Consider the following 57,671-nt stretch of genomic DNA (forward strand, 5'->3'; position numbering starts at 1 on the left):
TGTGGAACAGGCATCTTCCAAAAGCCCGGCATTTGAATATGGATACAAGTTATCCAGTCCTGCATACAGGAGACAATTATCTATATTGAAAAATAATTCCATGTATGACACAGGAGTAGAGCCTGATGAAAGGGAGAGAATGGTGACTCTGATCACCTGTAATTCACGTCTGGATAAAGAAATACGTATGGCGGTACATGGGATTTGCCATGAATGTTATGGTATAGAAAAAGCTGAGCCGAAGTGATGTTGAAATCAATCGGATATTGGTAACTTTCGTAAAGGATGAACTGTTACTGTTCACATATCACTATCCCTCGAGGTGTTTTGGAAAAAACTAATGAAAAATCTCTCGATATTTTGTATAATTTATGCATAAAAAACAACTTGTTCGTACGTGCGTACAAGTTGTATCCTAAATACAGGAGGGAAGAAGACATGACAGATAATGGAAAGCCGAAATATTTCTCACTGATGGAACAGCTCAGAAGTGATATTATGTCAGGAGCTATCCGGCCGGGAGAGAAGCTTCCTTCAGAAAATGAGCTTTCACAGAAATATTCCCTGAGCAGACATACGGTTCGTAAGGCACTGGGAATCCTGGAGCAGGACGGATATGTGGAGGCATTTCACGGGAGAGGTACTTATTGCTCTGAGAATGTGCGCCATATAAAGAATTCAAAGAATATTGCGGTAGTGACCACATATATTTCTGATTATATTTTTCCGAGACTGATACAGGGAATGGATAATGTCCTTTCAGAAAGCGGTTACAGTATTATCCTGAAAAACACAGCAAACAGCAGACAGAAAGAGGCCAGATGTCTGGAGGAACTTCTGAAGAAAGATATTGATGGACTGATCATTGAACCAAGCAAAAGTGAGATGATCTGTAAACACAGAAATCTTTATCAGAATCTGGATAAATTTGAAATTCCGTATGTGTTTATTCAGGGAATCTATTCAGAAATGAGGGATAAACCTCATATTCTTATGGATGATGCACAGGGAGGCTATCTTGTAACAAAATATCTGCTGGAACTGGGACATAAAAAGATCAAGGGTTTCTTTAAGGCAGACGATATGCAGGGACTGGAGCGCCACAAGGGATATGTGAAGGCCTTACAGGAGTCAGGGATTGCCTATGATCCTGATGATGTTGTCTGGTTTCATACAGAGGACAGGAAAGTAAAACCTGCACTGATGGCAAAAGAAATGGTACAGAGCGGACAGCTTCCGGATGGAATCGTCTGTTACAATGATCAGATTGCTGTTCAGGTTATGGAAGAACTGGAGAAAATGGGAGTCAGGATACCGGATGATATTTCCATTACCGGTTATGACAATTCACTGTATGCTCAGCGAGGAAGCGGAATCACAACGATAGCTCATCCGCAGGAAAAGCTGGGAGAAATGGCAGCAGAGCTTATACTTGAGAAGATCAACGGAGTTCCTGAAGAAGAAAGTAAGGTTGAAAGACTGATTTATCCGGAACTGATCATACGGGGATCATGCAGAAAAATATTGTAAACAAATGAAATAAATAAAAAATAAAAATAAATCCAGGAGGAATTTTATCATGAAAACAGGAAGAAACTATAAGTTCTGGTTTTGTACAGGTTCACAGGATCTTTACGGAGATGAGTGCTTAAGAAAAGTTGCTGAGCATTCCAGAATCATTGTTGAGGAATTAAACAAGAGTGGTGTTCTTCCATTTGAATTAGTATGGAAACCAACACTGATCACAAACGAACTGATCCGTAAAACATTTAATGAGGCAAATGCAGATGAGGACTGTGCAGGTGTTATCACATGGATGCATACTTTCTCACCGGCAAAATCATGGATCCTTGGTCTGAAAGAATACAGAAAACCGCTTTGCCATCTTCATACACAGTTTAATGAGGAGATTCCTTATGATACCATTGATATGGATTTTATGAATGAAAACCAGTCTGCTCATGGCGGTCGTGAATATGGTCATATTGTTACAAGAATGGGAATCGAAAGAAAAGTTATTGTCGGACACTGGGCAGATAAAGATGTTCAGGAAAGACTTGCTTCCTGGATGCGTACAGCAGTTGGTATCATGGAGAGCAGCCATATCCGCGTATGTCGTGTAGCAGATAACATGAGAAACGTAGCTGTTACAGAAGGTGATAAAGTAGAAGCACAGATCAAATTCGGATGGGAAGTTGATGCTTATCCTGTAAATGAGATTGCTGATTATGTAAAAGATGTAGCTAAAGGTGATGTAGATGCGCTGGTAGATGAATACTACAGCAAATATGATATTCTTCTTGAGGGAAGAGATCCGGAAGAATTTAAACGTCATGTAGCAGTTCAGGCTCAGATTGAGATCGGATTTGAGAAATTCCTGGAAGAGAAAAATTATCAGGCAATCGTTACACACTTTGGAGATCTGGGTGCTCTTAAACAGCTTCCCGGACTTGCAATCCAGAGACTTATGGAAAAAGGCTATGGATTCGGTGCAGAAGGCGACTGGAAGACAGCTGCAATGGTTCGTCTGATGAAGATCATGACAGCTGGTGTAAAAGATGCAAAAGGAACTTCCATGATGGAAGACTATACATATAACTTTGTACCTGGAAAAGAAGGAATCCTTCAGTCTCATATGCTTGAGGTATGCCCGTCTGTCGCAGATGGTAAGATCGGCATTAAAGTATGCCCGCTTTCCATGGGTGACAGAGAAGATCCTGCAAGACTTGTATTCACAAGCAAGACAGGCCCGGGTATTGCAACATCCCTGATCGATCTTGGAGACCGTTTCCGTCTGATCATCAACGATGTGGAATGCAAGAAGGTTGAGAAACCGATGCCGAAGCTTCCTGTAGGAAGTGCATTCTGGACACCACAGCCAAATCTTAAGACAGGTGCAGAAGCATGGATCCTTGCAGGCGGAGCCCACCATACAGCATTTTCCTATGACCTGACAGCAGAGCAGATGGGTGACTGGGCAGCAGCTATGGGTATTGAAGCTGTTTACATTGATAAAGATACAAATATTCGTGATTTCAAGAATGAACTGAGATGGAATGAACTTGCATTCAGAAAATAATAATTTTTGTAATTAATACAGAGGCTGTCATATCAGGCTGAAATTAACTGCCTGGAATGGCCGCCCTGAGAAGTTTAAAGTAATAAAAAGTATGTTAAAACCGTAAAATTTCCATGGTAAAACAATAAAAGAAATGCAATAATATTGGTGTACAAACAATATATGATTATAGATTGTCGAATGATCTGTAATCATAAATAACAGAGAAACAGGGAGGTACATAAAAATGGGAGCAGCAGAAGCAAAAGCAGCGATTCTCGCTAACAAAACAGCGCTTGGTATTGAATTTGGTTCTACCAGGATCAAAGCAGTACTTGTAGATGATAAAAATCAGCCAATCGCATCTGGCGGTCATGAATGGGAAAATCGTTATGAAAACGGTGTCTGGACATATAGCCTTGATGATATCTGGACAGGCATTCAGGACTGTTATCAGGATATGGCAAGGGATGTGAAGGCAAAATATGACATAGAACTGGAATCTGTAGGTGCATTTGGCGTCAGCGCCATGATGCATGGATATATGCCATTTAACAAAGAGGGAGAACTTCTTGTACCATTCCGTACATGGAGAAATAATATTACAGGGGAAGCCAGTGAAAAGCTGATGGAGCTGTTTAATTACAATATTCCTCAGAGATGGAGTATCGCACATCTGTACCAGGCAATTCTTAATGGCGAGGAACATGTAAAAGATATCGATTATATTACAACTCTGGAGGCTTATGTCCACTGGAAACTGACAGGAAAGAGAGTTCTCGGTATCGGTGACGCAGCAGGTATGTTCCCGATTGATACCACAAAGGCAGATTACAACCAGGAGATGGTTGATAAATTCGATGAACTGGTTGCTCCTTATGGATTCTCATGGAAACTTCGCGATATTATGCCGAAAGCCCTTGTTGCAGGTGAAGATGCCGGTGTTCTTACAGAAGAAGGTGCGAAACTTCTCGACGTAACAGGAAAACTGAAAGCCGGAATCCCGATGTGCCCTCCGGAAGGTGATGCAGGAACAGGCATGGTTGCCACAAACAGTGTAGCAGTACGTACGGGTAATGTTTCCGCAGGAACTTCTGTATTTGCCATGATCGTTCTGGAAAAAGAGCTTTCCAGACCTTATAAAGAAATTGATATGGTTACCACTCCGTCCGGACATCTGGTAGCTATGGCTCATTCCAACAACTGTACTTCTGACCTGAATGCATGGGTAAATATATTTAAAGAGTTTGCAGAAGCTATGGGTATGGAAGGGGATATGAACAAACTGTTCGGAACCCTTTATAATAAAGCACTTGAAGGAGATCCGGACTGTGGCGGACTTCTGTCTTACTGCTATTTCTCAGGCGAGCATATGACAGGCTTTGAAGAAGGACGCCCGTTATTTGTACGTTCTCCTGAGAGCAAATTCAATCTTGCAAACTTTATGAGAACCAATCTGTATACATGCCTTGGAGCCATGAGGGTAGGTCTGAACCTTCTGTTTGAGAAAGAAAATGTAAAAGTAGACCGTCTTCTTGGTCATGGAGGATTATTCAAGACAAAAGGCGTAGGACAGCAGATTCTGGCAGATGCTGTCAATGCACCGGTATCTGTAATGGCTACTGCAGGTGAGGGCGGAGCGTGGGGAATCGCACTTCTTGCTTCTTATCTGGTAAATAAAGAAGAAGGTGAGACTCTGGAAAGCTTCCTTGATAATAAAGTGTTTGCAGATCAGGAAAGCAGCACACTGGATCCAAAACCGGAAGGTGTGGCTGGATTCAATGCATTTATGGACAGCTATATGAAAGGTCTTTCTATTGAAAGAGCAGCAGTAGAGTCTGAAATCTGGTAAATGTTGAGAAACAAACTGTTTGCCGGCGCATATGAAAATGAATAGGAAAAGAAGAATATAAAAAACAGAGCAGCATCGCAGATCATGAGACCGGCGATGCTGTTTTTTGCAGTTTTTCTGAAATTGTTATCAAGTGATTCGCAGCCGAATAAATACAAAGAGAAAGCCCCGGCAGGGGAGCTGCCGGGACTTTCAAGGGGAGTATAAATAATTAAATAAGGGGTTTATGTAAAAAAAATTTTTGAAGGGTAAATTCTTTTTACAGCTATGATTATAATATAGCTTGGTGAAAAAAGCAACATATTTTGATGAATATTCCCCCCGGTTTTTGGGATAATAGTCAATGTGAAGCACTTTCAGCGATGAAGTGTGGAAGAAAAAAACCGGATTTTGCAGAGTATCAGGAGATCCGGGCAGATAAATCTCATCAGGAGGAAAATAATAATGGCAAAAAACTATGAATCTGAGAGTAAAAACAGCAGAAATTACACAGGAACTTCAGATAAGAACAGCTATGGCAATGAAATGAACCATGCTGGTAATGCAAAAAACAGTGTGAAAAGCAAAAACGAGACAGATTGTAGAAGTAAAGCAAAAAATAAAACTTCCCAGTCTTACAGCTCAGAAGAAGACAGATATTGATTGGATCAGGAGGGGGAAATGCCCCTCCTGATCTGCTGTGAGCCAATTTATGTGTCGGCTGTTTTTTGTCAGGCAGTGGCACATCTGTCCCTGATATCATATGATATAACAAAAAGGAGTCTGCCATGTTTCCGGTGGAAACGATTTCTGCAAAAATGCTGGATTATTATGTGGGCCGAAGGGACACGTTGATCATAGATCTGAGAGAAAAAGAGTCTTATATGCACAGTCATGTAAAAGGAGCCGTAAACATGCCATATGGAGAAATAGACGGATATACAGCCTTTCCAAAAGGGAAAATACTGGTTCTGTACTGCGACAGGGGCGGGGCAAGCCTTCTGCTTGCAAGGCAGCTTGCAAAGCTTGGGTACTGTACCAGGTCTGTTATAGGCGGTTTTGGAGCATATCGGGGAAGAAATCTTGTAATTTCGCCATAAGCATGATAAGGTGTAAGAGAAAAAATACGAACCGGTATATCTTCAGGTTATTTCAGAAATCAATCTGTCGGCATACCTATTGTGCCAACAAGTTGATTTCTCGAACAATCTTGCGTCTAAATTTCTTATTTCCGCGTTGTCGTCGGTCGCCGTAGCCACCGCTACGCCTCCTTCCTCCGCCTTGAAATAAAAAAATTTATCCTGCAAGATTGTTTCAAGAATCAACTCGTCGGCACACTATAAAAGAGGAGACACAAAACTATGAAATATATGTTTGCATCAGATGTCCATGGTTCTGCATACTACTGCAGAAAAATGCTGGATGCCTATAAAGAAGAAAAGGCAGAACGCCTGGTACTGCTGGGCGATCTGCTCTATCATGGCCCGAGAAATGATCTTCCCAGAGAATATGCTCCCAAACAGGTCATTTCCATGCTTAATGACATGAAGAAAGAAATTTATGCTGTACGTGGGAATTGTGAAGCTGAGGTCGATCAGATGGTCCTGCAGTTTCCGGTTATGGCAGACTACTGTATTCTGAACCTGGATGGAAGAACCTTTTATGCCACACATGGGCATATTTACAATGAAAATAATCTGCCTCCGATCCAGGAAGGAGATATTCTGATCCATGGACATACCCATGTACTGAAAGCAGAGCAGAAAGAAGGCTATGTACTTCTCAACCCGGGTTCTGTTTCCATTCCAAAAGAAGGAAACCCGCCTACATATGCGATCTTTGAGGACGGTGTGTTTACAATTAAGGATTTTGAGGGAAATATTGTTAAGAGCATAGAATTATAGGGAAGTCCCATCTACATATAGAAAGGATAAAGAATGGAAAAATTTGAACTGATCGCTCCATGTCATTTCGGTATGGAAGCTGTGCTGAAACGTGAGATCCTTGATCTGGGCTATGAGATTACCAAAGTAGAGGATGGAAAAGTAACATTTGAGGCAGATGCACAGGGAATCGCAGATGCCAATATCTTTCTGCGTTCCACAGAAAGAATCCTGCTGAAAGTAGCAGAAGTAAAGGCAGAAACCTTTGACGAGCTTTTTGAAAAGACAAAAGCCCTGCCATGGGAAAATTATATTCCCAAGGATGGGAAATTCTGGGTTGCCAAGGCCAATTCTGTGAAGAGTAAGCTCTTTAGCCCGTCTGATATCCAGTCCATTATGAAAAAAGCCATTGTAGAGCGTTTGAAGGGCGTATACGGGGTGTCCTGGTTTGAAGAGGATGGGGCAAGCTTTCCTATCCGCGTGGCATTTATGAAAGATGTGGCCACGATCGGTATTGATACCTCAGGGGTATCTCTGCATAAAAGAGGATATCGTAAAATGACAGTGAAAGCTCCGATCACAGAAACACTGGCATCTGCTCTGATCATGCTTACACCATGGAATAAAGACAGGATTCTGGTAGATCCTTTCTGCGGAAGCGGTACCTTTCCTATTGAAGCAGCAATGATGGCAGCAGATATTGCACCCGGCATGAACCGTTCCTTCCTTGCTGAGGAATGGAAGCATCTGGTTCCGAGAAAATGCTGGTATGATGCAAATGAAGAGGCACAGGACAGGATAAATCTTAATATTGAAACAGATATCCAGGGCTTTGACATTGATCCTGAGGCGTTGAAGGCTGCCAGAGCTAATGCAAAAATGGCAGGTGTGGACAAGCTGATCCATTTCCAGCAGAGAGCGGTAAAAGATCTCCGCCATCCCAAACCATATGGATTCATCATCACAAACCCTCCTTATGGGGAACGACTGGAAGAAAAAGAGAATTTAACTCAGCTTTATCGTGAAATCGGGGAAAGCTATGAAAGGCTTGACAAGTGGTCCATGTATCTGATCACATCTTATGAGAAAGCGGAGAACGATATCGGGCGAAAAGCAGATAAAAACCGTAAGATCTATAATGGTATGCTTAAGACCTATTACTATCAGTTCCTTGGGCCGCGCCCACCGAAGAAAAACCGTAGCTGAGTGCTTATGTAATTGCGAAAAATCAAAATAAAAAGAGGATACAAAGGATTATGAAAAAAATAATTTTTGCTACCGGAAATCAGGATAAAATGAGAGAAATCCGCGAGATCCTTGCAGATATGGATGTAGAGGTTGTTTCTATGAAAGAAGCGGGAATCCATGCAGATATTGTAGAGGATGGTTCTACTTTTGAGGAAAATGCTGTGATCAAGGCGAAGACTATCTGCGAACTGACAGGGGAGATCACTCTGGCAGATGATTCCGGTCTGGAGATTGACTATCTGAATAAAGAGCCGGGCATTTATTCTGCCCGTTATATGGGAGAAGATACCTCATATCATATCAAAAATGCAAGTCTGATAGAGAGACTGAACGGAGTTCCGGACGAGAAGCGTACTGCAAGGTTCGTATGCGCCGTTGCAGCGGCTTTTCCGGATGGAAGTGTAAAAACAGTGCGTGGAACAATGGAAGGCCGTATAGGCTATGAGGAGAAGGGAGAGAACGGCTTCGGCTATGATCCGATCTTCTACCTGCCGGAATATGGATGTACTTCTGCAGAGCTTTCCGGCAAAGAGAAAAATAAGATCAGCCACAGGGGAAAAGCATTACGTGCCATAAAGGATGAACTGAAATGAAGGTACTGATCGTCAGCGATACTCATGGACAGGATGAGAATCTGGAAGAGACAGTGCTCAGAGAAGCTCCCTTTGATTATCTGATCCACTGTGGTGATGTGGAAGGCAGAGAGATTTTCATTGAGGCACTGGCAGAGTGCCCATGTACGATTGTCGCAGGAAATAATGACTTTTTTACAGATCTTCCCTATGATGAAGAAGTTACCCTGGAGGGACATAAGATACTGGTTACACATGGACATCACTATTTTGTGTCCCAGGATTATGATAAACTTGTTGAGAATGCGCAGGCTAAGGGATGTAAGATTGCAATGTATGGTCATACTCACATGCCTTTGATCGAGAATGAGGATGGGATTCTGGTAATTAATCCCGGCAGTCTTACCTACCCGCGTCAGAGAGGCCGCAGGCCAAGCTATGCAGTTATGCAGATAGAAGAGGGAAAAGATCCTCAGGTCGAGATCAGATACCTCTGAAAAATTATTTAACTGAATCAGGTAAGTTACTTGCGGAGGTTGCGAATATCCGCCTGACTCATCTGACTGTATATTTTTGAGGTATTGTTGATCGGATAACGGCAATACCTCTTTTTGCAGATACGTGACAGTAAAAAAATAGAAGAAAAAATAAAAAAAGTTAAGATTTTTTTATTGTATAAAAAAAATATCTTTTTACAAAAAATCTCAAAAATCAGTAAAAAACCCCTTTTTGCGAACAAAAAAAACGATTTTTTCGAAAAAAGTGAAAAGCCCGCAAAGCCTTGTGTTTAGCGGGTTTCAGGAACTTTTTGAGGGATAAAAAATCACTTTTTCAAAAAAAATCAAAAAAAAATGAAAAAAGGTGTTGACATTTGGGGTTGCTTAACATATAATATGTCTTGCGTCGGACAACGAAGCACAAATAAATAAAGAAAAACAGCGGGGTGTGGCTCAGCTTGGCTAGAGCGCCTGGTTTGGGACCAGGAGGCCGCAGGTTCGAATCCTGTCACCCCGACTGCTGTAACAACAACATTACCGTTTCAGCGAAATGCGGGTGTAGTTCAATGGTAGAACACTAGCCTTCCAAGCTAGATACGTGGGTTCGATTCCCATCACCCGCTTCTCTGTATGTACAGAGAGATGTGTCTGTAGCTCAGCTGGATAGAGCAACGGCCTTCTAAGCCGTGGGTCGGGGGTTCGAATCCCTTCAGGCACGCTGTGGTGGGTATAGCGCAGTTGGTTAGCGCGCCAGATTGTGGCTCTGGAGGCCCAGGGTTCGAATCCCTGTATCCACCCTTCGCCTTTGGGCTATCGCCAAGCGGTAAGGCACAGCACTTTGACTGCTGCATTCGCTGGTTCGAATCCAGCTAGCCCAGTCTTTTATATGGAGCATTAGCTCAGTCGGTAGAGCACTTGACTTTTAATCAAGTTGTCCGGGGTTCGAATCCCCGATGCTTCATTAATAGCGGAAATCTTCTGTGAGGTTTCCGCTATTTTATTGCTTTTGCAGAGTGCGAGAATGATTTTTCAGGTACACTCTGAGAATATGAGAAAATGCGGATATGGCGGAATTGGCAGACGCGCTGGTTTTAGGTACCAGTGGGCTTCCCGTGCAGGTTCAAGTCCTGTTATCCGCATTTAGAAAAAGTACCGGTTAAAACGGTGCTTTTTTGTTTTACAGGCATAGTTTTTTGTTGTATAGTTAAGTTATAAACAGGACAGGGAGATTTTGACTATGGATATACAGAAATTTCAGCAGAAACTTACAGAAGTATGTGAACTTGGAGAGAAGAATGGCAAAGTATTGAAACCGGAACAGATAAAGGAATGCTTTGGCGAACTTGACCTGGATAAGTCACAGTTGATTAAGATATTACAGTATTTAAAATTAAAAGGTATTTCCATTGAGGGTGCCGAGGAGATTTCAGCAGCATCTCAGACCGGACCGGAAGAAGTATCCGAAGAAAAAGAAGAAAAAGTTCCTCTGACAGCGGAGGAAGAGGCATATCTGAAAGAATATCTGGAAGGTCTTGAAGAACAGGAGCAGGGAGAGAGAAGTGCGGAAGAACTTTTTGAATTGCTTTCAAAGGGAGATGCTCTGGCACAGGCAGAGCTGTCACAGAAGTATCTGCATGCAGCAGCCGAAATGGCGGTTGAAATGAACTGTGAGGAGATTTTTATCGCTGATCTGATTCAGGAGGCAAATATAAGCCTTCTAATGGCTCTGGGAGAGGAAGAACCGGAAGAGAAAGATGAGAAATGGCTGCTTGGACGTATCCGGTGTGGAATCCGCCATGCTATCGAGGAGCAGACACAGAGGAAATTTGAGGATGACTATCTGGTAGCAAAGGTGGAGAAGCTGGAAGCGGCAGTTCGGGAACTTACAGAGGATGAAGAGGATGAAAGTTCAAAGTTCAGTGTAGAGGAGCTGGCGATTATTCTTGATATGGATGAAGAAGAGATCAGGGATGTGCTGCGGCTTACAGGTGATGATAAATAATGCAGTGATGTAGCATTACGGGAAAGGAGAGGGTGATTATGAGTATTCCAACACCACACAACAGTGCAAAGAAAGGTGATATTGCAAAGAAGGTTCTGATGCCGGGAGATCCGCTGCGTGCGAAATATATTGCGGAGACATATCTGGAGAATCCGGTATGTTTTAACACAGTGAGAAATATGTTTGGTTATACCGGAACTTATAAGGGTGAGCAGATATCTGTCATGGGCAGCGGTATGGGGATGCCATCTATGGGTATTTACAGTTATGAGCTTTATAATTTTTATGATGTAGAGAAGATCATTCGTATTGGCTCTGCAGGTGCGCTGCAGGATGATGTAAGCGTAATGGACGTTGTGATCGCCATGAGTGCATGTACGGATTCAAATTATGCAAGCCAGTATCAGCTGCCGGGGACTTTTGCTCCTACAGCAAGTTATGAACTGGTTGCAAGGGCTGTAGAGGTTGCGAAAGAGCAGGGTACACCGGTTCGTGTGGGTTCTGTTGTATCTTCAGATGCGTTCTATGGAGATAATCCGGAGAGTTCGAAGGCATGGAGAAAGATGGGGGTTCTCTGTGTGGAGATGGAGTGTGCGGCGCTGTTTATGAATGCTGCGAGAGCCGGTAAGGAGGCACTGGGGATTCTTACGATTTCGGATCATGTTTTCAGGGATGAGGCAATTTCTGCGGAGGCCAGGCAGACTTCGTTTAACAGGATGATGGAGATTGCTTTAGGAATTTAAGGGTTAATGACGACTGTTCTCAAGAAGAGCGATTGAAAAATTTCTCATATTGTGTTAATATCAAAACAATATGGGAGGTATTTTGAATGCAAATTAGAAAATCGGCGGAGGATTATTTGGAGGCAATTTTGGTGTTGTCTAAACAGGGGGGCGGTGTTCGTTCTATTGATATTGCGACGATGCTTGGGGTATCGAAACCGAGTGTGAGTCATGCGATGAAGCTGTTACGTGAGGATGGCTATATCGCGATGGATCGTTATGGTACGGTGACGCTTCTGGATAAAGGGGCTCAGATTGCAATGCATATTTATGAACGCCATACAGTGTTGAGTAAGATGTTGGAACGTCTCGGCGTAAGCCCGGAAGTTGCAAAAGAAGATGCGTGTAAGTTAGAGCATGACCTGAGCGATGAGAGTTTTACTAGGATAAAGGAGCACTTCCACAAGGTGATTGGGGAAGTTGAATAGCGGATAAAATAAACTCCCCCCGTCGGATGAATTTCTGACGAAGTGGGGAGTTTATTTTTTAAAGTTAGTCATCTACTATTTCTGTTACATAGCTTCCATGCCCGTCTATAGCAATAACTTTTTCTTTTCCACCTTCTGTTTGAAATATCCATGGAGCAGAATAAGGATTACGAAAAAAGGCTTACAACGAATGGTGGTGTGGTACAATGCTGTAGAAAGAAGAATGCTGGAAAGCCGTATAGTCGTATGAAGGAGAAACTCACATGCAGTTTGATGAGAGGAAAGAGGGAATAGACCCTCTGACCTACTCTGCATATTATTCTGTCTGCTTCTGTGGAAGCTGTGCAAGGATGATAGCAGCAAACATGATGACACATCCAAGGATTTCTTTAGTACTTAGTTGCTGTCTGAGGATGATCCATCCGGCTAGGACAGAGATGCAGGATTCCAGGCTGAGTATCAGGGATGCTACAGTTGGGTTCATGTTTTTCTGACCGATAATCTGCAAGGTGTAAGCTACTCCGCATGACATGACACCTGCGTAGAGGATTGGCTGCCATGCTGCCAAGATGGATGAGAGTTCCGGATGCTCAAGGAGCAGAGCGGGAATGCCGGAAAGGATACCACATGTCAGGAACTGAATGCAGGAGAGCTTTACTCCGTCTACTTTTGGAGAAAAGTAGTCGATGACCAGTATGTGCAGTGAAAATAGAAATGCGCATACCAGTACGAGCAGATCTCCTTTTCCGATAGAAAATCCATCTGTGATGCACAGGAGATAAAGTCCGATCAGAGCCATTGCAACGGCAGCCCAGATAAATTTTGTGCATTTTTTGCCAAGGAATAGTCCGATGACAGGGACGATCACAATATAACAGGCAGTGATAAAGCCGGCTTTTCCGACGGTTGTATACTTGATGCCGAACTGTTGGAAATTGCTTGCCAGACAGAGGCAGATACCGCAGGCGATACCGCCGATAATCAGAGTTTTTTTCTCCTGCATATTGGATACAGTATTACTTGAGGTGTCAGATCTGCCAGATGCTTTGGAAGCAGAATCTGAAGGAGAGTTTCTCTTTTTCAGAATAAAAATCAGTGGAATCAGAACGACTGCTCCGATAAGGGAACGGACGGCATTAAAAGTAAAGCCTCCTACGTATTTCATTCCTACGCTTTGAGCCACAAAAGCGATACCCCAGATAATCGCTGCGAGAAGCAGGAGCAGGGAATTTTTTAAAGGGATCTGTTGTTTTTGCATGATGTGTGTAATCCTTCCTTATATTAATGTGTAAAATAATAAAGTGTAAATAGAATGTATAAAATGTGGATAAAACAAAATATTTATTCATTCAGTGTGGACAGAGGCACTGGAATTTTGTAACTGTTCAGTGCCCTCATATTATAAAATATTTCAAATATATTTTAAGAGTGCCGGTGCCTTATTGATCTGAAAATGAATAAACACTTTCATAATTATACATCATAGATATAAAAAGAGAAAGAAGATTATAGAAATAAAAAGAAGCCTCTGCAGGAGACTTCTTTTTGTAAATGTGTATCTGATATTTATATCAGATAAAGATATATTTCAAAATAAACAATACAGCGAGCACATACATCAGTACACTGATCTTCTTTTCTTTTGCTTTACCTGTAACAACGTTGATGATCACATAGGAGATAACACCCATGGAGATACCTTCAGAAATGCTGTACAGGAACGGCATTGCGATAATCGCGATAAATGCCGGGATTGCTTCAGTCATGTCGTTGAAGTCAATCTTGGTTACTGATGTGAGCATCAGGAATCCAACGATGATCAGAGCCGGTGCTGTGGCAAAGGACGGGATTGCCAGGAAAATCGGGGATAACAGCAGTGATAATCCGAAGAGGATGGCTGCTATCAGGGAAGTAAGTCCTGTACGTCCGCCTTCAGCAACACCGGAAGCACTCTCTACGAAAGTAGTAACTGTGGAAGTACCACACATAGCACCTACTGTAGTTCCTACTGCGTCAGAAAGAAGAGCACCTTTGATGTTTGGAAGTTTGCCTTCTTTGTCAAGCATATCAGCTTTGGAAGCAACGCCGATCAGTGTTCCAAGTGTATCGAACATATCTACAAACAGGAATGCAAACATAATGACTACGAAATCAAGTGTGAAGACAATGGAGAAGTCCATTTTCATAAATGTGGGAGCCATGCTTGGGATGGAGATTCCGTTTGAAAAATCAGGCAGGAGGCTGAACCAGCCGGCTGCAGGATCAGGTTTGTAAAGTCCTGTCAATTGACAGATAATGCCAAGTCCCCATGTGATCAGGATACCCCAGAGAATGTTTCCTTTTACACTCTTAACAAGAAGGATGGCGGTGATGAGAAGTCCGATCAGCGCCAGAAGAACTGTAATTCCTTCTGTATTGAAGGTTCCGCCGGAAACGGAGGATTTAAAGGAAAATACACTTACCAGAGTGGAGTCGTTGTTAACTACGATCTTAGCATTCTGCAGTCCGATGAAAGCAATAAACAGTCCGATACCAACAGATACTGCATGTTTCAGGTTCATTGGGATCGCATTGAAAATTGCCTCACGCACATTGGTCAGAGATAACAGGATAAAAATAATACCCTCTACAAATACAGCTGCCAGTGCCTGCTGCCAGCTGTAACCCATGCCAAGAACAACAGTGTAGGCAAAGTAGGCATTCAGGCCCATGCCAGGTGCAAGAACGAATGGATAATTAGAAAGCGCAGCCATCAGACAGGTGGCAATAAAGGATGACAGTGCGGTCGCTGTAAAAACAGCTCCTCTGTCCATGCCGGATGCTTCCAGAATGTTTGGGTTTACAGCCAGAATGTATGCCATTGTCATGAATGTGGTAATACCTGCCATAACTTCGGTCTTTACATCTGTGTGGTTCTCTTTGAGATGGAATAATTTGTCAAGATTCATAATCTTTCCCCCTTTTGATTTTAAAAATTGCCGGCTGTTTTGTGGTGTCTCAGATAATCATCCCGAAAAAACAGGGTGAAACTCCTGGAATCAATCGTCTCGGCATATCGTTTTGTTAACGATATGCCGGAAAAACACCATCAGAATCTGTATTTCCTGCAGTTACAGAATCTTTCTTCCGGCTACATATTTAGCGGTAATATTGCGGTCATCGGAAAGGTAGATCAGTCTTTCGAGTCTGTCCTTCGGAGAGAGCTTCAGTGGAGTTGGAATAGTGCTGTCATTAAGCACAACCGCATCAAATTCATACCCCTCCTTAAAGCTTCCAACCTTTCCAAAGAAGGAACCGCCTCCTTCTGTTCCCATATAAAAGGCTTCTTCAACAGTGAGCGGCTTCATGGAAGAATCAACCAGCCGCCAGTACAGCTTGGAAACCTGAATAGCATCAGCCATGGCACGCAGAATAGAAACGGAAGTTCCACCTGCAATGTCAGAGCCCAGTCCGATGTGTAAGCCTTCGTCCAGATAACGTCTCGCAGGAGAGATACCTGAGGAGAGATTTGTGTTGGACTGCGGACAATGAGCAATATAAACGCCCTGCTTTTTCATAAGGGCAATTTCTTCATTCGAAGAATGAACACAATGAGCCATGATCGTTGGACAGTCACCGCCGAAAAGATCAAACTGGCTATATGCTTCTCCATAAAAATGTGTATTCGGGCAAAGCTCCTTCACCCAGGCAATTTCACCGAAATTCTCAGAAAGGTGAGACTGCATCGGCAGGTGATACCTCTTCTGAATCTCCGAAAGCTTCTCCATCAGCTCATCAGAACAGGATGGAGTAAATCTCGGAGTAAGGATCGGCTTTACATTTTCAAATTTATCAAGCGTATCCTTAATCCACTGAACCGTAGCATCAGCAGAAGCCTGAGCACTCTCTTCCTGCAACTGCGGAGAACCATTACGGTCCATATTTACCTTGCCGACCATAGCCTTTATTCCGGTTTTATCCAGTTGTTCCATCAGGATCTCGGTAGCAGGGACATGCAGAGTTCCGAAAATACATGCTCTTGTATTCGGGCTCTTCTTCATATCCTCAGCGAAAACAGAATAAGCCTCTTTTGCAAACTCTGTATCTTCATAACGTGCTTCCTGCGGAAAAGTATAAGTATTCAGCCAGTCCAGCAGCTCAAGATCCATACCCGAGGCACGAAACGTATACTGCGGAGCATGAAGATGCAGATCAGTCAGTCCCGGAATGATCAGCTCATCGCCAAAATCTGTACATGAGATTCCTGCAAATTTCTCAGGAAGCTCATCAAACACCCCTGCACATCGCCCATCTTCACATACTAAATATCCATTTTCAGTGATGGAAAGTTCTGTCAGAGAATTACTGTAGCAAATTGTTCCCTTTAAAACAAAAGTCCGTTCGTTCATAACCATACCTCCTTTTTGTGGTTAAGGAAAGGCAAAAAAAATCTACCGATGCTGCCTTTACCTCATTCTTTCTCCCTGGGGAGAGAACTTATAGACAACTATTACGGTAGTTGGTAGAAACGTCCAACCGATTATGGACATATATAAGTTTACTTATATTGTTTATAAAATGATTATAAAATATTTGTAGTTAACTGTCAATTCCTTTCTGCAATTTAATTTAATATTCTTTTTGCATTGCTATTTGATAATTCATAGTCTATAAAGCATTTTACAGGCAGAATTTATATAAAGTATATGATATCCCATGTGAACTTATACAATCTCTTTCATATTTAAAGTCTTTCTTATTCATGTAGGCTTTTAACATGCGAATTGATACGATATTTTCCACCTTCCAATTACCAGCTTAGAAAAATATTTTATCTGCTATGCATTTGCAGGCATCTTAGAGATTCTTAGTCCTCTTAAATCTTCTCATGCTTTTAGCAGATTTCAGATGACTTAGAATCTCTTAGATGCCGAAACCGCATAGCAGATAAAATATTTTTCTAAGCGTCCGTTTTTTGGGAAAATATGATATAATACTCTCCAATATCAAAAAGAAAGGAAAAACAAACATGCAGCTAGACAAAGAAAACATAAAAAAAATTCGATGGCTCATCGCATTCGCAATTCTCTTATATCTGGGTGTCCAGAACCTGCACATAGTCATCAGCACTGTCAGAGTTCTGCTTGGCTTTCTCTTTCCGTTCATCATTGGTTTCGGAATTGCTTTTATCCTCAATATTCCAATGAAATTCATAGAACATCATCTGTTCGGAAAAGTCCTGAAACAAGAGAAAAAAACAGCCCAAAAACTGGCAAGACCGGTCAGCCTGGTGCTTTCTATCTGCTTTGTGATCTGTATAATCGTGATCGTTATGCTGGTAGTAGTACCGGAACTGGGAGCAACATTCGTAAACATAGCGAAAAAGATAGAAGAAAATATTCCGGTTTTCCAGAAATGGATCGACAATGTATTCGGAAACAATCCGGAAGTTGTGAAATGGGCGCAGTCTCTTGACATTGAGCCGGGAAAAATAATCGATTCTGTACTCGGCGTACTGAAGAACGGAGTCAATAACATTGTTTCCTCCACAGTGTCCATCACCATGGGACTTCTGACTACTGCAATGAATGTATCCATAGGCTTTGTATTTGCTTGCTACGTCCTTTTACAGAAAGAAAAACTTATGCAGCAGGTAAAAAAAGCAATGTACGCAATGTTCCCGGAAAAACCGGTCAGATATCTGGCACATGTATGGAATCTGGCAAACAGGATTTTTTCCAGCTTTATTACCGGACAGTGTATTGAAGCTGTAATTCTTGGAAGTATGTTCTTTGTATCCATGACAATCCTGCATTTTCCATATGCAATGCTGGTGGGTGTCCTGATTTCATTTACAGCATTGATCCCGCTGTTTGGTGGAATTATCGGATGTTGGGTAGCGTTTTTTCTGATCCTTATGATAAGCCCTGTAAAAGCAGTGCTGTTTCTGGGACTTTTCCTCATCCTGCAACAGATAGAAGGAAACCTGATCTATCCTCATGTGGTAGGTGGTTCTGTCGGGCTTCCATCCATCTGGGTGCTGGTAGCTGTAACACTCGGCGGCAGTCTGATGGGAATTGTGGGAATGCTGATTTTCATTCCGACAGTATCTGTGATCTATACACTTTTCAGAGAGTGGGTATATGCCCGTCTTGAGAAAAAACAGCTTGTTTTATGACGAAATGATTCGTGATATGTAGAAAGATGTATTGCTGTCCGGATAAACTTGGTAACAAATTTGTAAAAGGACTGTAAATCAGTGTAAGGTCTCTGTAATTGTAATTAATTCGATATTTCTGTATTATAGTGATATCTGGTTAAAAATGGAAGGAGATCTTAAGATGGACATCTTAAAAGGTAAACGTTATGATATTATGAATGTACTTTGGGAAGAGGGAAGACCATTGTCTGCTTTTGAGATCAATGACATTGCACCGGAACTGAAAATGCCGACAGTAAGAAGATGCCTGGAGCTTCTTTTGAAAGAGAACCTGATCCAGGTTGCGGGAACTTCAATGAACGGCAAGGTGTATGCAAGAAATTATACCCCTCTTCTTTCAAGAGAGGATTATTTAAAGGGAAATGCCAAAAGCAGAAAGATTAATCCGGTGGAAATGATGAATGCGCTTCTGGAATCTGATGGGATTACAGTGGAAGAGCTGGAAAAACTTCAGGAGCTTATCGATAAGAAACGTGCGGAACTGGAAAGCAGATAATCATAAACATAGCAGATAAAAACGGACATGGCCATCTGGCTGTGTCTTTTTTGTGCCATTTTTTACAGAATTGCAATACTGTATCAGGTAATAAAAACAGCCAGATGAATAAAGTGTCCATCTGGCTGAATCTGTTATCAATTAATTATTTCTTGTTCTGCTCAACTTCTTTTAACATCATAGCGCGAACTTTCAGTGGAAGTCCGAACAGTGTGATGAATCCATCTGCATCGTGGTGGTCATAGAGGTCACCTGTTGTGAAAGATGCAAGAGATTCATTGTACAGGCTGTATGGAGAAGTTGTACCGGCTTTGATGATGTTGCCTTTGTACAGTTTGAATTTAACTTCACCTGTTACATATTTCTGTGTGGACTCAACGAATGCCTGAATTGCTTCACGAAGCGGTGTGTACCATTTTCCTTCGTATACAACCTGAGCAAACTGGCTGCCGAGTTTCTTCTTGGTTTCCATTGTCTCGCGGTCGAGTGTCAGTTCTTCGAGCTGTTCATGAGCTGCCATAAGGATTGTTCCGCCAGGAGTCTCATATACACCACGGGATTTCATACCAACAACACGGTTTTCAACGATGTCAACGATACCGATACCGTTCTCGCCGCCTAATTTGTTGAGCTCTGTGATGATCTCGGAAACTTTCATTTCTTTGCCGTTTAATGTTTTCGGAACACCCTGCTCGAATGTCATGGTAACTTCTGTTTCTTTATCAGGGGCTTTCTCAGGTGTAACACCTAAAACAAGCATATTGTCATAATTTGGAGCCTGTGAAGGATCTTCCAGTTCCAGACCTTCATGGCTGATATGCCATAAGTTTCTGTCACGGCTGTAGCTGTGGCTTGCATCGAATGGAAGGTCGATTCCGTGAGCTTTACAGAATGCGATCTCATCTTCACGTGACTGCATGGTCCATTTGTCTGTCATACGCCATGGAGCGATGATTTTGATGTCAGGAGCAAGAGCTTTGATGCCAAGTTCGAAACGAATCTGGTCATTACCTTTACCTGTAGCACCGTGGCAGATGGCAACTGCGCCTTCTTTACGTGCAATCTCAACTAATTTCTTAGCGATTGCCGGACGGGCCATGGATGTACCAAGGAGATATTTGTGTTCGTATACAGCACCTGCCTGTACACATGGAACGATGAAGTCATCACAGAATTCATCTACGATATCTTCGATATATAATTTGGAAGCACCGGAAAGCTTTGCTCTTTCATCCAGTCCATCCAGTTCGTTTCCCTGACCGCAGTTTACGCAGCAGCAGACAACATCGTAATCAAATGTTTCTTTTAACCATGGGATTAAGGCTGTGGTATCAAGACCGCCTGAGTATGCTAAAACGACTTTTTCTTTCATGATTGTATTCCTCCTGAAATTGGATTTTATTATTTTCCTGATTTGTAAAAGTTTCCTGAGATATCCGTTTGCCGAAAGTAAATGAATAGGTCGGGAGTTCAGCGCATTATTTTTGAATAAATGCGGTAATTACTGATTGAAATTTTTGAATAAATATTCAATGCGGAACAAGATGATTTCGTGTGATTCCGCTTAACAAGTGATAATATACACCTTTTTTTATAAATATGCAATAGAAAAATGCAAAAAAGTTTTATCTGCTTTTGCATAAATATGCAACATAATATAGGAAAAGACAGGGGGAAATCCGTGAACTGAAATAAAATCCATGTAAAAACATTGAAAAATGACTATTGCATATTATGCAGGTAAGATGTATAATTAGTCCAGCACTCTGATAGAGTAAAGTTTTACTATGAAATGAAGACCGCCGGATGAGGCGAAGATGGAGGAAATTATTATGATTAAAGCAGGAATTATCGGTGCCACAGGATATGCAGGTAACGAGATCGTGAGACTGCTTCTGGGACATAAAGATGTGGAAGTTGCGTGGTATGGTTCAAGAAGTTACATTGACCAGAAATATTCAGATGTTTATCAGAACTTTTTTAAGCTGGTAGATGCAAAATGTATGGATGATAATATGGAAGCGTTAGCTGATGAAGTGGATGTGATCTTTACAGCTACTCCGCAGGGACTTTGTGCTTCTTTAATTAATGAAGGAATTCTTTCCAAAGCCAAAGTAATTGACCTGAGTGCGGATTTCCGTATTAAAGATGTGAAGAAATATGAGAAATGGTACGGAATTGAGCATAAGGCTCCGCAGTTTATTGATGAGGCGGTTTATGGTTTATGTGAGATTAATCGTGAGGAGATTAAGAAGGCAAGACTGATTGCGAATCCGGGATGTTATCCCACATGTTCCACACTTTCTATTTATCCGCTGATCAAAGAAGGGCTGATCGATCCGTCTACCATTATTATTGATGCGAAGTCCGGTACTTCAGGAGCAGGACGTGGAGCGAAGGTTGCCAATCTGTTCTGTGAAGTGAATGAGAATATTAAGGCTTATGGTGTTGCAAGTCACAGACATACACCGGAGATTGAGGATCAGCTTGGTTATGCGTGTGGCAAAGAGGTGCTGATTAATTTTACACCTCATCTGATTCCTATGAATCGTGGTATTCTGGTGACTGCTTATGCTTCTCTGACTAAGGATGTTTCTTATGAAGAGGTGAAGGCAGTTTATGATAAGTATTATGAGAATGAGACTTTCGTTCGTGTGCTTGATAAGGATGTTTGTCCGCAGACTAAGTGTGTGGAAGGAAGTAATTATGTGGATGTGAACTTTAAGATCGATCCGAGAACTCACAGAGTTATTATGATGGGGGCTATGGATAATCTGGTGAAAGGTGCAGCAGGACAGGCTGTGCAGAATATGAATCTGATGTTTGGATTTAAGGAGGCTGAGGGACTGTTGCAGGTGCCGATGTGTCCATGATAGATTAATGGGAAGGGACGCTCCGGAAATTATTTGGTTTTGAACGCGGTTTCGGGGCTTACTAACTCTAAGTGCTCGTGAATTTGCTAAAGGCATGAGGTGGCTTGTCAAACTCGCTCCGTTGCAAACTTCGCTCAGACAGTGATGCAGCCGCCTCATAACGCAAATTCCCGAGCACTAAGAGTTACTACAGCCCCTGCAAATGCGTTCAAAACCAAATAATTTCCGGAGCTGACTTTTCAGGACGGAAGAGATGTGGATGTCTGACGGATGTGACTGCGCAGGGGAGTTGCGGCAGTCGCTGAGCGTGGAGAATGTGGACGGGAAACAAGATAGTTTGTCTTATTATATAGAAAGGATTGAGGTTTTATGAAGATTATAGATGGCGGCGTTACGGCGGCTAAGGGATTTAAGGCAGCGGCTGTTGCGGCTGAAATTAAGTATAAGGGCAGAACGGATATGGCTATGGTTTACAGTGAGGTGCCTTGTGTAGCTGCGGGGACTTTTACTACCAATGTGGTGAAGGCTGCGCCTGTTAAATGGGATCAGGATATTGTTTATAATCATCTGTCTGCACAGGTGGTGATCTGTAACAGTGGTATTGCCAATGCATGTACTGGTGCAGAAGGTTATGGTTATTGTAAGGAGACTGCAGATGCGGCTGCTGAGATTCTTGGGGTGGCTGCTGACAGTGTGCTGGTTGCTTCTACAGGTGTGATTGGTATGCAGGTTCCCATTGACCGTATTAAGAATGGTGTGAAGATGATGGCGCCGAAGCTGGATGGTTCTCTGGAGGCTGGTACTGAGGCGGCGAAGGCGATCATGACTACTGATACCAAGAAGAAAGAGGTTGCTGTTCAGATTGAAATTGGCGGTAAGACGGTTACTGTTGGTGGTATGTGTAAGGGTTCCGGTATGATCCATCCGAATATGTGTACCATGCTTGGGTTTGTTACTACTGATGCGAAGATTTCCAAGAAGATGCTGCAGGAAGCATTAAGTGAGGATGTTAAGGATACTTACAATATGGTTTCTGTTGATGGAGATACTTCTACTAATGATACAGTTCTTCTTCTGGCCAATGGTCTGGCTGAGAATCCGGAGATCACAGAGAAGGGTGAGGATTACGAAACTTTCAAGGCTGCGCTGAATTATATCAATACTACTCTGGCGAAGAAGATCGCAGGTGACGGAGAGGGTGCGACTGCACTGTTTGAGGTGAAGATCATTGGTGCAGAGTCTAAGGAGCAGGCAGTTACATTGAGCAAGTCTGTTGTTACTTCTTCTCTGACAAAGGCTGCTATCTACGGACATGATGCAAACTGGGGAAGAATCCTGTGTGCTATGGGATATTCCGGTGCGAAGTTTGATCCTGAGAAGGTGGATCTGTTCTTTGAGAGTAAGGCTGGTAAGATCCAGATTATTGAGAATGGGGTGGCTGTGGATTACAGTGAAGAAGAGGCAACGAAGATTCTTTCTGAGGAAGCTGTCACAGCAATCGCTGATGTGAAGATGGGTGATGCCACAGCAACTGCATGGGGCTGTGACTTGACTTATGATTATATAAAAATCAATGCAGATTACCGTTCATAACAAAATTCTGTGAATAAGGGTAATTTTAACCGAATCAGGTAAGTCTCCTGCTTTAATTGCGAAAAGCAATAAGCAGGGATGGAGACCAGACATTGACTGGAAAAAGGAGAGAATAATGGTTAATCAGAAATATTTGGACAAGGCGGAGGTGCTGATCGAGGCACTTCCTTATATTCAGAGATTTAATCGTAAAATCGTAGTTGTAAAGTACGGCGGAAGTGCCATGCTGGATGATGAACTGAAGAAGAACGTGATCAAGGATGTTGTTCTTCTGAAACTGGTTGGTTTCAAACCGATCATCGTTCATGGCGGTGGTAAGGAAATCAGCCGCTGGGTTGGCAAGGTAGGTATGGAGCCGAAATTTATTAATGGTCTTCGTGTAACAGATAAAGATACTATGGAGATCGCAGAGATGGTTCTTGCGAAGGTGAACAAGGAACTGGTTGCCATGGTGGAATCTCTTGGTGTAAATGCTGTTGGTATCAGCGGTAAAGACGGTGGTCTGCTGAAATGCCGCAAGAAACAGACAGAGGGTGGAGACATCGGATTTGTTGGTGAAGTTACAAAGGTTGAGCCGAAGATTCTGGAGGATCTTCTGGAGAAAGATTTCCTGCCGATCATTTTCCCGGTAGGTTATGACGATGAGTTCGCTACTTATAATATTAATGCGGATGATGCTGCATGTGCCATTGCAGAGGCTGTTCATGCTGAGAAGCTTGCATTCCTTTCTGATATTGAAGGCGTTTATAAAGACAAGGATGATCCGTCCAGCCTGATCTCTGAACTTCATGTAGATGAAGCACAGAAACTGATCGATGACGGTTATGTAGGCGGAGGTATGATTCCGAAGCTGAAAAACTGTATTGATGCCATTGAAGAAGGCGTTAACAGAGTCCATATCCTTGACGGAAGAATTCCTCACAGCTTACTGCTGGAGATCTTTACAAACAAAGGTATTGGTACTGCGATTCTGAGAGAAGACGGGGAGAAATATTACAATGAACATGAATGAACAGATGAAGGAATCCGAAGAGAGTATCCTTCACACTTATAATCGTTTTCCTGTTGTTTTTGAAAAGGGACAGGGATGTTATTTATATGATTCCGAGGGAAAGGAATATCTGGATTTTGCAGCAGGTATTGCTGTAAATTCTCTGGGATATCACTATCCGGGATATGATGAAGCATTAAAGGATCAGATTGATAAGCTGATGCATATTTCCAACTTATATTACAATGAGCCGATCATTGAAGCAGGTGCGAAGCTGGTAAAGGCAAGTAAAATGAGCAAGGCATTCTTCACTAACAGTGGTACAGAAGCAATCGAAGGTGCTTTAAAAGCAGCTAAGAAATATGCATATGTACGTGACGGACATGCAGATCATGAGATCATTGCCATGAACCATTCCTTTCATGGAAGAAGTATCGGAGCACTTTCCGTGACAGGAACTGCTCATTACAGAGAGCCCTTTGAGCCTCTGATGGGTGGTGTGAAGTTTGCGGATTTTAATGACCTTGAGAGCGTAAAGGCTCAGATCACAGATAAGACCTGCGCAATTATCACTGAGGTTGTTCAGGGTGAGGGTGGTATCTATCCGGCGAAGAAGGAATTTCTGGAAGGTCTGCGTCAGATCTGTGATGAGAAAGATATTATGCTGATCTTCGATGAGATCCAGTGCGGTATGGGAAGAACCGGACATTATTTTGCATGGCAGGCATACGGTGTACAGCCGGATATTATGACAAGTGCCAAGGCTCTTGGATGTGGTGTGCCGGTAGGTGCGTTTGTACTGGGCGAAAAAGCTGCCAAAGCTTCTCTGGAGCCAGGTGATCATGGTACAACTTATGGTGGAAACCCATTTGTATGTGCCGCAGTCAGCAAAGTATTTGACATTTATGAGAATGATAAGATCATTGAACATGTACAGGAAATGACTCCATATCTGGAACAGAAACTGGATGAAATTGTTGCAAAACATGAATGCGCTGCAACAAGACGAGGCATGGGCTTCATGCAGGGAATCGTGATCCAGGGCCGCTCTGTTGGTGAAGTTGTAAAGGCTGCGCTGGCAAAAGGACTGTTGGTGATCTCTGCAGGCAGTGATGTACTCAGAATTGTACCTCCGCTTGTGATCACAAAAGAACACATCGACAAGATGGCTGCAATTTTGGATGAGTGTATGGAATAATTTTAGTGAATCAAGCAAGTAGCGAAACGGATGATTTTATCTGTTTGGCATGAATCTGAGTGTTTTTACAAAATGCTCCGGGTATAATCAGTAACTGATTATATCCGGAGCATTATTTTTGCAGAGAAAATACCATCTTTATAGGTAAAGTCACAGGCACCGCCGTTTTTGTCGGTAATGTGGCGGACAGATTCGATTCCTATGCCGTTTCCAGAGCGTTTGGAGGATTGGAAAATATTGTTTTTTTGCTGTATTTTGCCATCGAAGGTATTCTCCACATGGATCAGAAGGAGATGATTATGGTGGGGATAAACTTCCACGTTAAGCTTTCTGCGGGCGGGCGCTGTTTTTACACTTGCCTGGATGGCATTTTCCAGCAGATTGGAAAACACAAGGCACAGATTAATCTCATCTATGGAAAGATCAGCAGGCAGGGAAACCAGTGCATGAAAAGGAATGTTTTCTCTTTCTGCAATGGTGGAATAATATCCGAAAACACTGTCAACAGCCTGATTTTCACAGAAATGCAGGTTATAGTCAGAGATTTTGCCGGTTGTAGCAGAGAGATATTCTTTAATTTTTTCTATGTCACCCTGTTCTGCCAGAGTGGACAGACGGACAAAATGATGGCGGATATCGTGACGTGCCTGCCTTGCTTCTTCAATGGCCATGCAGAGATTCTCGTATCTTTCCTGTTGAAGGGAAAGAAAATGGTTCTCCTGCTGAAGTCTGGCATTTCTGTTCAGGCTGACTGCCATCATAAGAAACAGGACATAGAACAGAAGCAGGATTATGAGCAGTACAAGACTGAAAACAATATAACACTGCAGAATACGCCCGGTATATAAAGTGCTGCGGTGTTTGGGAATCATAAAAAGATTCACTCCGATGAAGATTACCGGAAGGATCCAGAATACATACCAGGTCTGGGCAAAGTTCTCGTCTGTGACCATTGTCTGTACACAGTGGCAGGCAGGATACCAAGCTGCCAGAACAAACAGCAGGCAGATGACATTATAGAAAATTCCGGCACCAGTGTGCAACCACAGTTCGTTTTCTGTAATATGCAGGTCAGTAGTCATAAGTGCATTGACTGCCCGGGACAGACTTTTGACACATGTAAAAACTGCGAAGACTGCCAGAAAAATACTGACGGATTTCCAGACAGAGATTTTTAATGTTTTATGGTAAATGAGCATAATGACAGGCAGCAGAGGAAACAGGAACCATCTGGTGGGAATTTGCAGGGCACAGCAAACTGCCCCTCCCAAAATACAGATTCCCAGAAGAAGGGGAAGAAGCCATGCTGTCAGCTTAAGCGGTGTCTGCCTCAGATAGTTCTTTACAGGCAGATATGCCAGCAGTATACCGGGAATGATTACGGAAAGTTCAAGTACAGGGCGAAGTATGTCAGTCATTTCAGGACCTCCTTTGGAACAGAAATTCCATAAATGTCTGTCTGGCGTTTTTCAGCAGCTTCCGGCTGACAGGGACATTGCTTCCGTTATCAAGGCGAAAGCCTGATCCGTCAAAATCAACTGCATGCTCCAGATTGATCACAACGCCCCGGTTACACTGATAGAAGCGTGGATCCATTTTCAGGGAGGTTATGAAGGAATCAAAGGACTGGCGGGTGATCAGTTCCCTTTCACCGGCAGTGTGGATGTGGATCATATGGGAAAAATGCTCTGCGTAGATTATTTTCCGAAAGGGGATCTGAATATTACTGCCGTTTACCTTTACATCTATATATTTCCCGGAATCCGGGATGCGGGAAAGGATTTCGTCTGTCAGTGCGGAAATATCATTTTCACTGTAGGGCTTTACAAGATAGTGCAGAGCCCGGACCTGGAATCCTTCTAATGCATGGTCGGTAGAAGTTGTTGTAAAGATTAGCAGACAGTCAGTATCTGATCTGCGAAGTTCTTTTGCTGTATCAATCCCGTTAGAACCATTCATATAAATATCCAGAAACACTACCGTGAAAGGACATTCCTTCGCTGCAGTGAGGAAAGTTTCTCCATTTTCATATTCAAATATATCTATATGGACATTACGTCTGGAAAACTGAGATTCCAGTCTGGTTCGCAACAGTGTCCGTTCTTCTGAAATATCATCAACAATTGCAATTCTCATAGTAAATCTTCCTTTGTTTATAAAATGATGTTAGGGTCAAAAGGTATTTTGCCCCTAACTTGATATCTACGAATTGCTTCGCTGCAAAGCAGCTCCCGCAATTCTCAAACATTCGAAATCCGCTGATTTACTACGTAAATCGCTGCTTTCTCATGTTTGGCGGGTCCCAAGTTCAAAAGTCTTATCGTGCAAGCACGAACGACTTTTTGAACTTTTGACCCTGATATCATAAAATTCTGCTATAAGTATATCACAAAACAATACCATGGATTTGCAATTCGTGTCATTTTCTGTCGTTTCGTGACAGAATTATTGAAAAAATTTTTGACTTTTTTATAATGAGGATAACAAATGGGAGTACATCAAATGGAAGAGGAGGGATGTCGTGTATTGTATTGCCATATTAACTGATCAGGAACAGGAAGGACAGAACTGTGCGGAATATATCAGGAATTACTGTACAGAAAAGAAAGTTTTTCCATTGATTGAAATCTATCAGAATCAGGAACAGTTTTTTGGGCGGATACGAAAAACAGTACCGGCAGTGGTGTTTCTTGCATTGCCAGGTGTGTCTGGGCTGAATGCGGCAGAACATCTCCGTTCCCTGTATCCGAAATGTGGGATCATCTGGTGCAGTGATCTTGATTTTTCGCTTCATGCGTTCAGGATGCGGATAGAATATTTTTTTATGAAACCTGTGGAAGAGCAGAAAATAAAAGAAGGACTCTCCATCTGGTTTGAACGCAGAAATGTAATATGACAAAAACACTCAGGAGGAAAACAATTATGAAGAAAAGAGCTTTAATTCTTGCAATGATCGCTTTTATAGCAGCTACAACATCTGAACCGTCAATAAATATGGTACGTGCAGAGGAAACACAGGTAGAAGAAACACAGACAGAGGAAAATGCAGGTCAGACATCAGAACTGCCTATAAAGACACTTACACCGAAGGTTATGGATGTGAATCCTTATATGGCAGCAAGTGATTCCAATATTCATCATGACTGCTATAATACAGATTCAACAGATGAGGTATTGCCTGTTGATATTTATTCTGAGATCAATGTTTCTTATGAAAAAGTTAATCCTAATGCTTCCCCGGCAGTCTTTTTTGATTCTTACGGACATGCAGTAGTTCCGTTGCTTGGTGGACTGGCAATCCGTGATATTAATGCAGAGGAAACACAGACACTGGGATATTTTTCTCCAAAACAGCATGATAATGGAGATTATCTGATCCAGAGTTCCTATTCCTTTGTAGATGAGAGTAACCGTCTGGTGTGTCCGACCAATAATAACCATGTACTGATGCTGAAGGCAACAGATGAAGACGGAAATGTACTTCCGGAATTTGAGAAAGTGCTGGATATTGATATTAAAGCGGCAGCAGAGGCTGCACTTGGAAAAACACTGGATCAGAATCTGTTATCTGTAGTTTTTGATTATGAGGGAAATCTCTGGTTTGCAACAGGAGGCTTCCGCATTTATCCTGACAGAAAACAGCAGGGAACCTTTGGATATGTTTCCCGTACAGCTATCGATAAGATCTTGAATGGAGAAGATGTAGATCTGTCAGATGCAGTGTTTGTATATGAACTGGAACCGGGAGAGGGTGCAGAGAATGGTATTGCGGCATCTAAGGAGGGTGCGGTCATTCTGACAAATCTGAAGTGTTATCTGCTCCAGGCGGATAATGGTGTGAAAAAAGTCTGGGAAACTTCCTATAAAAGTGTGGGTGCCAAGGAAAGCAAAGAAGGTGATGAGACGACAGGTGGCGGTCTTGCATGGGGAGGTGGATGTTCCCCGTCTTTGACCAACGATCTGGTTATGTTTACAGATAATCAGGATCCGGTAAATCTTATTGCGGTGGATATGAAAACAGGAGAACAGGTTGCGAGCATGCCTGTTATAGATGAGCTTCCGGAAGGTACACAGGTGTCTGTGGAAAATTCTGCAATTGTATATGATGATGGAGAGGGAACAGTAAGCACGATCGTATGTAACTGGTTTGGTGCAGGAAGTGCGAAGCTGGGAGAAGCAGATAATGATTCCTCAATACAAAGCTATGAGAATATTTATGATGTGGGCTGGCTGAGACAGGGTAATAAAATGATCGCACCGGGTATAGAACGTGTGGATACAGTTAAGACGGAGGACGGATATGAGATGAAGAGTATCTGGTGCAGAAGTGATCTGTCTGACACTTCCATGATGAAGCTGTCCACTGCAACAGGATATATTTACGGATATGTTCAGGATATGGAAACTGGTATGTGGCAGTATATCATGCTTGATTTTGAGACAGGCGAGACTGCATTTACCATGGATATTTCTGACAAACCGGGATACAACAACATGGCTATCGGTATGTATGCGGGAAACAGCGGAAATGCGCTCTATTGTCCGACCGGCTATCTGGAACTTCTGAGACTGCAGGACAGGTTTGTATATCTGCCGGAAATGCCTTACCGCAAGGTGAATCTGGATCAGGCAATGCGCAATGTGTTAAGCCAGGAGAAATTTGCGGCAGACGGCGGCCAGGGAGATGTGGAAGGATGGCTGAATACGATCACAATTGAGAACGTACATCCGAATACGACCGTTGCAATACGTATGAAAGGAATCTCAGGGGAAACAGGTTCTCTGAAGCTGTATGCATATGGTACAGATGGTACCTTGAAAGAAGTTCCGGCAGAGAAATGGCATATCCAGACAGAAGATGGTGAAACACCGGATATGTTATCCGAAGACGTATTGTATGAGGTACATATGACTGTGGAAGATGGCGGTGACTTTGATCTCAGTGAAACAGAAAAAGAGATTAAGATATCTGCTGTTCTGGGTGCCTGATCAGATTTGAATATCTACATTGCAGTACATTTTGATATGGAACTTATACGTTGTAAATATAATTTGGTACACTAACTATAACAAAATCCATAATCATCAAAAGGAGAAAGTTTTGTGAAGAAAAAGTTATTAGCCGGTATTCTTGCACTGGCATTGTGTTCCGCCAATATACTTCCTCAGACTGTATTTGCAGAAGAATTTACTTCTGGGAATCCTGAGGAAGTGTCTGAGGAAGAAACTCCTGAAGTTTTTACCGATGAAAATCAGGAGTCAGCAGGAGAAACAGAAGAAGAATTATCTGTATTTTCAGAGGGTACATCTGAATTTGAGGATAATAATAACGAAACAAATAAGCCAAATGAAGAACCACAGATTGTAGATGTCGATCTAACAAGTAACTCTATCACAGGTAATGTTTATACCATAGCTTCTGGTGATACAGCTTACAGATTTACCAGTAATGGTACGGAAACTTCTAATCGAATCAAGCTTTCTGATACTATTACCGCGGCAAAGCCCATCTGTATTTATCTGAACGATGTAAACATCAAGACCAGTGAAGGTCCTGCATTATTAATTCCAGAGAAGCTTAACGCAGAGGTACATATATATTTAGAGGGTGAAAATGTTCTTAAAACAAGCAATCGTAATTCAGCAGCTTTGCAGAAAGAGAACACTTCTAAACTTATAATAGACAATGTTCCAAACTCTGCTGGAAGTTTGACTGCCACAGCCATGGACACTTACATTTCCACCGAGACTGGCGGAAAGTGGGTTCTGGCGTGGGGTGCAGGCATTGGCGGTGGTGCTGAGCAAGAAGGCTCTAACATTACTATTAATGGAGGAATCATAACGGCATCTTCTAACATTGGAGCAGGCATTGGCGGTGGTGTTGAGCAAAAAGGCTCTAACATTACTATTAATGGAGGAACCATAACGGCATCTTCTAAAATCGGAGCAGGCATTGGTGGCGGTGGATATAAGGGAGGCGATGGTGAGAAAATTTTTATCGATGGGGGAATAATAACGGCAAAGTCCGGTAACGGAGCAGGCATTGGTGGCGGTGAGCAATGTCATGGTTCTAACATTACCATTGAGAATGGATTCGTAACGGCAGATTCTGCATTTGGAGCAGGCGTTGGCGGCGGCGGAAATGGCTATGGTTCTGATATTACTATCAAGAAAGGAACAATAACAGCAGATTCTTCATCCGGAGCTGGCATTGGCGGAGGCTATTTGAAAAATAGTAACAATATTATTATTTCCAATAGTTTAGTATCAGCAGATTCTTTATTCGGAGATGCTATTGGCGGAGGTGGTGATAGTAGTAGCCCTAGCTCTAAGATTACTATTTCCGGTGGTTCTGTAAAAGCTGACAAATTGGGTTGCCAACCCCAAAATGATTTAAAACAGGAAGTTTACCGTTGTACTATTGAAAATCCCGAAAAGGCGAAGGTAACAATCAAAACCGGAACAGGTCATTCAATATGGAACGAGATGTTTGTAAACCATTCCTCTCTCGATCCTAATGATACTAATCTGTATGTTTGGCTGCCCGAGCTCGAAGACAGTTCTCAAGACAGCTATACTGTTATTAAAGGTAAAACAGAAACCACTCAAAAACCTCAAATACGGAATTATGGGTTCGACACTTTAGAAAAAAAATTCAAAGCCTGGCAAGCTGTCAATGATTTTGATTTTACGCCCCCTGCAAATACTACTTACAATGGTAAACCTAAAGAAGCCTCATTAAAGTTTAAATTTAAACCTACACCTGAAAATGACAGAGAAATCTCATTGGTGTATTATATCAAAGATACCACCGAACCGCTCCAAGGTGCTCCTGTAAATGCAGGCACATATACTGTAAAAGCTCAGATAGCGGCAAGTGAATCCTATTTTGCACATAATGGATTAGAAAGTCGAGATTGGACATTTACTATTGAAAAAGCCCCTGTAGCACCAGGAGCAGATTTTAATAAAACTACTATATTCGTTCCATGGTCCTGTAAAAAGATCAGAGACATTACCAGACCTTTTTCAAGTGACTGGAAATGGCGTACAGATGTTAATCTTGATCAGAAATTGCAAGTTGGAAAATCCATTACAGCTACCGCAATTTACAATGGCGACGATAAGGGGAATTACGAACAAGAATCTATTACTTACACAATCACCAGAAATGAATGTGAACACAAAAATACAGTTGGACGATACTACTCCTCTCCTTCCTGTACTTCCAACGGCTACAGCGGAGATACCTATTGTAACGACTGCGAGAGAACCATCTATTACGGTTCCACGATTCCTGCATACGGACATGACTATGATACAGGTGTTATTATTACAGAGCCAACTGCTGAAACTGACGGAATTGTAATTTATACCTGTAAACGCTGCAAACATCAGGATACAAAAAACATCGGCAAGATCAATGACGGTGATCCTTACATTGAGGGAAGTTTCCAGAAAAAAGGCTGGGATGCAGTCAATGATCTGATCAAGACATCCAAAGAAAAAGATACCATCTCCATTACGCTGAACGGCGCCAGGACACTTCCTGCTTCTGTTTTATCCGGGATAAAAGGCAAAGATATTTCCCTGAACCTTGATATGGAGAATGGTTTCATCTGGAAGATCAATGGTACTTCCATTACATCAGAGACACCTATAGATACCGATCTTTCTGTTACAAACACAGAAGAACATATCCCGACAGCATTATACAGCCTGATCTCCACAAACCAGAATGATTTCGGTTTCCATCTTGGAAGAAACGGAGCTTTCGATTTCCCGGCTGTGCTTTCCGTAAAGGCAGATGCCTCCTGTGCAGGACTTATGGCAAATCTGTTCTGGTATGATGCTGAGAACAAGGTTCTTCGGTGTATCCAGACCGCAACTGTAAGCGAGGCATTTGAGGACAGCATTCCATATGCTGACTTTACCCTTTCCAAAGGACAGGATTATTTCATAGCATTTGGTACAGAATCTCTCAACGGCAGAGTCATTCATACAGACGGAAGTATCACAGATGAAAATGGTGCATACCTGCGTCCTGCCAACACAAAGATTTCCAGCTATTCCATTAACAGAAACAAGGTTACTGTCAAACTTTCCAAAGGATGTGCAGGGGCTCAGGGTTATGACTTTGTGATCAGTAAGAAATCAAATATGCTCCAGACTGGCAAATTCAGCCAGACAGTTTCCTCAACCGGCAAGCCACAGACATCTTTCAGATATCTGTCGAAAGGTACCTGGTATGTGGCAGCCCGAAGCTGGATTTTGGATGCACAGGGCAATAAGGTCTATGGTTCCTGGACAAAGGTTAAAAAGATCAAGATCACAGTTGTCACACCACAGCAGTCAAAGATCAGGGATATCACTGTAAAAGGAAATACTGTGACTGTTACTTACACAAAATGCAAAAATGCCACAGGTTATGAGATCCTGCTTGGAAACAAATACAAAACCTCCGCAGGAGAGAAATATCCTGTTAAGAAATACGTGAAACGTACAGAAGGCAAAAATACCGTAACTGTAACCTTTACAAATGTAAAGAAAGGCACTTGGTATGTGACAGTACGTTCCTGGAATAAGACCTCCAAGGATAAATCCAGAGTTTACAGTCCATACTCCACAATGAAGAAATTTACTGTATGTTTTTTTCGTAACTGAATAGACTAATACTAAAGAAAACAAGAGGTACTGCTAAGTGGCGGTACCTCTTTTCGGTACAGGAATGATTACCGGAGTAAGCAGAATGATCATATATCCAGGAGGGCAGATTTATGTGGGGATTTATAGTGGCATTGATTTCGGGTGCGTTGATGAGCATTCAGGGCGTTTTTAACACGGAGGTGACAAAGCAGACCAGTCTCTGGGTATCAACCGGCTGGGTGCAGCTGTCAGCCTTTGCAGTCTGTGTTCTGGCCTGGCTTTTCACAGGACGGGAAAGTGTGGCTGCACTCTGGCAGGTGGACAATAAATATACACTCCTTGGTGGTGTGGTCGGAGCGTTTATTACAATTACAGTAATCCAGAGTATGGGAGCACTTGGACCGGCAAAGGCAGCAATGCTGATCGTTATTTCGCAGCTGGTAGTTGCTTATGTAATTGAATTGGCCGGGTTGTTTGGGGTAGATAAAGAACCCTTTGAATGGCGCAAAATTCTTGGATTGTTGATTGCGATTTTCGGAATTATTATATTTAAATGGCAAAAATAAGATTTTACTATTGTAAAATATTTAAGATTTCGTTACAATAAGGGTGGCATTATGGACAGGGGGACTCTTACTCTGAGAAATAAGAGGAGGACCCTTATGACAAAAATAAAAAGCAGATGTTGTTATACTGTGACACTGATATTGTGTGGAACTTTGTTTCTTACAGGACTGACAGGATGTAAGAGCAGAGAGGCACAGTTTCTGATAGATGGATTGCAGGAAGCAAAGGCAGAGGTGGATGCGGAGTCATCAGAAGAGAAAACATCAGGACAGAAGTCGAAGAAAGATACAACTGAGAAGAAAGCTGATACAGAAGATCGACAGAATGATGATGGCAGTTCTGTAGAGTCCCGGAAAAAACAGGCAGAATCAGATGGTTCAGATGCAGGTAATGGGACGGAGATAAATTCAACTGGGGAAACGCAGCCAGAGATGATCTATGTAGATGTGTGCGGAGCAGTTGCGAATCCGGGAGTTTTTCAGCTGGCAGCCGGGAGCCGGGTGTTTCAGGCGATTGAGGCGGCGGGAGGATATCTTCCCGAGGCAGCTCTAACCTGTGTAAACCGTGCTGGAGTTCTGACAGATGGACAGCAGCTTTATATTCTCACACAGGAAGAGATGGAGCGGCAGGGGTTGGATCCTGCAGAGATGGCCGGAGCATCAGATGGACAGATGAATGGAAGTGCCGGGACAGGACAGAACACAGGGATGACCGCTCAGGTTCAGCAGGATAACAGGATCAACATAAATACAGCAGATGAAGCTCAGCTTACTACGCTGACGGGGATCGGTGCAACACGTGCGCAGGCAATCATTGCCTACAGAGAAGAGAACGGGCCATTTGCTGCGATAGAGGATATTATGAATGTACAGGGTATCAAAGAAGGTACTTTTGCAAAGATAAAAGATGAGATAGTAGTAGGATAAGGAGAACCGAATGAGCAGGAAAGTTTTGGTAGTAGATGATGAGAAACTGATCGTAAAAGGAATCCGTTTTAGTCTGGAACAGGATGGTATGGAGGTAGACTGCGCTTATGATGGAGAAGAGGCAGTAGAGAAAGCAAAAGATAAAAAATATGATATTATCCTTCTGGATCTGATGCTGCCGAAGATGGACGGGCTGGAAGTATGCCAGCAGATCCGCGAATTTTCCAATGTGCCGATCGTGATGCTGACAGCTAAGGGTGAGGATATGGATAAGATCCTTGGTCTTGAATATGGTGCGGATGATTATATCACCAAACCGTTCAATATCCTGGAAGTTAAGGCACGTATCAAAGCGATCATGCGCCGTGCGGGAAGCGACCACGAGGAGAAAGAAAAGGCAAAGAGCATTCAGGTGGGCGATCTTCGTATGGACTGTGAAGGCAGACGTGTATTTATTGCAGGTAGAGAGATTAATCTGACAGCAAAGGAATTTGATGTACTGGAGCTTCTGGTATTTAATCCGAATAAGGTTTACAGTCGTGAGAACCTGCTGAACATTGTATGGGGATATGAGTATCCGGGTGATGTACGTACTGTGGATGTACATATCCGCCGTCTCCGTGAGAAGATTGAAACCAATCCAAGTGAACCGAAGTATGTACACACCAAGTGGGGCGTTGGATATTATTTCCAGGCTCAATAAAAAGAACGCATGAAACAGGCAGACCACATTTTATGAAACAAAGATCATAAAATGTGGTCTGTTTTTTTGTTAGGGCAAAGCCCTGTTTGCCATTGTGGAGTTTTTCGCTGATCCGAAAAACGGAGCTTTGGAAAACAAATAAACCACCTGCTATGCAGGTGAGTCAGCATTACTTCAGCTTACAGAAAAAAACCTCCGGTGGTATAATTAATGTAGGTTCGCCAACCGCACTAATATACACAGGAGGTATCCATATGGATAATAATAGTTTATCACATACAAAGTGGAATTGTAAGTATCATATTGTTTTTGCACCAAAATATAGAAGAAAAGTAGCATATGGAAAAATTAAACAGGATATAGCAGATATTTTGAGTATGTTATGCAAAAGAAAAGGTGTAAAAATTGTTGAAGCAGAGATATGTCCAGATCATGTACACATGTTAGTAGAAATTCCGCCAAGCATAAGTGTATCGTATTTTGTAGGGTACTTAAAAGGAAAGAGTACATTAATGATATTCGAAAGACATGCAAATCTGAAGTACAAATATGGAAACAGACATTTCTGGTGTCGCGGATATTATGTAGATACGGTAGGGAAAAATGCAAAGAAAATACAGGAATATATAGCAAATCAGTTACAGGATGATCTGGAATATGATCAAATGACACTGAAAGAGTATATTGACCCGTTTACGGGTGAGCCAGTAAAACGTAACAAATAAAGATAAGCCCGAAAGGGCTTTGTAGGTAAATGATGTTGCGCTTGGCGAACCTATTTCGATGAGTCTTTAGACTCCAGTGCCGGTAATAGACCCTTATAGGGTCAAAGCAAACCACCGGCTAAGCCGGTGGTCGTGATTGTGCAGATAAAAAGCATTCTGCTATTTTCTGTTTTTTATTTTATCTGTAATTATGATGTATCCATGTACAAGAAGATCAGTCACGATCAGTGCTGCCACTGACAATATCAGGCATTCTTTTACCCCAAATTCGTAAAAATCAGCAAAACCGGCAAGTGTCCAGTAAACTCCGATATGTACGGCATACATCTTTGAAATCTGTTTTGAGTAATAACACAGTTTATTATATCCGAATTTCCATTTTTCCATTATTGGCATGATACGAAATGCAGCTGCAAACACAAATATGATACTGCAGAAACTTCCGAGTACCTTTGCAAGCCCCGGGATTCTGTATTGTTCGATCATATAATTAAAGAATCCCTCAATGCCCGGATGTAGTACAATGCAGCATATAAACCATACCGCCGCAGTAATCCCACATATGATCCCGCTTTCTTTATAAAAGTTTCCTTTTTCATCTTCAGGGATTCTTCTGAGCACTTTTCCAAAAACATATCCAAGAAATACATAACTCAAATATGGGAAGAAGCAGAAGCTGGTTTCACCTTTTCCACCGAAAGTCATATCCAGGATCCAGTTAATTGCCGGATCATCAGAAACCAGCAACTTTGTAAATGGTGATATGATTCCGACTATTACAGCACTTATGACATATCCCCTTAAGCTTACATTTAATTTCCTGTAGACCGCAAGCACCAGATAGCACATACCGGCTATAAAGAATATATTTACGAATGTAAGCATGGAATAAAGATTTGCGTCATATAATTCTCTGCTGCCTGCAGCTTCAACTGTAATGGAATTTCTTATATTAAAACTGATTGTCATTACAGCTGCATAGCATAAATTGCTTAATCCCTGATAGAATAACAGCTTTATGCCATTTTTAACCATATCTTTGGGCTGGGAATGGCGTGTGAAAGCACTTCCGAATCCCATGGTAAACAGATACAGGCAGGCACCTGTCGGCATGAAGAGCGCAAACAGAATCTTATGTACATTTGATTCGGCTGCTGCGACACCACCTATTGTCTGAAATGAATGTATAAATACTATCATGATCAACAGGAAACCCTTTACCAGATCAAGTTCCCTCTGACGTCCTGTATTCACTTCTTTTTCTTTCAAAGAAAACATACTTACCTCCTCCTTTATCCGGATATTTTCAGTGAGAACGGAACACTTATCTTTTGTCACTGATATCATATGGACAGTGTAGCACAGGCAGAATCATAGCACAATCATAATATTTCTGACATTGTACACACGTACATTACTGTTTACTCCGTTCTCAGTAACGTAGCTAAAATTCATTCCAAATTGTCTGCGGCAATGGAATTTTGGCTTGTATGTCTCGGGATAGTGGTGCGTAAACAGTAACAATTATTCAGTTTGATTCAGTTTAGTTTGGTTTACATCTGAGATGGTTTAGTATTGAACAAAGCTGATAAAAATTAGACAAACAAAACAAACATCTATAGAGGAAAATGATAAAAAATTAGAAAATTTCTATAAATGCGCTTGTGAAAATGACGAAAAAGGCATATAATTAACGTTACAATATGTAAAGAGTGCAATAAAAAGAGAAAAAACAGGTATAAGGAGGGTGCGAAATGCTAGATCAGTCATTTTATCAGAAAGCGGATGAGATCATTGCTTTCTATGGTAAAAAGCCGGCATCACTGATTCCGATCATGCAGGATATCCAGGGGGTGTACAGATATCTCCCGGAAGAATTGCTTACATATGTTGCGGAGCAGATCGGTGTGACAGAAGCGAAAGCGTTCAGTGTTGCCACATTTTATGAGAATTTCTCATTTGATGCGAAAGGTAAATATGTGATCAAGGTCTGTGACGGAACAGCCTGTCATGTAAGAAAATCAATACCGGTTCTGGAGGAACTTTATAAGAAACTGGGGCTGTCAAAGACAAAGAAGACGACAGACGATATGATGTTTACTGTGGAAACAGTTTCCTGTCTTGGTGCCTGCGGACTTGCACCGACTATGATGGTCAATGAAGAGGTATATCCGAGAATGACTCCGGAGAAGGCAGATGAGCTGATTGATAAACTGAGAGGGGGCGAACAGGGATGATCCAGAATAAGGAAGTATTGGAGCAGATCAGAGAAGAAGCTGTGAAAGAACTTAATTCTTATGACTGTCGTATTCTTGTCTGTTCAGGTACCGGATGTGTGGCAACCGGTTCTCAGAAAATCTATGAGAAATTCATGGAGATTGCCAAAGATGCTCCGGGAGTTACCATTGAGTTTGGACCTCATGACAAAGATGCACATGTAGGTGTAAAGAAAACAGGATGTCAGGGTGTCTGTGAGCTTGGACCACTTGTTCGTATCCAGAAAGGCGACGATGTGATTCAGTATACGAAGGTTCAGATCGAAGACTGCCAGGAGATTTTTGAGAAGAGTGTTCAGGGTAATGAGACTATCGAGAGACTGCTTTATCAGAAAGGCGGTAAAGTAAGCCGCGGACCGGAAGATATTCCGTTTATCGCGAAACAGACCCGTATTGTTTTGAAGAACTGTGGTAAGTTTGATGCAGAATCTCTGAATGAGTACATAGCAAGCGGCGGTTTCCAGGCTCTGGAGAAAGCAATGTTTGAGATGGATCCGGATCTGGTTATTGATCAGGTTGATAAATCCGGTATCCGTGGACGTGGTGGCGGCGGCTTCCCGGCAGGTAAGAAATGGATTCAGGTAGCACGCCAGGCGGATCCTGTTCATTATGTGGTTTGTAACGGTGATGAGGGTGACCCGGGAGCATTTATGGATGGTTCCGTAATGGAAGGTGATCCTTACCGTCTGATCGAGGGTATGATGCTTGCAGCTTACGCAGTAAGAGCACAGCATGGTTATATTTATGTACGTGCGGAGTATCCTCAGTCTGTAGCACGACTGAAACACGCTATCGCAGTTCTGGAAGAAGTGGGACTGTTAGGCGATGACATCCTTGGAACAGGATTTTCCTTCCATATGCATATCAATCGTGGTGCAGGAGCTTTCGTATGTGGCGAGGGTTCTGCCCTGACTGCATCTATCGAAGGAAGCAGAGGCATGCCCCGTGTAAAACCGCCCCGTACAGTTGAACAGGGATTATGGGCGAAACCTACTGTTCTGAATAACGTAGAAACTTATGCAAATATTCCGGAGATTATTCTCAAAGGTGCAGATTGGTACAGAAGTATCGGTACAGAGGGATCACCTGGAACAAAAACCTTCTCACTGACAGGTTCTATTGAGAATACAGGTCTGATCGAGGTCCCGATGGGAACAACCTTAAGAGAAATCATTTTTGATATCGGCGGAGGACTGAAATCCGGTGCTGCGTTTAAGGCTGTTCAGATCGGTGGACCATCCGGTGGATGTCTGACAGAAGAACATTTGGATGTACCTCTTGATTTCGACTCTGTTAAGAAATATGGTGCGATCGTTGGTTCCGGTGGTCTGGTAGTTATGGATGAACATACCTGTATGGTAGAGGTTGCACGTTTCTTTATGGGCTTCACCCAGAGAGAATCCTGCGGTAAATGTGGTCCCTGCCGTATTGGCACCAAGCGTATGCTTGAAATCCTTGAGAGGATCGTAGACGGAAAGGGTGAAGTAGAGGATCTGGATAAACTGGAGCATCTTGGAAACTTTATCAAGGACCGTTCACTCTGCGGACTTGGAAAGAGTGCACCGCTTCCTGTACTTTCCACATTAAGAAACTTCAGAGATGAATATGTAGAGCATATTGTTGATAAAAAGTGCGCGGCTCATGTATGTAAGGCAATGCGTTCTTATGTGATCGATCCTGAGAAATGTAAAGGATGTACCAAGTGTGCGAGAAACTGTCCGGTTGGTGCGATCACAGGCAATAAGAAAGAGCCTCACAGCATTGATACCTCCAAGTGTATTAAGTGCGGAACATGTCTGGAAAATTGTGTATTCGGCGCAATTTCTGTGAATTAAGGAGGGTGAAAAGATGATTCATTTGACAATAGATGGAATTCCTGTAGAAGTGGAAAAAGGTACGACCATTCTGCAGGCTGCCAGACAGATCGGAGTGGAGATTCCTACACTCTGCTATCTGGAAGATGTATTGCCGGATGGTTCCTGTCGTTTGTGCGTGGTAGAAGTAACAAACAATGGAAGAACCAAATTTGATACGGCATGTACACTTCGCTGCTCAGAGGGTGATGAAGTACAGACAATGTCAGAGAAAGTAGTTGCATATCGTAAAGATACCCTTGACCTCCTTCTTTCTGACCATCGTGTACACTGCTTCTCCTGTGAGGCAAACGGTGACTGTAAATTACAGGACTACTGTTTTGAATATGGTGTGACTGAGACAAGCTATCCCGGTGAAATGAAGGATATGCCGATAGATGATACCAATAAATTCTTTACCTATGATCCAAGCCTGTGTATTCTCTGCCATCGCTGCGTGAATACATGTAAGGAGATTGTGGGAAGAGGTGCCATCGACACTATGGATCGTGGTTTCCAGTCAGTGATCGGTGCACATTACAAACATAAATGGAACGAAGGTATCTGTGAATCCTGCGGTAACTGTGTACAGGCCTGTCCGACAGGTGCACTGACCATGAAGCGCAGAAAGAAATACCGGCCGTACCAGATTGACAAGAAGGTTCTGACTACCTGTCCTCACTGTGCAACAGGCTGCCAGTATTATCTCCTTGTAAAAGACGGAAAGATCGTAGATACAGAAGCTGTAAACGGACCATCCAACAAAGGATTGCTCTGTGTTAAGGGCCGCAGCGGATGCTTCGATTTCGTACAGTCACCGGAGCGTATTAAATATCCGCTGATCAAGAATAAAGAAACAGGTGAATTCGAACGTGCAACATGGGATGAGGCGCTGGATCTTGTTGCTTCCAAATTTATGGAGATCAGGAAACAGTACGGCTCTGATTCTCTTGCAGGTTTTGCATGCTCCAGATCACCGAATGAAGATATTTACATGGTACAGAAGATGGTTCGCTGCTGCTTCGGCACCAACAATACAGACAACTGTGCACGTGTATGTCATTCTGCATCTGTATCAGGTCTTGCGATGACTCTTGGCTCAGGTGCCATGACAAACCCAATTGAGGATATCACAAAGAATGCAGATCTGATCATGCTGGTTGGTTCCAACCCTGAGGAAGCACATCCTGTAGTCGGCATGCAGATCCGTCAGGCTATCAAGAGAGGCTGCAAGCTGATCGTAGTTGATCCTCGTGATATTGGTCTGGCTAAGAAAGCAGATATCCATCTGAAACTGAAACCTGGTACAAATGTTGCTTTTGCAAACGGCATCATGAATGTGATCCTTTCTGAAGGTCTTCAGGATGACAAGTTCATTGCAGAGCGTACCGAAGGTTTTGAAGAATTAAAGGAAATCGTAAAAGATTACACACCTGAGAAGGTAGCTGAAATCTGCCACATTGACGCAGACGATCTGAGAAAAGCAGCGATCATGTATGCAAAAGCAGACCGCGCTCCAATCATCTACTGCCTTGGTGTAACCGAACATTCCACAGGTACAGAGGGCGTTATGTCCATGTCCAATATGGCAATGATGGTTGGCAAGCTTGGACGTGAAGGCTGTGGTGTTAACCCGCTTCGTGGACAGAATAACGTACAGGGTGCCTGCGATATGGGCGCTCAGCCGAATGTATATCCCGGATATCAGAAGGTTACTGATCCTGCAGTTCGTGAGAAATTCGAGAAAGCATGGGGTGTAAAACTTGATCCGAATATCGGAACTCATGCAACTGATGTATTCCCGAAAGCAATCACAGGCGAGATCAAAGGTCTGTATATCTATGGTGAGGACCCGGTAGTTACTGATCCGGATACCACACACATTATCAAAGCATTAAAGAGTCTTGATTTCTTTGTACTTCAGGAACTTTTCATGACAGAGACAGCTCAGTATGCAGATGTTATCCTTCCTGGTGTAAGCTATGCAGAGAAAGAGGGTACATTTACCAATACAGAGCGTCGCGTACAGAGAGTACGCAAGGCTGTCACAGTACCTGGAGAGATGAGACTGGATACAGATATTATTATTGATCTGATGAACCGCATGGGATATCCGCAGCCACATCTGACTTCTGCTCAGATCATGGATGAGATCGCATCCCTGACACCGAGCTTCGCAGGTATCAGCCATGAACGTCTTGACAGTGAAGAAGTTCATGGACAGGGACTTCAGTGGCCATGTACCTCCAAGGATCATCCGGGAACACCGATCATGCATGTTGGTAAATTCTCCCGCGGTCTTGGCTGGTTCTACCCTGCAAAATATGTGCCGTCAGCAGAGCTTCCGGATGAGGAATATCCGATCATCCTTATGACAGGACGTATTCTGTATCATTACACAACAAGAGCCATGACAGGAAAGACACCTGAGCTTATGGAGATCGAAGGTAAGTCATTTATCGAAATGAACATCGTAGATGCCGATAAGCTGGGTATCAAAAACGGTGATAAAGTCAGAGTTTCTTCCAGACGAGGATCCATTGAATCTACCGCTCGTGTAGGTACAAAGACCTCACCGGGTGAGAGCTGGATGCCATTCCACTTCCCGGATGGAAATGCAAACTGGCTGACCAACGCCGCACTTGACAAATACGCAAGAATTCCTGAATATAAGGTATGCGCAATTAAGATTGAGAAAGCATAAAACAATATCGGAGACAAAGTTCCGGATCTGATATCGTAAATATTATATGGGGCTGTCGCACATGGATCTGCTGTCCTTGCGGCAGCTCCATATTCCTTTATGGAAAGGCAAAAATAATCATTCGGCAGTACATCATTCTGTGAAAGTACGGAACGGTTACAGATAATTTTTTGTGAAAAATATAGTGTTACATAATAAGGAGTACGAGGCATGCAGAGATTTCAGTCAATCCTTCAGTTTAAAAAAGTCAGTTGTAAAAATTGTTACAAATGTGTCCGGAACTGCCCGGTCAAGGCGATACGTGTTCATGATCATCAGGCCAGGATCATAGAAAGCCAGTGTATTTACTGCGAGAAGTGTATCCTTGTCTGCCCGCAGGATGCCAAGGAAGAGCAGAATATGATTCCTGCAATCTGCAATGCAATGGAGAATAAGACGCAGGTTATAGCCTCTCTTCATCCGGCATATCTGGCACGTTTTGGGGTAACCGGTATCAATGGAATAAGGGAAGCGATGAAGAAGCTGGGATTTGCAGATGCAGCGGATGCAGCAGAAGGTGCAAGCCTGATGATTTCGCAGTACAGAGCACTTTTTGCGGAACAGAAAGAACCGGGAATAATGATCTCTTCTGCCTGCCCTGTAATCGTACAGCTTGTCAAGAAACACTATCCGCATCTTCTGGGAAATCTGGTACAGTCTGCCTCTATGATGCAGTTTCATGCCAGTTATCTGAAAAAAAAATATCCGAAGGCAGAGATTGTCTATGTAAGTCCCTGTATTTCAGCTATGTCAGAGTTGAGAGACTCAGGAAATGAAGTGGATTATGTGATCACATTGGAAGAGCTGGTGCAATGGATGAAAAAAGAAGGGATTTCCATAACTGAGAAAGAACCTGAGCAGATTGCCTACCGTTCCAGAGAAATCGCCATTGCGGATGGTTTAACAGACCTGCTTGGGGCTGTAAAGGGAATCCGCAGGCTTTCTGTAAGTGGGATGGAGCAGTGCAGGGAGGTTCTGGAAGAACTTCATCCGGAGGATTTTGAAAATTGCTTTCTTGAGATGTATGCATGCAGCGGCGGCTGTGTGGCAGGTCCTTCTTTCCAGATGAAGAAGGGACATTATCTGGCAGATGTTCTGGCAGTGAAGAATGCAGCCTTTGGAAAAGATTTTCACAGAGAGCAGGGAGACTATGAACTTCCGGGATTTGAGCTGAGAAAGAATTTCGGTTACTGTTCTGCACAGGAACAGGAAGAGGTCTCAGAGGAAGAAATCAGGGATGCTCTGGCGGAAATGGGAAAATTTTCTCCAAAGGATGAATTAAACTGCGGTGCCTGCGGGTACAACACATGCAGGGAAAAGGCAATTGCCATTATCCAGAATAAAGCTGAGGTTGCCATGTGCATTCCATATATGCGGGCAAAACAGGAAAGTTACTCCAATAAAGTCTTTAATGCCATGCCCGGACTTCTGGTAACTGTGGATTATAATCTGAAGATCATTCAGATGAATGAGGCGGCGTCCAAATTGTTCAATATGCCGAAAAAGCGGCGCCTGATCGGGAAACCGGTATCGGAGATCATGGATGATTACAGTCTGGCGAGTATACTGGCTTTTGAACGGAATCTGATGCAGGATGAGATTTATCTGGAGGATCAGAAATGTTATCTGGATCGCGTAATGACGAATGATAAAGAAAATAAAATGATTCTCTGCATTATGAAGGATATTACAAAGGAGCGGAAGCATAAAGATCAGATTCATAATGCCCAGATTGAAGCTGCGCGTATGGCAGATAAGCTGGTAGAAGAACAGCTGAAGATCGTGCAGCAGATCGCCGGACTTCTTGGAGAAACTGCTGCAGACACCAAAGTGGCAGTAGAAAAACTGAAAAATACCATACTTCTGGAGAGTGAAGAAGAGAATGAAAAGAAATAAGCATCATGGACTGAATGTGGAATTTGACGGCTTATGCATGGATTTTGGTCATGTGAGCCTGAATAAAAAGAAAGAATTTCTCTGTGGGGACTGCTATAAGATTGAAGAAAATGATAAAGACCATGTTCTGGTGCTTTCTGACGGACTTGGGAGCGGAGTAAAGGCGAATATCCTTTCCACGCTGACTGCGACCATGCTCAGTACCATGATCATTAATCAGGTGGAACTGGATGAGGCAGTGCGTGCAGTGGCAAAAACGCTTCCTGTGTGCAGTGTGAGAAATCTGGCATATGCCACCTTTACAGTGCTGAATTTTCAGGGGAAACAGGTAAGCCTTTATCAGTTTGATAATCCGGATGCAATTCTGATCCGGGATGGCAAGCTCTTTGATTATCCGGTGGAGACAAGTATGATCGAAGAGAAGGAAATCCATAAAAGCTGTTTTGAACTGAAAGATGAGGATATGCTGATCGTTATGTCCGACGGTGTCACCAATGCAGGAATGGGAAAAACTACCAACGGCGGCTGGGGAAGAGATGATGTAATGGCTTTCTGCAGGGCAAAGTACCATAAAGGGATGAGCGCACAGGAGATGGCAGGCTATCTGGCAGAGGCCAGCCTGGATCTGAATCTGAATGAAACGGATGATGATATTACAGCCATTGTCCTGCGGATGCGGCATAAACAGGTGGTAAACCTTATGATCGGCCCGCCAAGTAAGGAGGAGCATGATGAGCGATATCTGAAGTCCTTTTTCGATTCAGAGGGATATCATGTAATCTGCGGCGGAACTACTGCACAGTGTGCTGCCAGATATCTGGATAAAGAGCTGATCTCTCTTAGTGAAACTGCCTGCGGAGACGTTCCTGCCTATTATAAGCTGGAAGGTACAGAGCTGGTGACAGAGGGATTTCTTACGATTGAGCATTTGCTTGAATATTGTGAAGAATGGATGGAGGACAGGCTGTCCTTTAACAGGCTGAAACGAAAAAAAGATGCGGCAGCATTGCTTGGTGTGATGCTGTTTGAGCAGGCAACGGATATTAATTTCTACTTCGGTGGTGCTATCAATAAGAGTAACGTGGAACTGGGAATCACAGAAAAAAGGAAAGAACAGGCAGCAGAAGAACTTGTGGAGCATCTGCAGAATGCAGGAAAGAATGTGAATATTGCATTCTGGGCGATCTGAGAAAGCAGGAAAAACAACAGTACATGGTTTTATAAAGAGACATCAGGAAGGATGAGACAGAAAATGGCGAAGATATTATGTGTATGCATCAGTAAGGAACGCAAGACCTGCTCGCAGAATATTCATGAATGCGAAGCTGATCTGCAGGGACTTGTGGGAGATGTGCATTATGGAATGGGCGGAAGAAAGCAGGTCAGTCTTCTTCCTTATGAGAAGGTAAAAGAATATTTCGAACAGTCCGAAGAAGAATTCAGATATGGCCGGTTTGGAGAAAATCTCCTTGTGGAAGGGATTGACTGGAACAGTATTGCGGAGGGGAACAGATTTCGTTGTGGAGATGTACTTCTGGAAGCAGTCAGGATCGGTGCTGGCGGTCCTGCATCAGATGCTTATAAGGGAGAAAAGGTATGCACGCCCATGGAACCCTGGTTTGTATTCTGTCAGATTCTGGAGGCAGGGAGGCTGAGAGAAGGAGAAATCATTCTCCAACAGAGATGAAAAATATGTAATTCTTCAGCAGTGGGCTGAATATTATGATGTTATAGCAATTTCCGAAATACTGAAGACAATCTGGTTTATGAAAAATAAGGCTCTAATGGAGTATCTTAGTGATATTATTCTCTGAAATTGCTATAGAGTTCAAAAGGTAAAACTAATATATCCGTCAATTGACCCGGTGGTTATAAAGGCATTGAAAAGACTATAAAAATGTAATATACAAGAGGAGGAATTAGTGCGTGGAGGGAATCAGTGTAGAACAGGCAGTGGAACAGATTCTGCAGCATACGCCTGTAATAAACGAGACAGAAGAAACAGAACTGAATAAAGCAGGGGGAAGAATCCTGGCGCAGGATATGGTGGCAGGGTTTGACAATCCTCCTTTTGACCGCTCTCCGGTAGATGGCTATGCGTGTAAGGCAGAGGACCTTGCAGGTGCCGCTAAAGAGCATCCGGTGAGGCTGAAAGTCATGGAAGAGATTGATGCAGGACAGTATTCGGAAAGAGAAATCCAGCAGGGACAGGCAGTGCGCATTATGACAGGTGCTGCAATACCCAATGGCTGCAATTGCTGTATTTATCAGGAGGATACCGATTATGGCGAAGATACGGTAGAAGTTTACAGCGAACAGAAGCGATGGAGTAATTATTGCTTCGCAGGAGAGGATTTTAAAAAGGGAACTACACTTCTGAAAAAAGGAACACATATCGGATATGTGGAGGCAGCAATTCTGGCCGGAATGGGAGTGGCGAAAGTGCCGGTTTACCGTCAGCCGAGAATCGTGCTTCTGACTACAGGAGATGAGGTGGTAGAACTGGGAATTCCATTGCCGGAAGGAAAAATTTACAACAGCAATATGACAATGCTGTCTGCCAGACTGCGTGAACTGGGAATCGAATCTTTCCATATGGAAGCAGTCAAAGATGATCCGACGGTTATGTCTGAGAAATTAAAAGAAGCAGCAAAAGCGGCAGATATGATCATCACTACGGGAGGTGTATCTGTAGGCAAGAAGGACATTATGCATGAGTCCCTGAGACTGATGGGGGCAGAGCGGATTTTCTGGAGGGTAAAGATGAAACCAGGAATGCCTACACTGTTTTCTGCATATAAAAAAACTTCCGATATAACTGCAACAGATCATTGCGCTTCAGAAAGAGAGATTCCGATCATCAGTCTCTCCGGAAATCCTTTTGGTGTTGCAGTCAGCATAGAACTTTTGATTCGTCCTGCATTGGAAAAAATGATGCAGGATCCATCAATCGGTCTGAAAGAAGTAAATGGCATTATGGCTGATAACTTTGAAAAAGGAATCAAGGGCCGCCGCTTTATCCGGGCATATCTGGAAAATGGAAAATTTCATCTTCCCAATGGTCTTCACTCTAACGGAGTCCTCAGTTCCATGGCCGGCTGCAATTGCCTGATTGATACAAAAACCATGGAAAATCAGGAAAGCAGAAGCCTGAACGCAGGGGATAAAGTGGGCGCGATTTTGCTTTGAGAGGAGCAGCAAACAGGTGGAAAGAAAAAGAATATTTGCAATCAGCGGTGTAAAGAATTCAGGGAAAACAACTCTGATCTGCAGGCTTTTGGAGATTTTTAAAGACAAGGGCCTTAAAGTGGCGGTGCTGAAGCATGACGGACATGATTTCGTGCCGGACGTACCGGGAACGGATACATACTGTCAGCTTCAGTCCGGAGCCTACGGCACAGCAGTTTTTTCAGCAGGCAAATATATGCTGGTAAAACAGCAGCCGCAGATTTCCGAAAAAGAGCTGGCAGAATTTTTTCCGGAGGCAGATCTGATCTTACTGGAAGGATTTAAATACAGTACTTATCCGAAAATTGAAATTATCCGTAAGGGAAATTCGGCAGAAAGTGTCTGCAATCCAAAGAAACTGATGGCGATCGCCACAAACCTGGATGCAGAGGAAAGAGATGCACTGTCTGTACTGGAAAATGTTCCATTCTTTGAACTGGACAATGCAGAGTGTATTGCAGAATTTATTCTGTCGGATTATTTCCGGTAAAGAGTTTCATACGGTCACGTCGCGCGGCACAGATAAGGGTAAGGTGGTATTCTTTGGCCATGGCAACTGCCTCGGCGGAAGGGGATGCCTTGCTTGCCAGAACCGGTATTCCGGCGCGGATTGCCTTGATCGCCATATCTGTAGGGATACGTCCACTGGAATAAACCACGCATTTCTTCAGGTCAATATTATGGCGCAGGGCATAACCGATGGCCTTATCCAGAGCATTATGACGTCCGATATCTTCGCACTGAAAGAGCAGCTCTCCGTCACAGGCAAGAAAACAGCTGTGAGTTGCCCAGGTCTGGCTGTGAAGCGGGGTACCATTGGCGAAACAGTCTGCAAGATCAAAGATCCACTGTTTTTTCCATGGGACAGGTGTAACTGGCGTCATTGGCTGATCTGTGATAAAATAATCATTAAGAACACGATTTCCGGTGCAGCAGGTCGGAGTAGGAGCAACATAATCTTCATTTTCCTCATGAGACTGCCCGGATTTATTTTTACTCAGGATCACGCGGGCACGTTTGCCGAATTCACAGATGTAGATCTGCTCCACATCCTCGGCAGATGAGATGATACCTTCCGTAAAGAGGCGGCCGAGAACCAGTTCTGTCAGATGTTGTGGGATACAGACCAGTTTCATGGTCAGGCGTTCATTTACATATACATCCATCATGTGTTCCACAAGGATTGGTTCTGTTTCTTCATGAGTTTCCCCGTCACGACCCAGAAACTCATAGGTAACATTCTCGAGCAGATTCAGGTTGTGGTATTGTTCGTTGATTTTCATAGGACAGTTCCTTTCGTCCGGTAAGGATTTTAATAATCTTGATACATTAAGTATAGACTGCGGAGTATGGAGTGTCAAACGATTATGAGAGAAAATATTGCCTGTGATTTTGACGGCGAATAACAGAAGAAAAGGTTACAAAGGTTGCGGTTCACCCGTATCCGGTAACAGGAAAATCAATTATTAGAAAGTAAAAGGCAGGTAGAGCCGATGATAGACAAATATGGAAGAGAAATAGATTATTTAAGGATTTCCCTGACAGACAGATGTAATCTGAGATGCATTTACTGTATGCCGGAAGAAGGCGTAAAATCCCTTTCTCATGCAGAAATCCTCACATACGATGAGATTCTCCGCATCTGCAGGTGCGCAGCAGATCTGGGAATCCGTAAGATTAAACTGACAGGCGGTGAGCCACTTGTTCGTAAAGGCTGTGCAAGTCTTGCAAAACAGATCAAGGCGATCCCGGGAATTGAGAAAGTGACATTAACAACAAATGGAATCCTGCTCGCCGAGCAGCTGGATGCATTACTGGATGCAGGAATTGACGCCATTAATATCAGTCTGGATACTTTAGATCCGGAACTGTTCAAAAAAGTAGCGAGACGTGACGGACTGGAAAAGGTATTTGAGGGAATCGAAGCAGCACTTGCACATCCGGGACTTTCCCTGAAGATCAACAGCGTTCCGGTGATCAAGGAAAAAGAAAACTTCATCGGGATTGCAGGACTGGCGCAGAAATATCCAATCCATGTGCGTTTTATCGAGATGATGCCAATCGGATTCGGAAAACAGTTCCCATTCCAGGATGAAGAATCTATCAAAGCAGTACTGGAAGAAGCCTACGGTCCGATGCATGCAGTCAATGAACGCTACGGAAACGGCCCATGCCATTACTATGAAATCGCAGGATTTAAGGGAAAAATCGGATTTATCAGTGCCATGACTCACAAATTCTGCAGTCAGTGCAATCGAGTACGTCTTACATCCGAAGGATTCATGAAAGGATGCCTCCAGTATCAGAAAGGTACAGACCTGCGGGGGCTTATGCGCGGCGGCTGCACAGATTCGGAACTGAAAGAAGCAATTTATCAGGTAGTCTGGAATAAACCGGTGAGCCATAATTTTTATGAAGCGAAGACAGAGCAGGATGAAATCAGAGGAATGTCACAGATTGGCGGGTGAGATATGTAAGACACCCTAACCGTTATGCAGACATTTCTGTCTGTAGTTTTTAAATATGAAGAAAAAATCAATACTTTTATTGATGATTTATATAAACAAAAAGGAAAACTGATAATGAGAAAGAAAGAAATTTCTATGATTATTCTTGCTGGCGGTGCCAGCAGCCGCATGGGACGGGACAAATCAGATCTGACGATAGATGGGAAGACATTTCTTGAGATGCAGATAGAAAAGGGGGAAAAGCTTGGAATCAGTGATATTCTTCTGTCTGGCTATCATGGTGAAAATAAATATAAATATCCCATTATACCAGACCGCTTCCCGGGAAAAGGTCCGTTGGGAGGGCTGGAAGCCTGTTTTCGTAAAGCAAAGAATCCATATTGCTTGGTACTTGGTGTAGATGTTCCTCTGGTTCCGGCAGAGGAACTGGCTGCACTGATTCGCCAATCTCTGCATTCAGATGCAAAAGCAGTGATACTGAGCCACGGCGGGCATGAGGAACCTCTTATGGGAGTATACTGTACAGACCTGGCAGATGCCATGCTTGAAGAAATCACCCTGCGCAAAGGCGCGGTATTTGCTTTTCTGCGGAAAAATGGATACGAATGCTACGAAAGCCAGGCTGCGGCCTGGTATTTTTCCAATATCAATGATTCGGAAACATATAAAGAAATAGCGGGAAATCATTTTAGATTCAATTGGAAAACTGTGATGAGAGTCGACAGAAACGTTTGATTGCTTATTACAGGAATAGCTGACAAAATGAACTGTTGATGTATTTTCAACATTAAAGAATAAGGGTGGTGATTATGGCTGAGTATAAGAATTGGTATTTGGCTGGAGAATCGGGAATGAAGGATGAGAGAAAAAAATTAAAATTAATTATATTACAATGCATAGCTGTGATAACTGCAAATTTTATTACAATCTGGTATTTCGAAGAACTTTTTTTCAGGGGATTTTGGTATGTTATTTTTGCATCATTTATTTTAACTTTTATATATATCATACGGAGTTTTTGCTGTTTGAGAAAGATTCGTGTATTTTGGTTTGCGGCAATACCAGTTTTTCTATTTGGAATATATCTGGCATTTTTGTTTAATGATGGAATAAAAAAATTAAACTTTCAGGTATATAAGGAAAAAAGGACTGAAATTGTTCAGATGGTACAGAATAACCAGATAAAAATAAGGAAAGATATGGAATTAATCGAACTACCAGAAGATTATAAAAAATGTTCTTCAGGTGGAGAAGTTGTAGTCCGGAAAAATAATGGCAGTTATACAGTGGGATTCTGGTATACACAAGGCTTTTTGGACAGTGGATTTTCTTTATTTGCCTATAGTAATGATGACAGTCGGACAGATGTGATTCAGATGGTAAAAGAATATGGAGGAATAGAATATGAAATTAATCTGTCTGAGAAAGAAAAGGGCTGGTATTATGTTACGGCAAAAGTCGGTGAGTAATTGAGAAAATGAAAGTGAAATATGTCTGGCGGTTCAAATTAGAATTAAGGAGAACAGAAATATGGATATACAAATACTAAATATTGCTGAACTGTTACTATTTGTTTTCATGATTTGTACTTGTATAAGGATATACAGACAAAAGAAACAAAAAGGAAAAATATCGTTAAAAACGTTAATTATGTTTTTGATAAACCTTATATTCTATGCTATGGTAACTGGAACTAATTATCAGCGAACTCACCCGGGAGAGAGTAAATTTCAGGCAGGGATTACATATAATAATGTACGTATATTTATTTATAGTATTGTCTTTTGTTTAGGCCTGGCAATCATGAAGAAAATGAAAAAGCTTGCGTCAAAGTGGATTATAACATGGGCGATATTATGTACGGTATTTCTAATTGTAATGTCGTTTTGCGAAATAGAAAATGCATATGTGAGTTTTTCAACAGCAGATCAGGCAGAAAAGTATTATGGAATTGAAAAAAATAAAATAGATGAAATATATGGTGAAGATTCCATAGAGGTATTATATCTTGAAGATAGACAAATGAATAGTAAAATAATTTATAAAGAAGAAGGAGGGTGGAAATGTACATCACATTCTGAGATAAAATGTCTTTATAATAGGGCTGATTTTAAGAAAGATAATACAATTGTTGTGCGAGAATGTACGATAACCGGAGAACTGTATATCAGTGTTATTTGTGGAAAGAAAGATAATAAAGATTTCCAGATATCAGATACACAAAATACAATTTTTACAAAAAAAGAATTTGTAAATAAAAATGGAGAACAGATAAGTTATAATGGCTATCTTGGAAAAGAAAAACCAAAAAATTATGTGATTCACTTAGATGGCGAAGAGATATCTATAGACTGGAACGAAAGTGATATTATGATTGTTTGACAGGAACAAAGTTAAAGATGAATAAAGTTGATTATGAAGAGAACGGTTGGCATTCCCCCACCGACCGTTTTTTTTGTACCCATTTTTAAGAAAAAAGAGGTGAAAAACTATGAAATACAGAATAATTACATTAATTGGTCTTGCCGGAAGTACTCTGGCAGTGTGTTTTGGAGGTTGGGATAAATTCCTGCAGACATTGCTTTTGTTTATGGCAATCGACTGGTTTACAGGGGGAATCCTTCTTCCGGCAGTATTTGGAAAAAGTCCGAAATCTGAAAATGGTGCACTGGAAAGCAGAGCAGGCTAGAAAGGGTTGTGCAGAAAAGGCATGACATTGTTGTATGTTCTCATTGCTGCCCGTCTGGATACATTGATGGGGACAGAATATCTGAGAGATGCGGTATGCATTGGATTTATTGCAAATGAAGGTCTTTCTATCATAGAGAATGCGGGACTGATGGGTCTGCCTCTTCCGGAAAGTATTTGTCAGGCAATTGATGTACTGAAACGGCATTCACAAAATACGATAGAAAAACAGACTTAGAAAAGATATATGATTTCAGCAGAAAGGAGCAGGTTATGAATATAAATCAGCAGTATATATCAGAAAGAAACAGTTATTCGGGACAAATACCAAGATATATTGTGATCCACAATACAGACAATTACAGCACAGGTGCAGATGCCAGGGCTCATGCAATGGCACAGTATCACGGAAATTTTGATGGATATTCAGCTCATGTGTATGTGGATGATAAATCAGCATATCAGGCAATGCCATATAGCAGAGGCGCATGGCATGTAGGGGTGAATTATGGAGGAAGATTATTTGGAACAGTGAATAACCGTAATTCTGTAGGAATTGAAATGTGTGTGCAGGCCGGTTTTGATTATGATAAGGCATTTGCAAATACAGCAGAGGTGTGCAGACGGCTTATGTCGGAATTGAATATTCCGGCAGACAGAGTAGTACAGCACTATGATGTATGCGCCAAAAACTGTCCTTCTGCTATCCGTGCAAAAAATGACTGGAACCGTTTTAAAAATCTGATTCAGGAAAAGGAAGAAGAGAATTCGCCTTCAGGTGGGAAGAAAATAACACTGACAGAAGAACTGAGAGTCATCCTTCCTGAATTATCCAGGGGATGTACGGGTACAGCTGTAAAGATGCTGCAGGTATTTTTACAGGTGCAGACAGATGGTATTTTCGGAACAGAAACAGAAAATGCGCTTCGTACATTTCAGAAAAATACGAATCAGTTAGCTGATGGAATTTGTGGCAAAAACAGCTGGACGGCAATTGCTGTACATATGAGAGAGAATACGTATGCAGGTTATTAATATTTGACAGAGTTTAATAAAATTCATTTTGTAAAGACAGTTGCTGTATAGCTTGACTGTGCCATATCTATTCGGAGAATCAAAAATGATCATATATAGTAAAAGAGTATTTGCGGTCAACTATAATTATGTTCAGGATTGACCATATATAATAAAAGAGTGATTGAGGTCAACAATAAACATAATTAGTGATGACCGTATATAATAAAAGAGCGATTGAGGTCAACGATAAACATAATTAGTGATGACCGTATATAATAAAAGAGTGATTGAGGTCAACAATAAACGTGATTAGTGATGACCGTATATAATAAAAGAGCGATTGAGGTCAACAATAAACGTGATTAATGATGACCGTATATAATAAAAGAGCAATTGCAGTCAACAATAAACATGTTCAGGATTGACCTCATATAATAAAAGTACAATCGCAGGTCAATTAAAATTTTGATTATAGTTGACCTGAAATGAAAATCAAAAAATAAAGTCAATACAAATAGTATTTTGGGTATCTTTCGTTCATGGTAATATTTCCTGAGATATGTCTTGCGCATTGATTGCTGCAAAAAATAAATTACTTTTCGCTAAGATGTAGAAAAGCCCATTTTTCTGTGATAAGATGATAAGGATTCGATAAACAATGACTGTTTTACGAACAGACAGAAAGCATGCATCAAACTGCATGACAGAAGAGAACGGAGTTGAAAAGGTGAAAAAAAGAAAAAATTTTTTCAGAAGTCTGCGTTTTCGTATTCTGATCATCCTGATCATTCTGGGAATCGTGCCGGGGGTTATTGTAACATATACGATGCTTCATAACTATCAGAACCGGGCGGTTGCAATGCTTACAGAGACAGTGGGTGATCAGTGCGATATTTTATGTAATCTGATCATCAGGGAGAATTATCTCAATGATACAGATTCAGAGGTTGTAAACAGCAAGCTGGAACTGTTTTCCAATGTGTATAACGGACGTATCCTGCTGGCTGACAGAGATTTTAAGATAGTAAGTGATACCTTCCACACAGAGGAGGGAAAGACGCTTCTCAGTTCACTGGCTGTAGCCTGTCTGAAAGGAGAAGAGACAAGCAATTATGACGCCAGAAGTAAAGTACTGGAGCTTGCAGTTCCTGTACAGAGTCCGGATGTGCAGCAGCTTCAGGGCGTGATGCTGGTAAGTGTTTCGGCTGTTGATATTGCAGAAACACTGGCAGAGATGGAACAGAGAGGCGTGATGCTGATCGGAAGTATTGTTGTTCTTTCAGTATTTCTGGCATGGCTGCTCTCTACAATACTTGTAAAACCACTTGCAAGAGTGACGAAGGCCATTGAAGACCTGACAGATGGCATGCTGGATGAAGAAATCAGTGTTCCTGACTATACGGAGACAGAGCTGATCACAGATGCATTCAACAAGATGGTCAACCGCATGAAAATTCTTGATGAATCCAGGCAGGAGTTTGTATCCAATGTGTCCCATGAACTGAAGACACCCCTGACTTCCATGAAGGTTCTGGCAGATTCTCTGGTTGGACAGCAGGGCGTCCCGGAGGAACTGTATCAGGAGTTTATGAGTGATATTACTGCTGAGATCGACAGAGAGAATAAGATCATTACAGATCTGCTCTCGCTGGTAAAGATGGATAAGAAAGCAGCAGATGTAAACATCACCCATATGGATATCAATCAGCTTCTGGAGGATATCCTCAAGCGCTTGCGTCCCATTGCAGACAGGCGCAATATCGATCTGATCCTGGATTGCTTCCGACCTGTGGATGCAGATGTGGATGAGGTGAAGTTTACTCTTGCTGTCAGCAATCTGGTGGAGAATGGCATTAAATATAATGTGGATGATGGATGGGTGCGCGTGTCACTGGATGCAGACCATAAATATTTCTATATAACAGTGGCGGATTCCGGTATGGGAATCCCTGAGGACAGTATAGAAAGAATCTTTGAGCGTTTCTATCGTGTGGACAAGTCCCATTCCAAGGAAATCGGGGGAACCGGTCTGGGACTGGCGATCACCAAGAGTTCTGTTGCAATGCACCATGGAACGATCAAAGTATTCAGTAAAGAAGGAGAGGGAACTACATTCTCTGTGCGTATTCCTCTGTCTTATATACCGTCATAGGAGGTGCCATTGTGAAAAAGAAACTTTCAATCATTATAACAGCGTTAATACTAAGCATCCTTGCGACCGGGTGTTCTGTGGAGATACATGAAGATCCGGGTAAACAGGATGCCAAATATTATCTGTACGATA

Annotated in this window: 49 protein-coding genes, 7 tRNA genes, 1 pseudogene and 1 riboswitch (2 of these 58 cut by a window edge); of the genes and pseudogenes, 49 read left to right on the top strand and 8 right to left on the bottom strand. The window is 42.4% G+C overall.

The features are described from left to right. From srtB to ACESZG_RS06160, 20 genes are all read left to right on the top strand, one after another. On the top strand, positions 1-247 hold the final stretch of the coding sequence (gene srtB / locus ACESZG_RS06065; RefSeq protein WP_055059928.1) for a class B sortase. 641 nt of this gene lie to the left of the window's left edge; the window shows 247 of its 888 coding nt (coding positions 642-888); its start codon lies off the left edge, out of view; the stop codon is at positions 245-247. Positions 248-438: 191 nt separating this feature from the next. Beyond that, complete coding sequence (locus tag ACESZG_RS06070) at positions 439-1,530, top strand: GntR family transcriptional regulator (protein WP_373217750.1); 1,092 nt, start codon at positions 439-441, stop codon at positions 1,528-1,530. A 49-nt stretch (positions 1,531-1,579) separates the two neighbouring features. Next, positions 1,580-3,079: an L-arabinose isomerase gene (araA, locus tag ACESZG_RS06075; protein ID WP_008708151.1), complete on the top strand. Its 1,500-nt coding sequence runs from the start codon at positions 1,580-1,582 to the stop codon at positions 3,077-3,079. A 226-nt stretch (positions 3,080-3,305) separates the two neighbouring features. After that, complete coding sequence (locus ACESZG_RS06080; protein ID WP_173704478.1) at positions 3,306-4,910, top strand: xylulokinase; 1,605 nt, start codon at positions 3,306-3,308, stop codon at positions 4,908-4,910. Positions 4,911-5,354: 444 nt separating this feature from the next. Further along, positions 5,355-5,552 (top strand): hypothetical protein, encoded by a 198-nt coding sequence (locus tag ACESZG_RS06085; RefSeq protein WP_022379894.1) that lies wholly within the window; start codon positions 5,355-5,357, stop codon positions 5,550-5,552. Between the two features lie 125 nt (positions 5,553-5,677). Further along, complete coding sequence (locus tag ACESZG_RS06090) at positions 5,678-5,989, top strand: rhodanese-like domain-containing protein (protein WP_025581338.1); 312 nt, start codon at positions 5,678-5,680, stop codon at positions 5,987-5,989. Positions 5,990-6,250: 261 nt separating this feature from the next. Next, positions 6,251-6,793 carry a phosphodiesterase gene (gene yfcE, locus ACESZG_RS06095; RefSeq protein ID WP_055053062.1) on the top strand — a complete coding sequence of 181 codons (543 nt, stop codon included), beginning with the start codon at positions 6,251-6,253 and terminating at the stop codon, positions 6,791-6,793. Between the two features lie 33 nt (positions 6,794-6,826). Further along, positions 6,827-7,978 (top strand): class I SAM-dependent RNA methyltransferase, encoded by a 1,152-nt coding sequence (locus ACESZG_RS06100; protein WP_008706223.1) that lies wholly within the window; start codon positions 6,827-6,829, stop codon positions 7,976-7,978. A 50-nt stretch (positions 7,979-8,028) separates the two neighbouring features. Beyond that, entirely contained in the window at positions 8,029-8,613 is a 585-nt protein-coding gene (locus ACESZG_RS06105; RefSeq protein ID WP_020437077.1) for an XTP/dITP diphosphatase, read from the top strand. Further along, positions 8,610-9,089, top strand: coding sequence for a metallophosphoesterase (locus ACESZG_RS06110; RefSeq protein ID WP_173704477.1), 480 nt, complete (start codon positions 8,610-8,612; stop codon positions 9,087-9,089). The genes ACESZG_RS06105 and ACESZG_RS06110 overlap by 4 nt, the downstream gene beginning before the upstream one ends. Positions 9,090-9,531: 442 nt before the next feature. Continuing rightward, a tRNA-Pro gene (locus ACESZG_RS06115) sits at positions 9,532-9,606 on the top strand. A 35-nt stretch (positions 9,607-9,641) separates the two neighbouring features. Continuing rightward, positions 9,642-9,712 (top strand) — tRNA-Gly (locus ACESZG_RS06120). 21 nt (positions 9,713-9,733) lie between these two features. Then, a tRNA-Arg gene (locus tag ACESZG_RS06125) sits at positions 9,734-9,807 on the top strand. Positions 9,808-9,812: 5 nt separating this feature from the next. Next, positions 9,813-9,886 (top strand) — tRNA-His (locus ACESZG_RS06130). Between the two features lie 9 nt (positions 9,887-9,895). Then, positions 9,896-9,967: transfer RNA gene (locus ACESZG_RS06135), tRNA-Gln, on the top strand. Positions 9,968-9,977: 10 nt separating this feature from the next. Beyond that, positions 9,978-10,050: transfer RNA gene (locus tag ACESZG_RS06140), tRNA-Lys, on the top strand. 97 nt (positions 10,051-10,147) lie between these two features. Next, positions 10,148-10,228, top strand: a tRNA-Leu gene (locus ACESZG_RS06145). Positions 10,229-10,326: 98 nt separating this feature from the next. Beyond that, the gene (locus tag ACESZG_RS06150; RefSeq protein WP_008706220.1) at positions 10,327-11,091 is read left to right on the top strand and encodes a hypothetical protein; all 765 of its coding nucleotides are present in this window, start codon (positions 10,327-10,329) and stop codon (positions 11,089-11,091) included. Positions 11,092-11,129: 38 nt separating this feature from the next. Continuing rightward, the gene (gene deoD, locus ACESZG_RS06155; RefSeq protein WP_022380050.1) at positions 11,130-11,834 is read left to right on the top strand and encodes a purine-nucleoside phosphorylase; all 705 of its coding nucleotides are present in this window, start codon (positions 11,130-11,132) and stop codon (positions 11,832-11,834) included. An 86-nt stretch (positions 11,835-11,920) separates the two neighbouring features. Beyond that, the gene (locus tag ACESZG_RS06160) at positions 11,921-12,301 is read left to right on the top strand and encodes a metal-dependent transcriptional regulator (protein WP_055053059.1); all 381 of its coding nucleotides are present in this window, start codon (positions 11,921-11,923) and stop codon (positions 12,299-12,301) included. Between the two features lie 316 nt (positions 12,302-12,617). On the opposite strand, the gene ACESZG_RS06165 is transcribed toward ACESZG_RS06160, so the two are convergent. From ACESZG_RS06165 to ACESZG_RS06175, 3 genes are all read right to left on the bottom strand, one after another. Next, positions 12,618-13,544, bottom strand: coding sequence for a DMT family transporter (locus tag ACESZG_RS06165; RefSeq protein WP_055053085.1), 927 nt, complete (start codon positions 13,542-13,544; stop codon positions 12,618-12,620). A 328-nt stretch (positions 13,545-13,872) separates the two neighbouring features. Then, positions 13,873-15,249 carry an NCS2 family permease gene (locus ACESZG_RS06170; RefSeq protein WP_173679297.1) on the bottom strand — a complete coding sequence of 459 codons (1,377 nt, stop codon included), beginning with the start codon at positions 15,247-15,249 and terminating at the stop codon, positions 13,873-13,875. 162 nt (positions 15,250-15,411) lie between these two features. Next, positions 15,412-16,689, bottom strand: coding sequence for an amidohydrolase family protein (locus tag ACESZG_RS06175; protein ID WP_330584124.1), 1,278 nt, complete (start codon positions 16,687-16,689; stop codon positions 15,412-15,414). 71 nt (positions 16,690-16,760) lie between these two features. Next, positions 16,761-16,856, bottom strand: a riboswitch (purine riboswitch). Positions 16,857-17,309: 453 nt separating this feature from the next. Here ACESZG_RS06175 and ACESZG_RS06180 point away from each other — a divergent pair. Together ACESZG_RS06180 and ACESZG_RS06185 are read left to right on the top strand one after the other, a co-directional pair. Beyond that, complete coding sequence (locus ACESZG_RS06180) at positions 17,310-18,458, top strand: AI-2E family transporter (protein ID WP_373217755.1); 1,149 nt, start codon at positions 17,310-17,312, stop codon at positions 18,456-18,458. Between the two features lie 163 nt (positions 18,459-18,621). Then, on the top strand, positions 18,622-18,996 hold the full coding sequence (locus tag ACESZG_RS06185; protein WP_020993513.1) for a BlaI/MecI/CopY family transcriptional regulator: 375 nt from the start codon (positions 18,622-18,624) through the stop codon (positions 18,994-18,996). A 145-nt stretch (positions 18,997-19,141) separates the two neighbouring features. On the opposite strand, the gene ACESZG_RS06190 is transcribed toward ACESZG_RS06185, so the two are convergent. Beyond that, on the bottom strand, positions 19,142-20,368 hold the full coding sequence (locus ACESZG_RS06190; RefSeq protein WP_008706208.1) for an argininosuccinate synthase: 1,227 nt from the start codon (positions 20,366-20,368) through the stop codon (positions 19,142-19,144). 460 nt (positions 20,369-20,828) lie between these two features. Between ACESZG_RS06190 and argC the strand changes: the two genes are divergently transcribed. From argC to ACESZG_RS06210, 4 genes are all read left to right on the top strand, one after another. Then, the gene (gene argC, locus ACESZG_RS06195; RefSeq protein ID WP_373217758.1) at positions 20,829-21,869 is read left to right on the top strand and encodes an N-acetyl-gamma-glutamyl-phosphate reductase; all 1,041 of its coding nucleotides are present in this window, start codon (positions 20,829-20,831) and stop codon (positions 21,867-21,869) included. A gap of 369 nt (positions 21,870-22,238) precedes the next feature. Beyond that, entirely contained in the window at positions 22,239-23,462 is a 1,224-nt protein-coding gene (gene argJ / locus ACESZG_RS06200; RefSeq protein ID WP_373217760.1) for a bifunctional glutamate N-acetyltransferase/amino-acid acetyltransferase ArgJ, read from the top strand. 115 nt (positions 23,463-23,577) lie between these two features. Then, on the top strand, positions 23,578-24,474 hold the full coding sequence (argB, locus tag ACESZG_RS06205; RefSeq protein WP_020993510.1) for an acetylglutamate kinase: 897 nt from the start codon (positions 23,578-23,580) through the stop codon (positions 24,472-24,474). After that, complete coding sequence (locus ACESZG_RS06210; RefSeq protein ID WP_373217762.1) at positions 24,461-25,651, top strand: aspartate aminotransferase family protein; 1,191 nt, start codon at positions 24,461-24,463, stop codon at positions 25,649-25,651. The genes argB and ACESZG_RS06210 overlap by 14 nt, the downstream gene beginning before the upstream one ends. A 98-nt stretch (positions 25,652-25,749) precedes the next feature. Here the strand turns inward: ACESZG_RS06210 and ACESZG_RS06215 are convergent, their stop codons facing one another. Beyond that, positions 25,750-27,069: a GHKL domain-containing protein gene (locus tag ACESZG_RS06215; protein WP_373217764.1), complete on the bottom strand. Its 1,320-nt coding sequence runs from the start codon at positions 27,067-27,069 to the stop codon at positions 25,750-25,752. A gap of 1 nt (position 27,070) precedes the next feature. Continuing rightward, on the bottom strand, positions 27,071-27,787 hold the full coding sequence (locus ACESZG_RS06220) for a LytR/AlgR family response regulator transcription factor (protein WP_373217766.1): 717 nt from the start codon (positions 27,785-27,787) through the stop codon (positions 27,071-27,073). A gap of 385 nt (positions 27,788-28,172) precedes the next feature. On the opposite strand from ACESZG_RS06220, the gene ACESZG_RS06225 reads away from it, so the two are divergent. From ACESZG_RS06225 to tnpA, 7 genes are all read left to right on the top strand, one after another. Then, entirely contained in the window at positions 28,173-28,547 is a 375-nt protein-coding gene (locus ACESZG_RS06225; RefSeq protein WP_008706201.1) for a response regulator, read from the top strand. A gap of 26 nt (positions 28,548-28,573) precedes the next feature. Then, positions 28,574-30,640 (top strand): hypothetical protein, encoded by a 2,067-nt coding sequence (locus ACESZG_RS06230; protein WP_373217768.1) that lies wholly within the window; start codon positions 28,574-28,576, stop codon positions 30,638-30,640. A 114-nt stretch (positions 30,641-30,754) separates the two neighbouring features. After that, on the top strand, positions 30,755-34,315 hold the full coding sequence (locus tag ACESZG_RS06235; protein ID WP_373217770.1) for a hypothetical protein: 3,561 nt from the start codon (positions 30,755-30,757) through the stop codon (positions 34,313-34,315). Between the two features lie 113 nt (positions 34,316-34,428). Then, positions 34,429-34,863 carry a DMT family transporter gene (locus ACESZG_RS06240; protein WP_195277550.1) on the top strand — a complete coding sequence of 145 codons (435 nt, stop codon included), beginning with the start codon at positions 34,429-34,431 and terminating at the stop codon, positions 34,861-34,863. 96 nt (positions 34,864-34,959) lie between these two features. Then, positions 34,960-35,790, top strand: a complete 831-nt coding sequence (locus ACESZG_RS06245; RefSeq protein ID WP_373217772.1) for a helix-hairpin-helix domain-containing protein — start codon at positions 34,960-34,962, stop codon at positions 35,788-35,790. 10 nt (positions 35,791-35,800) lie between these two features. Further along, positions 35,801-36,493: a response regulator transcription factor gene (locus ACESZG_RS06250; protein WP_025578647.1), complete on the top strand. Its 693-nt coding sequence runs from the start codon at positions 35,801-35,803 to the stop codon at positions 36,491-36,493. 254 nt (positions 36,494-36,747) lie between these two features. After that, entirely contained in the window at positions 36,748-37,218 is a 471-nt protein-coding gene (gene tnpA / locus ACESZG_RS06255; RefSeq protein ID WP_008708385.1) for an IS200/IS605 family transposase, read from the top strand. A gap of 159 nt (positions 37,219-37,377) precedes the next feature. Here tnpA and ACESZG_RS06260 read toward each other — a convergent pair whose 3' ends face one another. Then, a complete protein-coding gene (locus tag ACESZG_RS06260; protein ID WP_373217775.1) occupies positions 37,378-38,496 on the bottom strand; it encodes a heparan-alpha-glucosaminide N-acetyltransferase domain-containing protein in 1,119 nt (372 codons plus the stop codon). A 476-nt stretch (positions 38,497-38,972) separates the two neighbouring features. Between ACESZG_RS06260 and ACESZG_RS06265 the strand changes: the two genes are divergently transcribed. From ACESZG_RS06265 to mobB, 8 genes are all read left to right on the top strand, one after another. Then, positions 38,973-39,455, top strand: a complete 483-nt coding sequence (locus ACESZG_RS06265; protein WP_008706192.1) for an NAD(P)H-dependent oxidoreductase subunit E — start codon at positions 38,973-38,975, stop codon at positions 39,453-39,455. Then, on the top strand, positions 39,452-41,329 hold the full coding sequence (locus tag ACESZG_RS06270; protein WP_022380635.1) for an NADH-quinone oxidoreductase subunit NuoF: 1,878 nt from the start codon (positions 39,452-39,454) through the stop codon (positions 41,327-41,329). The genes ACESZG_RS06265 and ACESZG_RS06270 overlap by 4 nt, the downstream gene beginning before the upstream one ends. A 13-nt stretch (positions 41,330-41,342) precedes the next feature. Continuing rightward, positions 41,343-44,051: a formate dehydrogenase subunit alpha gene (gene fdhF / locus ACESZG_RS06275; protein ID WP_055152679.1), complete on the top strand. Its 2,709-nt coding sequence runs from the start codon at positions 41,343-41,345 to the stop codon at positions 44,049-44,051. A gap of 210 nt (positions 44,052-44,261) precedes the next feature. Continuing rightward, positions 44,262-45,986, top strand: a complete 1,725-nt coding sequence (locus ACESZG_RS06280) for a [Fe-Fe] hydrogenase large subunit C-terminal domain-containing protein (RefSeq protein WP_008706189.1) — start codon at positions 44,262-44,264, stop codon at positions 45,984-45,986. Continuing rightward, positions 45,973-47,175 (top strand): PP2C family protein-serine/threonine phosphatase, encoded by a 1,203-nt coding sequence (locus ACESZG_RS06285; RefSeq protein ID WP_044956437.1) that lies wholly within the window; start codon positions 45,973-45,975, stop codon positions 47,173-47,175. The genes ACESZG_RS06280 and ACESZG_RS06285 overlap by 14 nt, the downstream gene beginning before the upstream one ends. A 63-nt stretch (positions 47,176-47,238) precedes the next feature. Further along, on the top strand, positions 47,239-47,673 hold the full coding sequence (locus ACESZG_RS06290) for an MOSC domain-containing protein (protein ID WP_022380639.1): 435 nt from the start codon (positions 47,239-47,241) through the stop codon (positions 47,671-47,673). A 239-nt stretch (positions 47,674-47,912) separates the two neighbouring features. Next, complete coding sequence (glp, locus tag ACESZG_RS06295) at positions 47,913-49,175, top strand: gephyrin-like molybdotransferase Glp (protein ID WP_118566428.1); 1,263 nt, start codon at positions 47,913-47,915, stop codon at positions 49,173-49,175. A 16-nt stretch (positions 49,176-49,191) separates the two neighbouring features. Next, the gene (gene mobB / locus ACESZG_RS06300; RefSeq protein WP_022380641.1) at positions 49,192-49,704 is read left to right on the top strand and encodes a molybdopterin-guanine dinucleotide biosynthesis protein B; all 513 of its coding nucleotides are present in this window, start codon (positions 49,192-49,194) and stop codon (positions 49,702-49,704) included. On the opposite strand, the gene fdhD is transcribed toward mobB, so the two are convergent. Continuing rightward, positions 49,679-50,497, bottom strand: coding sequence for a formate dehydrogenase accessory sulfurtransferase FdhD (gene fdhD / locus ACESZG_RS06305; protein ID WP_226852729.1), 819 nt, complete (start codon positions 50,495-50,497; stop codon positions 49,679-49,681). The two genes, mobB and fdhD, sit on opposite strands and share 26 nt — an antisense overlap. A gap of 210 nt (positions 50,498-50,707) precedes the next feature. On the opposite strand from fdhD, the gene moaA reads away from it, so the two are divergent. The 8 genes and pseudogenes from moaA to ACESZG_RS06345 form a co-directional block, all read left to right on the top strand. Next, positions 50,708-51,682, top strand: a complete 975-nt coding sequence (gene moaA / locus ACESZG_RS06310; protein ID WP_373217779.1) for a GTP 3',8-cyclase MoaA — start codon at positions 50,708-50,710, stop codon at positions 51,680-51,682. 114 nt (positions 51,683-51,796) lie between these two features. Then, on the top strand, positions 51,797-52,417 hold the full coding sequence (locus ACESZG_RS06315; RefSeq protein ID WP_195284391.1) for a molybdenum cofactor guanylyltransferase: 621 nt from the start codon (positions 51,797-51,799) through the stop codon (positions 52,415-52,417). Positions 52,418-52,491: 74 nt separating this feature from the next. Further along, complete coding sequence (locus ACESZG_RS06320; RefSeq protein WP_373217781.1) at positions 52,492-53,151, top strand: hypothetical protein; 660 nt, start codon at positions 52,492-52,494, stop codon at positions 53,149-53,151. Between the two features lie 61 nt (positions 53,152-53,212). Continuing rightward, positions 53,213-54,064 carry a hypothetical protein gene (locus ACESZG_RS06325; RefSeq protein ID WP_373217783.1) on the top strand — a complete coding sequence of 284 codons (852 nt, stop codon included), beginning with the start codon at positions 53,213-53,215 and terminating at the stop codon, positions 54,062-54,064. A 109-nt stretch (positions 54,065-54,173) separates the two neighbouring features. Beyond that, positions 54,174-54,608: pseudogene (locus ACESZG_RS06330) on the top strand (holin family protein). Positions 54,609-54,643: 35 nt separating this feature from the next. Next, positions 54,644-55,405: an N-acetylmuramoyl-L-alanine amidase gene (locus ACESZG_RS06335; RefSeq protein WP_368255548.1), complete on the top strand. Its 762-nt coding sequence runs from the start codon at positions 54,644-54,646 to the stop codon at positions 55,403-55,405. A gap of 682 nt (positions 55,406-56,087) precedes the next feature. Continuing rightward, positions 56,088-57,539, top strand: a complete 1,452-nt coding sequence (locus ACESZG_RS06340) for a cell wall metabolism sensor histidine kinase WalK (protein ID WP_025578528.1) — start codon at positions 56,088-56,090, stop codon at positions 57,537-57,539. 11 nt (positions 57,540-57,550) lie between these two features. After that, positions 57,551-57,671 carry the 5' portion of a GerMN domain-containing protein gene (locus ACESZG_RS06345; RefSeq protein ID WP_118338559.1) on the top strand. The gene runs 821 nt beyond the window's last position, so 121 of the gene's 942 nt are visible here — the first part of the coding sequence; the start codon lies at positions 57,551-57,553; the stop codon falls past the right edge of the window.

It is taken from the genome of Blautia sp. Marseille-P2398 (assembly GCF_964240315.1).
Lineage (GTDB): Bacteria > Bacillota > Clostridia > Lachnospirales > Lachnospiraceae > Blautia_A > Blautia_A wexlerae.

What these genes read in the sequence shown, in the direction of transcription:
- ACESZG_RS06070 (WP_373217750.1), top strand. Translation starts at nt 439, where the DNA reads ATGACAGATAATGGAAAGCCGAAATATTTCTCACTGATGGAACAGCTC.
- araA (WP_008708151.1), top strand. Translation starts at nt 1,580, where the DNA reads ATGAAAACAGGAAGAAACTATAAGTTCTGGTTTTGTACAGGTTCACAG.
- ACESZG_RS06080 (WP_173704478.1), top strand. Translation starts at nt 3,306, where the DNA reads ATGGGAGCAGCAGAAGCAAAAGCAGCGATTCTCGCTAACAAAACAGCG.
- ACESZG_RS06085 (WP_022379894.1), top strand. Translation starts at nt 5,355, where the DNA reads ATGGCAAAAAACTATGAATCTGAGAGTAAAAACAGCAGAAATTACACA.
- ACESZG_RS06090 (WP_025581338.1), top strand. Translation starts at nt 5,678, where the DNA reads ATGTTTCCGGTGGAAACGATTTCTGCAAAAATGCTGGATTATTATGTG.
- yfcE (WP_055053062.1), top strand. Translation starts at nt 6,251, where the DNA reads ATGAAATATATGTTTGCATCAGATGTCCATGGTTCTGCATACTACTGC.
- ACESZG_RS06100 (WP_008706223.1), top strand. Translation starts at nt 6,827, where the DNA reads ATGGAAAAATTTGAACTGATCGCTCCATGTCATTTCGGTATGGAAGCT.
- ACESZG_RS06105 (WP_020437077.1), top strand. Translation starts at nt 8,029, where the DNA reads ATGAAAAAAATAATTTTTGCTACCGGAAATCAGGATAAAATGAGAGAA.
- ACESZG_RS06110 (WP_173704477.1), top strand. Translation starts at nt 8,610, where the DNA reads ATGAAGGTACTGATCGTCAGCGATACTCATGGACAGGATGAGAATCTG.
- ACESZG_RS06150 (WP_008706220.1), top strand. Translation starts at nt 10,327, where the DNA reads ATGGATATACAGAAATTTCAGCAGAAACTTACAGAAGTATGTGAACTT.
- deoD (WP_022380050.1), top strand. Translation starts at nt 11,130, where the DNA reads ATGAGTATTCCAACACCACACAACAGTGCAAAGAAAGGTGATATTGCA.
- ACESZG_RS06160 (WP_055053059.1), top strand. Translation starts at nt 11,921, where the DNA reads ATGCAAATTAGAAAATCGGCGGAGGATTATTTGGAGGCAATTTTGGTG.
- ACESZG_RS06170 (WP_173679297.1), bottom strand. Translation starts at nt 15,249, where the DNA reads ATGAATCTTGACAAATTATTCCATCTCAAAGAGAACCACACAGATGTA.
- ACESZG_RS06175 (WP_330584124.1), bottom strand. Translation starts at nt 16,689, where the DNA reads ATGAACGAACGGACTTTTGTTTTAAAGGGAACAATTTGCTACAGTAAT.
- ACESZG_RS06180 (WP_373217755.1), top strand. Translation starts at nt 17,310, where the DNA reads ATGCAGCTAGACAAAGAAAACATAAAAAAAATTCGATGGCTCATCGCA.
- ACESZG_RS06185 (WP_020993513.1), top strand. Translation starts at nt 18,622, where the DNA reads ATGGACATCTTAAAAGGTAAACGTTATGATATTATGAATGTACTTTGG.
- ACESZG_RS06190 (WP_008706208.1), bottom strand. Translation starts at nt 20,368, where the DNA reads ATGAAAGAAAAAGTCGTTTTAGCATACTCAGGCGGTCTTGATACCACA.
- argC (WP_373217758.1), top strand. Translation starts at nt 20,829, where the DNA reads ATGATTAAAGCAGGAATTATCGGTGCCACAGGATATGCAGGTAACGAG.
- argJ (WP_373217760.1), top strand. Translation starts at nt 22,239, where the DNA reads ATGAAGATTATAGATGGCGGCGTTACGGCGGCTAAGGGATTTAAGGCA.
- argB (WP_020993510.1), top strand. Translation starts at nt 23,578, where the DNA reads ATGGTTAATCAGAAATATTTGGACAAGGCGGAGGTGCTGATCGAGGCA.
- ACESZG_RS06210 (WP_373217762.1), top strand. Translation starts at nt 24,461, where the DNA reads ATGAACATGAATGAACAGATGAAGGAATCCGAAGAGAGTATCCTTCAC.
- ACESZG_RS06215 (WP_373217764.1), bottom strand. Translation starts at nt 27,069, where the DNA reads ATGACTGACATACTTCGCCCTGTACTTGAACTTTCCGTAATCATTCCC.
- ACESZG_RS06220 (WP_373217766.1), bottom strand. Translation starts at nt 27,787, where the DNA reads ATGAGAATTGCAATTGTTGATGATATTTCAGAAGAACGGACACTGTTG.
- ACESZG_RS06230 (WP_373217768.1), top strand. Translation starts at nt 28,574, where the DNA reads ATGAAGAAAAGAGCTTTAATTCTTGCAATGATCGCTTTTATAGCAGCT.
- ACESZG_RS06240 (WP_195277550.1), top strand. Translation starts at nt 34,429, where the DNA reads ATGTGGGGATTTATAGTGGCATTGATTTCGGGTGCGTTGATGAGCATT.
- ACESZG_RS06245 (WP_373217772.1), top strand. Translation starts at nt 34,960, where the DNA reads ATGACAAAAATAAAAAGCAGATGTTGTTATACTGTGACACTGATATTG.
- ACESZG_RS06250 (WP_025578647.1), top strand. Translation starts at nt 35,801, where the DNA reads ATGAGCAGGAAAGTTTTGGTAGTAGATGATGAGAAACTGATCGTAAAA.
- tnpA (WP_008708385.1), top strand. Translation starts at nt 36,748, where the DNA reads ATGGATAATAATAGTTTATCACATACAAAGTGGAATTGTAAGTATCAT.
- ACESZG_RS06260 (WP_373217775.1), bottom strand. Translation starts at nt 38,496, where the DNA reads ATGTTTTCTTTGAAAGAAAAAGAAGTGAATACAGGACGTCAGAGGGAA.
- ACESZG_RS06265 (WP_008706192.1), top strand. Translation starts at nt 38,973, where the DNA reads ATGCTAGATCAGTCATTTTATCAGAAAGCGGATGAGATCATTGCTTTC.
- ACESZG_RS06270 (WP_022380635.1), top strand. Translation starts at nt 39,452, where the DNA reads ATGATCCAGAATAAGGAAGTATTGGAGCAGATCAGAGAAGAAGCTGTG.
- fdhF (WP_055152679.1), top strand. Translation starts at nt 41,343, where the DNA reads ATGATTCATTTGACAATAGATGGAATTCCTGTAGAAGTGGAAAAAGGT.
- ACESZG_RS06280 (WP_008706189.1), top strand. Translation starts at nt 44,262, where the DNA reads ATGCAGAGATTTCAGTCAATCCTTCAGTTTAAAAAAGTCAGTTGTAAA.
- ACESZG_RS06285 (WP_044956437.1), top strand. Translation starts at nt 45,973, where the DNA reads ATGAAAAGAAATAAGCATCATGGACTGAATGTGGAATTTGACGGCTTA.
- ACESZG_RS06290 (WP_022380639.1), top strand. Translation starts at nt 47,239, where the DNA reads ATGGCGAAGATATTATGTGTATGCATCAGTAAGGAACGCAAGACCTGC.
- fdhD (WP_226852729.1), bottom strand. Translation starts at nt 50,497, where the DNA reads ATGAAAATCAACGAACAATACCACAACCTGAATCTGCTCGAGAATGTT.
- moaA (WP_373217779.1), top strand. Translation starts at nt 50,708, where the DNA reads ATGATAGACAAATATGGAAGAGAAATAGATTATTTAAGGATTTCCCTG.
- ACESZG_RS06315 (WP_195284391.1), top strand. Translation starts at nt 51,797, where the DNA reads ATGAGAAAGAAAGAAATTTCTATGATTATTCTTGCTGGCGGTGCCAGC.
- ACESZG_RS06320 (WP_373217781.1), top strand. Translation starts at nt 52,492, where the DNA reads ATGGCTGAGTATAAGAATTGGTATTTGGCTGGAGAATCGGGAATGAAG.
- ACESZG_RS06325 (WP_373217783.1), top strand. Translation starts at nt 53,213, where the DNA reads ATGGATATACAAATACTAAATATTGCTGAACTGTTACTATTTGTTTTC.
- ACESZG_RS06335 (WP_368255548.1), top strand. Translation starts at nt 54,644, where the DNA reads ATGAATATAAATCAGCAGTATATATCAGAAAGAAACAGTTATTCGGGA.
- ACESZG_RS06340 (WP_025578528.1), top strand. Translation starts at nt 56,088, where the DNA reads ATGACAGAAGAGAACGGAGTTGAAAAGGTGAAAAAAAGAAAAAATTTT.